A 56,233-nucleotide genomic window follows, 5' to 3' on the forward strand; every position below is an offset into this window, starting at 1 on the left:
GGTCGGCTCGTTCAAGATGACCGGCAAGCGCGTCTTCCGGATGGCCCCCCTCCAGCACCACTTCGAACTCAAGGGGTGGTCCGAGGTCCTGGTCGTCGTCCGGTTCTGGATCATCCAGGGCATGTGCGTCATCGTGGGCCTGGGCCTCTTCTACGCGGGATGGGCAGCCGACAAGTGAGCGAAGAGCTGGACTGGCAGGGCAAGCACGTCACGGTCGCGGGCCTCGGGGTGTCGGGCATCCCGGCCGCCCGGGCCCTGGCCGGCCGCGGCGCCGTGGTGACCGTCGTCAACGACGGGGACGACGAGCGCTCCCGGACGCAGGCCGCCGCGCTGGAGGCGGAGGGGATCACCGTCCGCCTCGGCGACGGCGCGACCCTGCCGGCCGGCACCGAGCTGGTCGTCACCACCCCCGGCTGGCAGCCGGACAAGCCGCTCTTCAAGGCCGCCGCCGAGGCGGGCGTGGAGGTCTGGGGCGACGTCGAGCTGGCGTGGCGCCTGCGGGGCCCCGGCGCGGCCCCGTGGCTGGCGGTCACCGGCACCAACGGCAAGACCACCACCACCCGGATGCTCGCCTCCATCCTGGAGGCCGCCGGGCTGCGGACCGCCGCCGTCGGCAACATCGGCGTCTCGCTCCTCGACGCCGTCCTCGGCGAGGAGACGTACGACGTGCTCGCCGTCGAGCTGTCCAGCTACCAGCTGCACTGGGCGCCCTCCGTGCGCGCCCACTCGGCCGCCGTGCTCAACCTGGCGCCCGACCACCTCGACTGGCACGGCTCCATGGAGGCGTACGCCGCCGACAAGGGCCGGATCTACGAGGGCAACCAGGTCGCCTGCGTGTACAACGTCGCCGACCCGGTGACCGAGGACCTGGTCCGCGAGGCCGACGTCGAGGAGGGCTGCCGCGCCATCGGCTTCACCCTCGGCGTCCCCGGCCCCTCGCAGCTCGGCGTCGTCGAGGACGTCCTCGTCGACCGGGCCTTCGTCGCCAACCGGCAGAAGAACGCCCAGGAGCTCGCCGAGGTCGCCGACGTGCAGCCGCCGGCCCCGCACAACATCGCCAACGCGCTCGCCGCCGCCGCCCTCGCCCGCGCCTTCGGCGTCGAGCCCAAGGCGGTACGGGACGGTCTGCGGGCCTTCCGCCCGGACCCGCACCGGATCGAACTGGTCGAAGAGGTCGGCGGCGTGACGTACGTCGACGACTCCAAGGCCACCAACACCCACGCCGCCGAAGCCTCGTTGGCCGCCTACGACCCGATCGTCTGGATCGCCGGCGGCCTCGCCAAGGGCGCCACCTTCGACGAGCTGGTCCAGAAGTCCGCGAAGCGGCTGCGCGGCGCCGTCCTGATGGGCGCCGACCGCGCGCTGATCCGCGAAGCGCTGGCGCGACACGCCCCGGAGGTCCCGGTGGTGGACCTCGACCGGACCGACACTGGGGCGATGTCCGAGGCGGTCCGCGAGGCGGCCCGGCTCGCCCGCCCGGGGGACACCGTCCTCCTGGCCCCGGCCTGCGCCTCGATGGACATGTTCACCAACTACACCAAGCGGGGCGAGGCGTTCGCGGACGCGGTCCGCGCCCTCGCCGCCACCGGGGACGCCTGACCCGACCACTGCGAGGGTCCGGCCTACCGGGCCTGACCGGAGGGGGCAGCGAACCATGCCGAGCAAGATCGCCGGGGCACGCCGGCCCTCCGCCCGACCGGGCGGAGGGCGGGTGCCGGTACCCCCGCGAGGGGCGCGCGGCGGAGGCGTACGCGGGCTCTACACGCGGGCGCGACGGGCCTGGGACCGGCCGCTCACGGCGTACTACGTGATCATCGGCGCGGGACTGCTCATCACCACGCTCGGCCTGGTGATGGTCTACTCCGCCTCGATGATCACGGCCCTCCGCTACGAGCTGGTGCCCTCCTACTTCTTCCGGAAGCAGTTCTTCGCCGCGCTCCTGGGCACCGGGCTGCTGCTCGTCGCCTCCCGGATGCCGGTGAAGCTGCACCGGGCGCTCGCCTACCCGATCCTGGTCGGCGCGGTCTTCCTCATGGTGCTCGTGCAGATCCCGGGGATAGGGCATTCCGTCGGCGGCAACCAGAACTGGATCTCGCTGGGCGGCCCGTTCATGCTCCAGCCCAGCGAGTTCGGCAAGCTGGGCCTCATCCTGTGGGGCGCCGACCTGCTCGCCCGCAAACAGGACATGAAGCTCCTCGCCCAGTGGAAGCACATGCTCGTGCCGCTGGTGCCGGGGGCCTTCATGCTGCTGGGGCTGATCATGCTCGGCGGCGACATGGGCACCGCGATCATCCTCACCGCGATCCTCTTCGGCCTGCTGTGGACGGCCGGCGCCCCCACCCGGCTCTTCGTCGGCGTGCTCGTGGTGGCCACCACGATCGGTGTGCTGCTCATCAGGACCAACGCCAACCGGATGCGGCGCTTCCAGTGCATCGGCGCCACCGACCCGGGCGGCGAGGGGGCCCCGTGCCTCCAGGCCGCGCACGGAATCTATGCTCTGGCGTCGGGCGGATGGTTCGGTTCCGGGCTCGGTGCGAGTGTGGAAAAATGGGGTCAACTGCCCGAAGCGCACACCGACTTCATCTTCGCGGTGACCGGTGAGGAACTGGGCCTCGCGGGGACGCTGTCGGTCGTCGCCCTGTTCGCGGCCCTAGGCTATGCGGGTATCCGCGTGGCCGGACGCACGGAGGACCCCTTCGTTCGATTCGCCGCGGGAGGCGTGACCACCTGGATCACGGCCCAGGCCGTGATCAACATCGGTGCGGTGCTCGGTCTGCTGCCGATCGCCGGCGTCCCGCTCCCGCTGTTCTCGTACGGGGGGTCGGCCCTGCTGCCGACCATGTTCGCCGTCGGGCTCCTGATCGCCTTCGCGCGACAGGAACCCGCCGCGAAAGCGGCCCTGGCCATGCGCCGCCCCGGATGGGGCAAGCGGGCCGGGGTGAGATGGAAGTCGATGCGACGGCGCGTCAAGAAGCGCCCGTCCGGAGAGCGGTGAATTTCGGTGCATGTCGTACTCGCCGGCGGGGGGACCGCCGGTCACATCGAGCCGGCGCTCGCCCTCGCGGACGCCCTGCGCAGGCAGGACCCGAGCGTGGGCATCACGGCGCTGGGCACGGAGAAGGGCCTGGAGACCCGGCTCGTCCCCGAGCGGGGCTACGAACTGGCGCTCATCCCCGCCGTACCGCTGCCCCGCAAGCCCACCCCGGAGCTGATCACCGTCCCCGGGCGCCTGCGCGGCACCATCAAGGCCGCCGAGCAGGTCCTGGAGCGGACCAAGGCGGACTGCGTGGTCGGCTTCGGCGGATACGTGGCGCTCCCCGGCTACCTCGCCGCCAAGCGCCTCGGCGTGCCGATCGTGGTCCACGAGGCCAACGCCCGGCCCGGCCTGGCCAACAAGATCGGCTCCCGGTACGCCGCCGGGGTCGCCGTCGCCACCCCGGACTCCAAGCTGCGGAACGCCCGTTACATCGGCATCCCGCTGCGGCACACCATCGCCACCCTCGACCGGGCCCGGGTCCGGCCCGAGGCGCGCGCCGCCTTCGGCCTCGACCCCAACCTGCCCACGCTGCTGGTCTCCGGAGGCTCCCAGGGCGCCCGCCGACTCAACGAGGTCGTCCAGCAGGTCGCCCCGGTGCTCCAGCGCTCCGGCATCCAGATCCTGCACGCGGTCGGTCCCAAGAACGAACTGCCGCGGGTCGACAACATGCCCGGGATGCCGCCGTACGTCCCGGTACCGTACGTGGACCGGATGGATCTCGCGTACGCCGCGGCCGACATGATGCTCTGCCGCGCCGGCGCCATGACCGTCGCCGAGCTCTCGGCCGTCGGGCTGCCCGCCGCCTACGTCCCGCTGCCCATCGGCAACGGCGAACAGCGGCTCAACGCGCAGCCGGTGGTCAAGGCCGGCGGCGGACTCCTCGTCGACGACGCGGAGCTGTCGCCGCAGTGGGTGCAGGCCAACGTCCTGCCCGTGCTGGCCGATCCGCACCGGCTGTACGAGATGTCCCGCGCCGCCTCCGAGTTCGGCCGCCGGGACGCCGACGACCTGCTCGTCGGCATGGTGTACGAGGCGATCGCCGCCCGCCGACAGGCGTAGCGGAGGACCGAGGGAAGAGGCGCGCGTGGCAGCCGGACCGACGACCGCGGAGAAGAGCGGCACCAGCGGACCGAAGGGACCGTCGGACCGGCAGCCCCCGCCGGAGGGCGCGCGCCGAGGCGTCCGGCTGACCGGACTGCGGCTCGCCCTGATCGCCGCCGGCGTGCTCCTGCTCGCCGGCGGCACGGTCTGGGCCCTCTACGGATCGACCTGGTTCCGTGTGGAACATGTGAAGACTTCCGGCACGGCGGTGCTCACCCCGGCCGAGGTCGAGGCCGTCGCCGCCGTCCCGGTCGGCGCGCCGCTGGTCACCGTCGACACCGACGGCATCGAGGCACGGCTCAGGGAGAAACTGCCGCGGATCGCCTCGGTCGACGTATTCCGGTCCTGGCCGCGCGGAATCGGTCTGAAAGTGACCGAACGGAAACCCGTGCTCCTTCTGGAGAAGCGGGGATCATTCACCGAAGTGGACTCCGCGGCCGTCCCGTTCGCGACCGTCACCACCCCGCCCCGCGGCGTGCCCCGGCTCGTCCTCGACGTGGCCGCTTCGCCCAGCCTGCGCCGGTTCGACGCGGACCGGCTGCTGGCCGAGGCGGTGCGCGTTCGGAGTGAACTCCCGGACGCGATCGCGAAGGACACTCGTGTCGTACGCCTCTCCTCGTACGATTCCGTCACTCTGGAACTGACCCGGGATCGCACCGTCTTCTGGGGGAGTGCCGAACACGGGCCCGCGAAGGCCCGCGTGCTCACCGCCCTCATGAAGGCGACCCCCAAAGCGGGGCACTTCGACGTAAGTGCCCCCAGCGCACCCGCCTCCTCAGGGAGTTGACGCGCATCGGCGCTGGCCAGCACCCTGGTTGGCCACCGCTACGGGTGATCACATAGGGTGAAAAGAAAAACGGGAGGTTCGGCGTGTTCGTTGAACGCGCGCGGCTAGTCGACTTAGTGTCCTGTTCGGAAGAGTCCAGCGAACAGAGACACTGGTAACCCTAAACTTCAACGTTAGGGTTGGGGTCGGCGCAACGGACCACCCCATCGGCATCCGTCGTCGCGGCGCGCCAACCACCGCGCAATGACGACACGTAACTCGAGGCGAGAGGCCTTCGACGTGGCAGCACCGCAGAACTACCTCGCAGTCATCAAGGTCATCGGTGTCGGCGGCGGTGGTGTCAATGCCATCAACCGAATGATCGAGGTCGGTCTCAAGGGTGTCGAGTTCATCGCCATCAACACCGACGCACAGGCACTGTTGATGAGCGACGCCGACGTCAAGCTCGACGTCGGCCGCGAACTCACCCGCGGCCTCGGGGCCGGGGCCAACCCGGCCGTCGGCCGCAAGGCCGCCGAGGACCACCGCGAGGAGATCGAGGAGGTCCTCAAGGGGGCCGACATGGTCTTCGTCACCGCCGGCGAGGGCGGCGGCACCGGCACCGGCGGCGCGCCCGTCGTCGCCAACATCGCGCGCTCGCTCGGCGCCCTGACCATCGGCGTGGTCACCCGCCCCTTCACCTTCGAGGGCCGGCGCCGCGCCAACCAGGCGGAGGACGGCATCGCCGAGCTCCGCGAAGAGGTCGACACCCTCATCGTCATCCCCAACGACCGCCTGCTGTCCATCTCGGACCGCCAGGTGTCCGTCCTCGACGCCTTCAAGTCGGCCGACCAGGTCCTGCTCAGCGGCGTCCAGGGCATCACCGACCTGATCACCACCCCGGGTCTGATCAACCTCGACTTCGCCGACGTCAAGTCGGTCATGTCCGAGGCCGGTTCCGCCCTCATGGGCATCGGTTCCGCCCGCGGCGACGACCGCGCGGTGGCCGCCGCCGAGATGGCGATCTCCTCGCCGCTCCTGGAGGCGTCCATCGACGGCGCCCGCGGCGTGCTGCTCTCCATCTCCGGCGGCAGCGACCTCGGCCTCTTCGAGATCAACGAGGCCGCCCAGCTGGTCAGCGAGGCCGCCCACCCGGAGGCCAACATCATCTTCGGCGCCGTCATCGACGACGCCCTCGGCGACGAGGTCCGGGTCACCGTCATCGCGGCCGGCTTCGACGGCGGCCAGCCGCCGGCCCGCCGGGACAACATCATCGGCTCGGTCTCCGCCAAGCGCGAGGAGCCGGCCCCGGCCCCCCGCGTCACCGAGACCCCCCGCCCGCTCGGCGGCCTCGGCACCGTGACGCCCCGCGAGGAGCCCCCGGCCGCCCCCGCCGAGCCGGCCCCGGCCGCCGAGGCGCCGCTGCCGCCCGCCCCGCCGGTCGTCCCGCCGGCCCGCCCGTACACGGACAGCCCCGCCGAGGAGCTGGACGTGCCGGACTTCCTCAAGTGATAGGGCACCGCTTCACCACGAACGGCGCGCACTTCGCCTTCACCGACCGGTGGGGCGGGGTGAGCGCCGTTCCGTACGAGGAGCTCAACCTCGGCGGGGCCGTCGGGGACGACCCCGCCGCCGTCCGGGCCAACCGGGCGCGCGCCGCCGCCGAGCTGGGGCTCGACCCGTCGCTCGTGGTCTGGATGAACCAGGTGCACGGCGCCGGCGTCGCCGTGGTCGACGGGCCGTGGGAGGACGGCGGGGCCGTCCCCGCCGTCGACGCGGTCGTCACCACCCGCCGCGGACTCGGCCTCGCCGTCCTCACCGCGGACTGCGTCCCCGTCCTCCTCGCCGACCCGGTCGCCGGGGTCGTCGCCGCCGCCCACGCCGGACGCCCCGGCATGGTCGCCGGGGTCGTCCCCGCCGCCGTCGAGGCGATGACCGGACTCGGCGCCGAGCCCGGCCGGATCACCGCCCGCACCGGCCCCGCCGTGTGCGGACGCTGCTACGAGGTCCCCGAGGCGCTGCGCGCCGAGGTCGCCGCCGTCGAACCCGGCGCGTACGCCGAGACCAGCTGGGGCACCCCGGCCGTCGACGTCGCCGCCGGGGTCCGCGCCCAGCTGGCGCGGCTCGGGGTCACCGACGTCACGGACGCCGGGGTCTGCACCCTGGAGTCCCGGGACCACTTCTCGTACCGACGCGATCGCACCACGGGGCGACTCGCGGGATATGTCTGGTTGGGCAGGTAAGAGGCATGACGGACCGTAAGGCCGAACTCGCGGAGAACCTCGCGCGGGTGGAGGAGCGGATCGCGGCCGCCTGCGCCGCCGCCGGGCGCCCCCGCGAGGACGTGACCCTCATCGTGGTCACCAAGACCTACCCGGCGAGCGACGTGCGGATCCTGCACGGGCTCGGCGTGCGGCACGTGGCGGAGAACCGGGACCAGGACGCCGCGCCCAAGGCGGCGGCCTGCGCCGACCTCGATCTCACCTGGCACTTCGTCGGTCAGTTGCAGACCAACAAGGTCAGATCCGTGGTGGGTTATGCCGATGTGGTGCAGTCCGTCGACCGCCTCAAGCTCGTCTCGTCCCTCTCCGCCGCGGCGGAGAAGGCCGGCCGCGAGCTCGGCTGCCTGATCCAGGTCGCCCTCGACGCCGAGGCCGGCGGCCGGGGCGACCGCGGCGGCGTGGCGCCGGACGGCGTGGCGGAGTTGGCGTCCGCCGTCGACGCGGCGCCCGGACTGCGGCTCGACGGCCTGATGACCGTCGCGCCCCTCGTCGGCGCGTACGCCGGACGGCAACGCGCCGCCTTCGACCGGCTGATGGATTTGTCGACTGCCCTGCGCGCGACCCGTCCGGCTGCGAACATGGTGTCGGCGGGCATGAGCGCGGACCTCGAGGACGCCATCGCTGCCGGGGCGACACACGTACGCGTCGGTACGGCGGTACTCGGTGTGCGCCCGAAGCTCGGGTAACGTCGCGAAGCAGGTCGGACCACAGCAGAAAATATGGTCATTCCGCGAACGGCGGGGTGACCCCGTGGATCGCGGGCACTTGGTGACGAGGCCGATCCACCACAGAGCGGAGGAATCGGAGCATGGCCGGCGCGATGCGCAAGATGGCGGTCTACCTCGGTCTCGTGGAGGACGATGGGTACGACGGGCGGGGCTTCGACCCCGACGACGACTTCGAGCCCGAGCTGGAGCCGGAACCCGAGCGGGAGCGCCGGCAGGCCCCGCCGCGCCAGATCGAGCGCGAGGAGCCGGTGCGCGTGGTGCAGCCGCCCGCGCCCCGGGAGCCGGTCGCCCACTCTGCCCCGGTACTCGCCGAAAGCGGTCGTCCGGCCCGAATTGCCCCCGTGGCATCCATCACACCCGAACGCCCGAGCCTGGAGAAGAACGCACCGGTGATCATGCCCAAGGTCGTGTCCGAGCGGGAGCCGTACCGCATCACCACGCTGCACCCGCGGACCTACAACGAGGCCCGTACCATCGGGGAACACTTCCGTGAGGGCACCCCGGTGATCATGAACCTCACGGAGATGGACGACACGGACGCGAAGCGACTTGTCGACTTTGCCGCCGGACTCGTCTTCGGGCTCCATGGCAGCATTGAGCGCGTGACGCAGAAGGTGTTCCTGTTGTCGCCTGCTAACGTCGATGTCACGGCGGAGGACAAGGCCCGGATCGCAGAGGGCGGATTCTTCAACCAGAGCTGAGAACGAAACCGGACGGACCGGCCGCGGGAGCGGCCGGAGCAAGCTGAGAGCAGAGCCAGGGGAGAGGGAACCGCGGGATGGGCGTCGCACTGCAGGTGGTCTACATCGTGCTGATGTGCTTCCTCGTCTTTCTGATCTTCCGGCTGGTCATGGACTACGTCTTCCAGTTCGCCCGTTCATGGCAACCCGGCAAGGCGATGGTGGTCGTTCTGGAGGCCACCTACACTGTCACCGATCCACCGCTCAAGCTTCTGCGGCGGCTCATCCCGCCGCTTCGTCTCGGGGGCGTGGCACTCGACCTGTCCTTCTTCGTTCTGATGATCATCGTCTACATCCTCATCTCCGTCGTGAACTCCCTCGCGAGGTGAGTGTGGACGATACGGTCCTGCCGACTGCCGACGACTACGTAGAGGTGAAGAAGAGATGCCGCTGACCCCCGAGGACGTGCGGAACAAGCAGTTCACGACCGTCCGCCTGCGAGAAGGCTATGACGAGGACGAGGTCGATGCCTTTCTCGACGAGGTCGAGGCCGAGCTGACCCGCCTGCTCCGCGAGAACGAGGACCTGCGCGCCAAGCTGGCCGCGGCGACGCGCGCCGCCGCGCAGAACCAGCAGCAGGCCATGCGCAAGCCGCCGGAGCCGCAGGACAACCGTCCCGGTCCCGGCGCCCCCGTGCCCGCCGCCATATCCGGTCCGCCGGTACAGCAGCAGCCGCCGCAGATGGGCCCGCCGCAGCTGCCTTCCGGCGCTCCTCAGCTTCCCGCCGGCCCCATGCAGGGCGGACCCATGGGTCCGGGCCCGATGCAGGGCGGTCCGATGGGTCCCGGCCCGATGCAGGGCGGCCCCATGGGTCACCCGCAGCAGCAGATGCAGCCGCAGCCGCCGCAGCAGCCCGGTGGCGACAGCGCCGCCCGCGTGCTCTCGCTGGCCCAGCAGACCGCCGACCAGGCGATCGCCGAGGCCCGCTCCGAGGCCAACAAGATCGTCGGCGAGGCGCGCTCCCGCGCCGAGGGCCTGGAGCGGGACGCCCGCGCCAAGGCGGACGCGCTGGAGCGGGACGCGCAGGAGAAGCACCGCGTCGCGATGGGCTCCCTGGAGTCCGCCCGCGCCACGCTGGAGCGCAAGGTCGAGGACCTGCGCGGCTTCGAGCGCGAGTACCGGACCCGTCTGAAGTCCTACCTGGAGTCGCAGCTGCGCCAGCTGGAGACCCAGGCGGACGACTCGCTGGCCCCGCCGCGGACCCCGGCCACGGCCTCGCTGCCGCCGGCCCCGTCCATGGCGTCCGCCGGTGCCGGTGCCCCGTCGTACGGCGGCAACAGCCCGATGGGCGGCGGTCCGTCGATGGGCGGCGCCCCGTCCTACGGCGGTCAGCAGCAGATGTCCCCGGCGATGACGCAGCCGATGGCTCCGGTCCGGCCGCAGGCGCCGCAGCCGATGCAGCAGGCGCCGGCGCCGATGCGCGGCTTCCTGATCGACGAGGACGACAACTGAGGCGGCGCCTGAGCGTGCGGTGAGCACGTAGCCGTCGGCAGCCGAAGGGCCAGGACCTGGAGCGATCCAGTCCCTGGCCCTTCGCCGTACCCGGCCCCCTCCTCCGCATACGGCGGCGCCCGCCCTCCCCTGCTTCCCGGGGAGGGCGGGCGCCGTCGTCGTGCCTCAGACCTTGCGCAGGTGGAAGGTGAGGGCCAGGGACTCGTCCTCGAAGGCGGGGCCGTACGCCGCGTCCGGCTCGCCCTGGGCGTAGTCCGTCGACAGGACCTCGTCCGCGATCAGCTCCGCGTGGACCGTCAGCGCCTCCGCCGTCTCCTCCGAGGAGGAGGTCCAGCGCAGGGCGATGCGGTCGGCGACGTCGAGGCCGCTGTTCTTGCGGGCCTCCTGGATCAGGCGGATCGCGTCCCGGGCCAGGCCGGCGCGGCGCAGCTCGGGGGTGATCTCCAGGTCCAGGGCGACGGTCGCGCCGGAGTCGGAGGCGACCGACCAGCCCTCGCGCGGGGTCTCCGTGATGATGATCTCCTCGGGGGTGACGGTGATCGTCTCGCCGTTCACCTCCAGGCTCGCCTCGCCGTCCCGCAGGGCCAGCGCCAGCGCGGCCGCGTCGGCCGCGGCGACGGCCTTGGCGACGTCCTGGACGCCCTTGCCGAAGCGCTTGCCGAGCGCGCGGAAGTTCGCCTTGGCGGTGGTGTCGACCAGGCTGCCGCCGACCTCGGAGAGGGAGGCGAGGGCGGTGACGTTCAGCTCCTCGGTGATCTGCGCCTGCAGCTCCGGGGAGAGCGCCGCGAAGCCGTTCGCCGCGACGAGCGCGCGGGAGAGCGGCTGGCGGGTCTTCACGCCGGACTCGGCGCGGGTCGCGCGGCCCAGTTCGACCAGGCGGCGGACCAGCACCATCTGCTCGGACAGGGTGGTGTCGACCAGCGTCGCGTCGGCCTCCGGCCAGGTGGCGAGGTGGACCGACTCGGGGGCGTCCGGGGTGACCGGGACGACCAGGTCCTGCCAGACCCGCTCGGTGATGAACGGGGTCAGCGGGGCCATCAGCCGGGTGACCGTCTCGACGACCTCGTGCAGGGTCCGCAGGGCCGCCTTGTCGCCCTGCCAGAAGCGGCGGCGGGAGCGGCGCACGTACCAGTTGGAGAGGTCGTCGACGAAGGCGGACAGGAGCTTGCCGGTGCGCTGGGTGTCGTACGCCTCCATCGCCTCGGTGGCCTCGGCGACGAGCGTGTTCAGCTCGGACAGCAGCCACTTGTCGAGGACGGAGCGGTCGGCCGGGGCCGGGTCGGCGGCGGACGGTGCCCAGCCGGACGTACGGGCGTACAGGGCCTGGAAGGCGACCGTGTTCCAGTACGTGAGGAGGGTCTTGCGGACGACCTCCTGGATGGTGCCGTGGCCGACGCGGCGGGCCGCCCAGGGGGAGCCGCCGGCCGCCATGAACCAGCGGACGGCGTCGGCGCCGTGCTGGTCCATCAGCGGGATCGGCTGGAGGATGTTGCCGAGGTGCTTGGACATCTTGCGGCCGTCCTCGGCGAGGATGTGGCCGAGGCAGACCACGTTCTCGTACGAGGACTTGTCGAAGACCAGGGTGCCGACGGCCATCAGCGTGTAGAACCAGCCGCGGGTCTGGTCGATGGCCTCGGAGATGAACTGGGCCGGGTAGCGGCTCTCGAACAGCTCCTTGTTCTGGTACGGGTAGCCGTACTGGGCGAACGGCATGGAGCCCGAGTCGTACCAGGCGTCGATGACCTCGGGGACGCGGACGGCTTCGAGGGAGCAGCCCTCGGCCGGGCAGGTGAAGGTGACGTCGTCGATGTACGGGCGGTGCGGGTCCAGGGCCGACTGGTCGGTGCCGGTCAGCTCGGTGAGCTCGGCGCGGGAGCCGACGCAGGTGAGGTGGCCCTCCTCGCAGCGCCAGATCGGCAGCGGGGTGCCCCAGTAGCGGTTCCGGGAGAGCGCCCAGTCGATGTTGTTGTTCAGCCAGTCGCCGAAGCGGCCGTGCTTGACGGAGTCCGGGAACCAGTTGGTGTTCTCGTTCTCCTCCAGCAGGCGGTCCTTGACGGCGGTCGTCCGGATGTACCAGGACGGCTGCGCGTAGTAGAGCAGGGCCGTGTGGCAGCGCCAGCAGTGCGGGTAGCTGTGCTCGTACGGCACGTGCTTGTACAGCAGGCCGCGGGCGTCGAGGTCGGCGGTCAGGGCCTCGTCGGCCTTCTTGAAGAAGACGCCGCCGACCAGCGGCAGCTCCTCGTCGAAGGTGCCGTCCTGGCGGACCGGGTTGACCATCGGCAGGCCGTACGCCTTGCAGACCTTGAGGTCGTCCTCGCCGAAGGCGGGGGACTGGTGGACGAGACCGGTGCCGTCCTCGGTGGTGACGTAGTCGGCGTTGACGACGAAGTGCGCCTCGGCCGGGAACTCGACCAGCTCGAAGGGGCGCCGGTAGGCCCAGCGCTCCATCTCCTTGCCGGTGAAGGACTCGCCGGTGGTGACCCAGCCCTCGCCGAGGGCCTTGTCGAGCAGCGGCTCGGCGACGACGAGGCGCTCGTCGCCGTCGGTGGCGACGACGTAGGTGACCTCGGGGTGGGCGGCGACGGCCGTGTTGGACACCAGGGTCCACGGGGTGGTCGTCCAGACGAGGAGCGCGGCCTTGCCGGCGAGGGGGCCGGAGGTCAGCGGGAAGCGGACGAAGACCGAGGGGTCGACGACCGTCTCGTAGCCCTGGGCGAGCTCGTGGTCGGAGAGGCCGGTGCCGCAGCGGGGGCACCAGGGGGCGACGCGGTGGTCCTGGACGAGCAGGCCCTTGTCGAAGATCTGCTTGAGCGACCACCAGACCGACTCGATGTACGAGGGGTCCATGGTGCGGTAGGCGCCGTCCATGTCGACCCAGTAGCCCATGCGGGTGGTGAGCTCGGCGAAGGCGTCGGTGTGGCGGGTCACGGACTCGCGGCACTTCGCGTTGAACTCCGCGATGCCGTACGCCTCGATGTCCTTCTTGCCGGAGAAGCCCAGCTCCTTCTCGACGGCGAGCTCCACCGGCAGGCCGTGGCAGTCCCAGCCGGCCTTGCGGGCGACGTGGTAGCCGCGCATGGTGCGGAAGCGGGGGAAGACGTCCTTGAAGACGCGGGCCTCGATGTGGTGGGCGCCGGGCATGCCGTTGGCGGTCGGCGGGCCCTCGTAGAAGACCCATTCGGGGCGGCCCTCGGACTGCTCCAGGGACTTGGCGAAGACCTTGTTCTCCTGCCAGAAGTCGAGCACGGCGTGCTCGAGCGCGGGCAGGTCGACCTGGGCGGGCACCTGGCGGTACTGCGGCGGTGTCATGCGGCGGACTCTCCTCCGGACGGACAATTGCTGCTTCCGTCGGAGGGACGAGAGCCGTGCTCCCGCGGTACCACCCTCCTTGGCCCCGGACGTGGCCGTCCGAAGCCCCCTCATTGGGGTCGCGACACCGGGTCTAGTCACCGCGTGCCGTGGTGCGTGGCCACGCGGCTTTCTTCCGGCAGCTCCGGGGTGATGCTTCACGTCGGGCTCGCCCCCGGGCTCTCACCGTCCCCGGGTCGCTCATGGCTCGCGTACGACGCTACTGGTCCCCATCGACGCCTCTCGCTGAGGCCAGTGTACGGGGCGCGGGGGCGCCGGGCCGACCGGTTTGCCGGCGGCGGGCGGTGACCCGAATGGGCACATGGACCGGCGCGGTGTTCCGGGGGCCGTCCGGGGGAGCGGCGGGGCGGATTACCCGGCGGGGAGTTGGGCACCTGTTTCCGACGGGCCCGGGCCGGGGGCGCGGGGCGGGCGAAATGGGCGGCGTGCCCCGTTGCCGCGCGCCTTGGGCCGATTTATCGTCCCAGCACGATGCGCGAGCAAGATCACAAAATGTGAAGGGGCCGCGACATGGTGGCGAAGAAGACCGCCGCGAAGCAGTCCCCGGCCGGCGCCGGGGACCCCGGGTCCGCCGGTTCCCCGGCGGGCGCGGCCGGCAAGCGGCGTACGACGGCCCCGGCCCGCGCGTCGCGGAAACGCGCGCCCGCGGGCGACTCGGCCGAGTCCGGCGAGGCGCCTTCCGGCGCGGCGCTCTCCGGCGCGGCGGAGGAGGCGGCTCCGGCCGCGAAGAAGACCGCGAAGAAGGCGGTGGCCAAGAAGGCCGTCGCGAAGAAGGCGGTCGCGAAGAAGGCCGCGGCCGCGAAGCCCGTGGCCGAGGGGGCGGCGGCTGACAAGGCCGTGGCCAAGAAGGTTGCGGCCAAGAAAGCCGTGGCCAAGAAGGCGGCCAAGAAGGCCGTGGCCGCCGGGGCCGGGGCGGAGAAGGGTGCCGTCGGGGAGGCGGCAGGGGCGGGGGAGGGAACCGTGGAGAAGGGTGTCGGCCGGAAGGCGGCCGCGCAGACGCAGACAGGAGCCAGGACGGTGGCAGCGAAGAAGACCGCGGGTGGCGTCACGACCGTCGAGGACGAGGCGGCCGTGCCCCCGGCGCGGGCCGGGGACCTCGCGGTACGTCCCGGCGAGGAGCCGTGGACCCCGGAGGAGGTCGCCGAGGCCCGCAGCGACCTCCAGGCGGAGGTGCTGCGGCTGCGCAGCGAGCTGGCCCACTCCCAGGAGGAGCTGACCGGCCTGATGCGCGACTCCGGGGACGGGGCCGGCCAGGACGAGGCGGACACCGGCACCAAGAACATCACCCGGGAGCACGAGCTGGCCCTGGCGGCCAACGCGCGGGAGATGCTGGAGCAGACCGAGCACGCCCTGGAACGGCTCGACGCGGGCACGTACGGCCTCTGCGAGGTCTGCGGCAAGCCCATCGGCAAGGCCCGCATGCAGGCGTTCCCGCGCGCCACCCTGTGCGTGGAGGACAAGCAGAAGCAGGAGCGGCGCGGCTAGGCCGCTTCCTCCGGACCGGGCCGGCCGGGCGCGGCGTCGGCCGCGCCCGGTCGGGCACCCCCTGCGGGAGCGGCGGACGGCTGCCCGGCGGCCCGGGCGGGCGGGGGCGGCGGCGGTACGGGCTGCCGGTCTCGTACGCCTGTGCCGTACCCTCGGTGCACGGTCAGGCAACGAGGTACGAGGGACTCACTCACGTGGCAGAGGCGGAGAGCGTCATCGGTACGCCGGATTCAGCAGGGGCCGAGGACTCGGCCGCCCCGGAGGAGCGGCCCGAGGGCGCTCCGAAGGGCAGGCGGCGGATCGTCGCGCTCTTCGTGGTGGCCGTGCTCGCCTACCTCCTCGACCTCGGCAGCAAGATCGTCGTGGTGGAGAAGCTGGAGGGCCGCGAGCCGATCAAGGTCATCGGCGATCTGCTCCGCTTCGAGGCGATCCGCAACCCGGGCGCGGCCTTCGGCATGGGCGAGGCGTTCACCATCGTCTTCACCTGTATCGCGGCCGCCGTCATCGTGGTGATCATCCGGCTGGCCCGGAAGCTCTACAGCCTGCCCTGGGCGATCGCGCTGGGCCTGCTGCTCGGCGGCGCGCTGGGCAACCTGACCGACCGGCTGTTCCGTTCGCCGGGCGTCTTCGAGGGCGCGGTCGTGGACTTCATCGCCCCGGCCCACTTCGCCGTCTTCAACCTCGCCGACTCGGCGATCGTCTGCGGCGGCATCCTGATCGTCATCCTGTCCTTCCGCGGCCTGGACCCGGACGGCACCGTCCACAAGGACTGAGCACGCAGGACCGAGCACTCCCGGCACAAGGCATACTCGACGGGTGAGCACGAGTCCCGAGATCCGCACCCTGCCCGTTCCCGATGGCCTGGAGGGCGAGCGCGTCGACGCCGCCATCGCCCGTATGTTCGGGTTTTCCCGCACGAAGGCGGCCGAGCTCGCCGCCGCGGGCAAGGTCCAGGTCGACGGCGCCGTCGTCGGCAAGTCCGAGCGGGTGAGCGGCGGCGCGTGGCTGGAGGTCGAGATGCCGGGCGCCCCCGCGCCCGTGCAGGTCGTCGCCGAGCCCGTGGAGGGCATGGAGATCGTCCACGACGACGACGACATCGTCGTGATCATGAAGCCGATCGGGGTCGCGGCCCACCCGAGCCCCGGCTGGACCGGCACCACCGTGATCGGCGGCCTCGCCGCCGCCGGCTACCGGATCTCCACCTCGGGCGCCGCCGAGCGCCAGGGCATCGTGCACCGCCTCGACGTCGGCACCTCCGGCCTCATGGTGGTCGCCAAGTCGGAGTACGCGTACACCTCGCTCAAGCGCCAGTTCAAGGAGCGCACGGTCGACAAGCGCTACCACGCGCTGGTCCAGGGCCACCCGGACCCGCTGAGCGGCACCATCGACGCGCCGATCGGCCGGCACCCGAACCACGACTACAAGTGGGCCGTGACCGCCGACGGCAAGCCGTCCGTCACCCACTACGACCTGATCGAGGCGTACCGGGCGGCCTCGCTGCTCGACATCAAGCTGGAGACCGGCCGCACCCACCAGATCCGGGTGCACATGTCGGCCCACCGCCACCCCTGCGTCGGCGACCTCACCTACGGCGCCGACCCGACCATGGCCAAGCGGCTCGGGCTGACCCGCCAGTGGCTGCACGCGGTCCGGCTCGGCTTCGAGCATCCCGGCGACGGGAAGTGGGTCGAGTTCGCCTCCACCTACCCGGCCGACCTCCAGACCGCGCTCGACCGCATCGAGGCGGAGAGCCGGTGAGCGGGGCGTACGAGGTCCGCGAGGCGGCCGGCGAGGCCGATCTGGAGGCGTGCTTCGCGGTCCGCCGCGAGGTCTTCGTGAAGGAGCAGGGCGTCCCGGCGGAGCTGGAGTACGACGCGTACGACGCCACCGCCGTGCACGTCCTCGCGGTCCGGCCGGACGGGCAGCCGCTGGGCACCGGCCGGCTGCTGCACGGCGCCGACGCGGTCGGCAAGACCGGCGCGGACGCCTCCGTCGGCTCGCTCGGCCGGCTCGCGGTCGCCGAGGCGGCGCGCGGCCTCGGGGTGGGCGCGGCGCTGGTGCGGGCCATCGAGGACGCGGCCCGGGCGCGCGGCCTGACCGCCGTCGACCTGCACGCCCAGACCCACGCCCTCGGGTTCTACGAGCGGCTGGGCTACGCGGCGTACGGCGGCGAGTTCCCCGACGCGGGCATCCCGCACCGGGCGATGCGGCGCGCCCTCTAGCCGCCGCCCCCCTCGGTACCACGGCGGACATCTGCCGTCACACAGGGGGTTATCGCCACCAAAACGGACGTACGTGACAGGGTGGGGCCGTGGATCAACTGGCCCTTCTGTTCTTGCTGCTGCTCGGGGCGGTGCTCACCGTGCCCCTCGGTGACCGGCTCGGGCTGCCCGCGCCGGTGCTGATGACGCTTCTCGGGATCGTGCTGGCCGTCCTGCCGTTCGTGCCGAACGTCGACATCCCGCCCGAGTTCATCCTGCCGCTGGTGCTGCCGCCGCTGCTCTACGCCTCCGTGCAGCGGACCTCCTGGCGGCAGTTCGCGGCCAACCGGCGGCCGATCTTCCTGCTCGCGGTCGCCCTGGTCTTCGTCACCACGGCCGCCGTCGGCGCCGTCGCGAACGTCCTGGTGCCCGGCATCCCGCTGGCCGCCGCGCTCGCGCTCGGCGCCCTGGTCGCCCCGCCCGACCCGGTCGCGGCGACCGCCGTCGCCGGCTCGCTGGGACTGCCCCGGCGACTGGTGTCGATCCTGGAGGGCGAGGGGCTCTTCAACGACGTCACCGCGATCGTGCTCTACCACGTGGCCATCGCGGCGGTGGTGAGCGGCGAGTTCTCCTGGCCGGAGGCGCTGGGGGCGCTCGTCCTGTCGGCGGTCGTCGCGGTCGCGGTCGGCCTGCTGCTCGGCTGGGTCACCAACAAGCTGATGGGCTTCGTCGGCGACGCCACCCTCCAGACCGGCCTCACCCTCCTCGTCCCGTTCGTCGCCTACGTGCTCGCCGAGGAGCTGCACGGCTCCGGCGTCCTCGCGGTCCTCGTCACCGCGCTGTTCCTCGCCGAGTACGCGGTCGACGCCGACGACGTGATGGGCCGGCTCGCTGCCCAGACCTTCTGGGAGGTCGTCGACACCCTCGTCACCGGCATCGCCTTCGGCCTCATCGGGCTCGAACTCATCCACGTCTTCGGCGTCGCCGAGGGCCGGGCCGGCGAGATGCTCGGCTGGGGCGCCGTGGTCGTCGCCGTGGTCGTCGGGGTCCGGCTGCTGTGGCTGCTCCCCGCCACGTGGCTGGCGAAGCGGCTGCACGACCGCAGGGACCTGGCCGAGGAGATCCCGATGAGCTGGCGGGAGACGGTCGTCATGTGGTGGTCCGGGATGCGCGGGGTGGCGTCGGTGGCGCTGGCCCTCGCCATTCCGCGCACCACCGACGACGGCTCGCCCTTCCCCGGCCGGGACGAGCTGGTCTTCATCGCCTTCTGCGTGATCATGGCGACGCTCGTCGTCCAGGGGCTCACCCTGCCCCGGCTGGTGCGCTTCCTGGGGGTGCGGGCCGACGCCGACGCCGAGCGGGCCTTCGAGCGCGAGCTGGCCGTCCGGGCCGCGAAGGCCGCCAAGCGGCGCCTGAAGGAGATCGAGGAGGTCGAGGAGCTGCCCGAGGAGATCGCGGAACGGCTCCAGCGCGGGGCCTTCGACATCGGGGCGCGGATCAGCCCGGACATGGTGGACGAGGAGCGGCGGGCCGCCTTCACGGAGCGGGTCGACCGGCTGAAGCGGCTCCAGGCCGTGCAGCGGGAGATGATGTCCGCCGCCCGGCACGCCGTCCTCGCGGCGCGCAGCGAGCCGGGCGCCGACCCCGAGGTGGTGGACCGGGTGCTGCGGCAGCTGGACGTCCGCTCGATGCGCTGAGCCCGCCCGGCCGGCGGCTCCGGGGCGTTGTCCGCGGCGGGTGGCAGGATGGCGGGCATGGACATCATGCTTTTCCCCTCGGTGCACGGGGTGCGCCCGGCCGTCGAGGCCGCCGCCGACCGGCTGCGGGCCGCCGGGCACCAGGTGTGGGTGCCGGACCTCTTCGACGGCTGGACCACCGACTCGGTGGAGGAGGGCATGGCGAAGAAGGACGAGATCGGCGCGGACGAGCTGCTGAAGCGCGCGGTGCTCGCCGCGGCCCCCTACTCGGAGCGCGGGCTGGTCTACGCGGGCTTCTCCTTCGGGGCGTCGGTGGCGCAGACGCTGGCGCTCGGCGACGAGAAGGCGCGCGGGCTGCTGCTGCTCCACGGCACCTCGGACCTCGCGCCGAACGCGTCCGTGGACGACCTGCCGGTCCAGCTGCACGTGGCCGAGCCGGACCCGTTCGAGACGGACGACTGGCTGTCCGCCTGGTACCTCCAGATGCGGAGGGCGGGGGCGGACGTGGAGGTGTACCGGTACCGGGGCGCCGGGCACATCTTCACGGACCCGGACCTGCCGGACTGGGACGCCGAGGCGGCGGAGCGGACCTGGGCGATCGCGCTGGACTTCCTCGACGGGCTCGACGGACTCGCCGAGGGGGAGTGACCGCAGGGGAGTGACGGGGACGGCCCCCGGGGGAGTCCCCCGGGGGCCGTTCACTGTGCGCGGACGGGCCGTCAGGCGCGGTACGCGGTCCAGTGGTCGTTCATCCGGGTCACCTGGCCCGTGGTGAACTGGTACATGCACGCGTCGTACGTGTAGTCCATGAAGTTGTGGATCGGGTCCACGCCGGCCTTGGAGGCGCAGGAGTCGCGGCCGGTCGGGCACTCGTACGCCGGAGACTTCTCGGCCGGGGTGTCGGCGACGTAGTCGCCGTTGCCGTTGCAGCCGCCCTGGAAGGTGTGGTACAGGCCCATCCAGTGGCCGACCTCGTGGGTGGCGGTGTCGCCCTGGTTGTAGTTGGCCGCCGAGCCGCCCGGCAGCGAGCCGTCGAGGAGGACGACGCCGTCCATGGACGGGTTGGAGTTGTACGAGGACGGGAAGGTCGCCCAGCCGAGCAGGCCGCCGCTGAGGTTCGCGGTGTAGATGTTCAGCGCGTTCGCGCCGCCCTGGCGGAGGGTCTGCTTCATCTGCTTCTCGGCGGTGGAGCCGGAGGCCAGGTTGTACCAGGAGGCGTTGTCCGTGTAGGTGGTGCCGGCGAGGGTGAACTGGAAGCCGGTGTTCACGTTGCCGGTGCCCTGGCCGCCGAAGGCCGCGTTGAGCACGTTCATCTGGTTGTTGATGGCCGTCGCGCTCAGCTTGCCCGTCGTGCCGCTGTGGATGACGTGGAAGTAGACCGGGATGGTCGCGCCGGCGGTGGCGGCGGTGGCGGAGAGCCGGCCGCTCGACTTCAGCGCCGAGAGCTTCTTGCTGAGGTCGGCGTCCATGGCCTTGGCCTGGGCGGCGGAGACCTCGTTCGGCTCGTGGGCGTGGGTGTCGGCGCCCTTCTCCTTGCGGGCGCCGGACAGCGCCTCCGTGTCGTCGTGGCACTCCTCGGCGGAGGCACCGGCCAGGGCCGGGGTGGCTTGGGCGACGACGGGGGCGGAGAACGGCGCCAGGGCCAGGGTTCCGGCCAGGACGGCGGTGCCGAGCACACGACGTGAGGTACGCGGCGATATACGGACAAGAGCACGCACAGGTGACTCCTCGCGGGGGGTGGTGGGAGGTACTTCCTCGCCACGGCGGGGAGATTACGCGTTCATGTCAGACACCGTTGAGCGGTGATCAGGCCCAATCATTCGGAGGGCAATTGGGGACATCGGGAAGAAAAGTTTGCGCGGGTTCCGCAGTTTGAGACGGCGACGTAACAGAAGCCGCGCCGGTGGCGGGTGGTGTGTCCGGTTTCGGGGCCTCGGGACCACCACCCGCCGTAGCCATGTCATCGTCCGTTAACACAGAGGATCATGGCTGAAAATCGACGGTCGAAAGGCGGTCAGACGACCGGCTGGTACACCCGCTCGACACGCTGCGTTCCGCTGAGCGTCCGGTAGGAGCGGGCCCAGGACGCGGTCGCGGCCGGATCGCGCTTGTCGGAGACCGTGTAGTAGTCCATCTGCGAGCGCTCGGCGGTCACGTCGAGGACGCCGTACCCGTGGTGGTCCATGTCCACCCACTTCACGTGCCGGTTGGCCGCCTTCACCGCGCCCGCGGCCACCACCGAGAGGGTGCCCGGAGCCACGTTCAGCAGGTCGTCCAGGTTGTCCGAGGTCACCGAGGTGACCACGAACTCGGTGGCCACCGAGGGGGAGAGCGGGTACGTGGCCGCCTTGGCCGGCACGTCGTTCGCCCACGCCATGTGGATGTCGCCGGTCAGGAAGACCGTGTTCCGGATCGCCCGGGAGCTCAGGTGTGCCAGCAGCTCCTTGCGGTCGTCGGTGTAGCCGTCCCACTGGTCGACGTTGACCGCGAGCCCCTCCGTCGGCAGCCCCATCAGCTCGGCGAGCGGTTCCAGCAGGTACGCGGGAAGCGAGCCGAAGGCCACCGGCGAGATCATCACCGAGGTACCGACCAGCTGCCACGCGGCGTCCGAACCGGCCAGGCCGGACTTCAGCCAGTCGAGCTGCGCCCGGCCGGTGAGCGTGCGCTCCGGGTCGTCGACCGCGCCGGAGCCCGTCTTCGCCTGCGCGGAGCGGAACGAGCGCAGGTCCAGCAGGTGCAGATCGGCCAGCCTGCCGAAGCGGATCCGGCGGAAGACCGTGCCCTCCGTGGAGGCGCGGACCGGCATCCACTCGAAGTACGCCCGCTTGGCGGCGGCGACCCGCGCGGCCCAGTCGCCCTCGGCGCCCGGGGTGTGGTTCTCGGCGCCGCCCGTCCAGGCGTCGTTGGCGAACTCGTGGTCGTCCCAGATCGCCACCACCGGGTGGGCGGCGTGCAGCGCCTGGAGGTCCGGGTCCGTCTTGTACCAGCCGTGCCGGGTGCGGTAGTCGGTCAGCGACACGATCTCGTGGCGCGGCTCGTGCGGCCGGACGGTGTCCCCGGCCTTCGGGTAGACCCCGCTGGCGTACTCGTACAGGTAGTCGCCGAGGTGCAGCACCGCGTCGAGGTCGGCGCGACCCGCCAGGTGGCGGTACGCGGAGAAGTGCCCGGCCTCGAAGTTGGCGCAGGACACCACGCCGAAGCGGACGCCCGGCGCGGCGGCGTCGGCGGCCGGGGCGGTGCGGGTCCGGCCCGTCGCCGAGATCGTGCCGCCGGCCGTGAAGCGGAAGAAGTACGAGGTGGCCGGGCGCAGTCCGCGGACGTCGGCCTTGACCGTGTGGTCGGCGGCTGCGGTCGCGGTGGCCGTACCGGAGGCGGCGACCCGGGTGAACGAGCGGTCCTCGGCCACCTCCCAGTCGACGCGGACGTCCGCGCCGAGCCCGGAGCCGGGCACGGCCTCCGGGGAGGGGGTGACGCGCGTCCAGAGCAGGACGCCGTCGGGCAGCGGGTCGCCCGAGGCGACGCCGTGCAGGAAGGCGGGCGCCGCGGCGTCCGCGAGGGCCGGCGCTGCCGCGCCGAGCAGCGCGGGGGTGGCGACGGCGGTGACGGCGGCGGCCTTGACGACCGTGCGCCGCGTGGGGGCAGGAGATATGGAGTGACTGGTCACGGCCAGTCAGATTACTGACGGGTATGAAAGGTTGACGGCGAAATCCGGAAAGTTTTCCGGGACTTCGCCCGTCGCTCACGAGGTCCTGCGGACACGCGTCGTCCCCGGCCCGCGCGGGCCGGGGACGGACGGAGGGGAGAGGGTCAGCCGGCGAGGACCGGGGTGAGCGCGGCGTTGAACTCCTCGACCGTCAGCGGCGGGTTCTGCGAGCCCTCGACGGTCAGCGTCCTGCCGTCCATCTTCAGCGTCGGGGTACCGGTCACCCCGCTCTCGGAGAAGGTCTTCGACATCTTCATCGCCCACGCGTCGAAGGTGCCGTCCTCCACGTGCTTCCTGAAGGCGGCGTTGCCCTTCAGTGCCGGGACCGTGTCCGCGACCTCCAGCAGGTAGGAGTCCTTCGCGAACTTGTCGTCGCTCTCCTCCGGGTGCCACTTCGCGGAGTAGAGCGCCGCCTTGTAGTCGAGGAACGCCTCCGGGCTCACGTCGAGCGCCGCGCCCAGCGCCGACAGGGCGTTCTTCGAGCCCTCGCCCTGGTCCATGTTGTCGATGAAGGTCGCGCCGACGTACTTGAGCTTGTACTTGCCGGCCTCGACGTCCTTCTCGACGGTGGAGCCGACCGACTGCTCGAAGGTCGCGCAGACCGGGCAGCGGGAGTCCTCGTACAGCTCCAGCGTCTTCTTCGCCGAGTCCTTGCCGATGACGACGGTGGTGCCGTTCTCGCCCTCGGTGTTCTTCGGGGCCGTGACCGTCGTGGCGTCGGCTGCGGTCTCCCACGCGGTGGGCTGGTTCGCCTGGACGACCGCGTAGCCGATGCCGCCGGCCGCGGCGAGCACCGCCACCGCCGAGACGCCGACGATCAGCTGCCGGCGGGCGCGCTCCTTCTTCGCCTGCGCCTCGCGCTCCGCGCGCAGCCGCTCGCGGGCGGCGGCCTTGTTGGCGTGACTGTTGCGTGCACTCATGATCGTGAAACTCCGGAAGGAAGAAAGAGGGATGAAGGGGGACGAAGGGGGATCGGGCGCTCAGACGAGAGCGAGCGATCCCCGCGGCGGCCCCCGCCGCCCCACGGAGTGCACGAGCAGCCGGGTCCGGGACGGACGCGGCCGGGGCCGCGGGCGCGCCGGACCCGGTACGGCCGGACGGTCCGCGCCGGCCAGGGCCGCGAGGAGCTCCAGCGGCCGGAACGCGCAGGCGGCCACCGCGCCGAGCAGCCGGGCCAGCGCCCGCTCCCCGCCACGCAGCCACCCGGCCGCCGACAGGCCGACCAGCACATGGGCGCCGAGCAGCAGCCACGGCAGCGCCGGATCGGGGGAGGAGAGCACCGCGGCGGCCCCGCCCTCGGGCGCGACCACACCGGGCAGCGGCGCGCCGACGGCCCCGCCGCACAGCACCTCGACGCCGAAGGAGCGCAGCGCCCCGGCGACCGGCCCGCCGGCGGGCCCGTAGCAGACCGCCTGGCCGGAGGTGAAGAGCGTGTCGGCGGCCAGCTCCAGCGGGACCAGCAGCCCCGCGATGGGGCCGAAGCCGCGCTCCCGGCCGGCCAGCGCGTACGCCACGGCGAACACGCCGGCGGCGACCGGCAGGACCGTGCCCAGCGGCAGCGGCACGCGCGAGAGCAGCACGTGCGAGGCCACGGACAGCGTCACGACCAGTGCCGTGAAGACCGCCGCCCGCAGCGCCCTCAGCCGCGTCCCTGCCATGTCCATCGCCGACGAGTCTGCCACGGCGGGTCGTAAGGGGTCCCTAAGGAGAAGCTGTGCGACCGGTCAGAAGCCCCTGATCCGGCCGTTGCGGAAGAGGTCCACGAAGATCTGGTGGTCGGCCCGCGCCCGCGCCCCGTACGCGTGGGCGAAGTCCACCAGGAGCTCCGGGAAGCCCTCCTCGTCGGCGGCGATCGCGGCGTCGATGGCCCGCTCGGTGGAGAACGGCACCAGCGAGTGGCCGCTGGACTCGTCCGCCGCCGCGTGCATGGTCGCCGTCGCCCGGCCCAGGTCGGCCACGGTCGCCGCGATCTCGTCCGGATCGTCGATGTCCGACCAGTCCAGGTCCACCGCGTACGGCGACACCTCGGCGACCAGCTGCCCGGCGCCGTCCAGCTCCGTCCACCCCAGCCACGGGTCGGCGTGCGCCTGGAGCGCCCGCTGCGAGATCACCGTGCGGTGCCCCTCGTGCCGGAAGTAGCCCCGCACCGCCGGGTCCGTCACATGGCGCGAGACCGCCGGGGTCTGCGCCTGCTTCAGGTAGATCACGACGTCGTTCTCCAGGGCGTCGCTGTGCCCCTCCAGCAGGATGTTGTACGAGGGGAGGCCGGCCGAGCCGATGCCGATCCCGCGCCGGCCGACGACGTCCTTCACCCGGTACGAGTCCGGGCGGACCAGGCTGGCCTCCGGCAGGGTCTCCAGATAGCCGTCGAACGCCGCCAGCACCCGGCGGCGGGTCGCCGCGTCCAGCGCGAGCGCGCCGCCGCCGGTCGCGAAGCGGCGCTCGTACTCCCGGATCTCGGTCATCGAGTCCAGCAGCCCGAAGCGGGTCCTCGCGCGGGCCGCGCGCAGCGCCCCGAGGAGGGCGCCGTCGGCGGTCTCCAGGGTGAAGCCGGGCACCTCGTCGGCCTTGGCGCCGGTGGCCAGGGCGTGGATCCGCTCCCGGTAGGCCGCCGCGCAGACGCGGACCAGCAGGGTGATCTGCTCGTCGCTGAGCGCCTTCGCGTAGCCGATCAGGGCCAGCGAGGCGGCGAGCCGCTTGAGGTCCCAGGTGAAGGGGCCGACGTACGCCTCGTCGAAGTCGTTCACGTTGAAGACCAGGCGCCCGTTGGCGTCCATGTACGTGCCGAAGTTCTCCGCGTGGAGATCGCCGTGGATCCAGACCCGGCCGGTCCGCTCGTCCAGGAACGGGCCGCCGCGGGCCTCCCGCTCCAGGTCCTGGTAGAAGAGGCAGGCGGTGCCCCGGTAGAACGCGAAGGCGGAGCCGGCCATCTTCCGGAACTTGACCTTGAAGGCCGCCGGGTCGGCCGCGAGCAGCGCGCCGAAGGCGGTGTCGAAGACGGCGAGGATCTGCTCGCCGCGCTCGGCGGCGGCGGGCTGGGGGACCGGCATCGGGGCGCCTCCTGGCGGTAAGACTGGTCATGACAAATGCGGACAGGTGTTCCACCCCGCCCAACGCGTGACCTTAGCCGCCGGTGCCCGCCTCCTGTCACTCGTGCGACGTAGACTTCGACGCTGTCCCCCCAGAAGTCCGTCGCCGGAGGCACCCCCCGTGACCAAGCCGCCCTTCACGCACCTCCACGTCCACACCCAGTACTCCCTGCTGGACGGTGCCGCGCGGCTGAAGGACATGTTCAACGCGTGCAACGAGATGGGCATGACGCACATCGCCATGTCCGACCACGGCAACCTGCACGGCGCGTACGACTTCTTCCACAGCGCCAAGAAGGCGGGCGTGACGCCGATCATCGGCATCGAGGCGTACGTCGCCCCCGAGTCCCGGCGGAACAAGCGCAAGATCCTCTGGGGCCAGCCGCACCAGAAGCGGGACGACGTCTCCGGCTCCGGCGGCTACACCCACAAGACCATCTGGGCGGCGAACGCCACCGGCCTGCACAACCTCTTCAAGCTCTCCTCCGACGCCTACGCCGAGGGCTGGCTCCAGAAGTGGCCCCGGATGGACAAGGAGACCATCTCCCAGTGGTCCGAGGGCCTGATCGCCTCCACCGGCTGCCCCTCCGGCGAGCTCCAGACCCGGCTGCGCCTCGGCCAGTTCGACGAGGCCCTGAAGTCGGCCTCCGAGTACCAGGACATCTTCGGCAAGGACCGCTACTTCCTGGAGCTGATGGACCACGGCATCGAGATCGAGCGCCGGGTCCGCGACGGCCTCCTGGAGATCGGCAAGAAGCTCGGCATCCCGCCGCTGGTCACCAACGACTCGCACTACACCTACGCGCACGAGGCCACCGCCCACGACGCCCTGCTCTGCATCCAGACCGGCAAGAACCTCTCCGACCCGGACCGCTTCAAGTTCGACGGCACCGGCTACTACCTGAAGTCCACCGAGGAGATGTACGCCATCGACTCCTCGGACGCCTGGCAGGAGGGCTGCGCCAACACGCTCCTGGTCGCCGAGCAGATCGACACCACCGGCATGTTCGAGGCCAAGAACCTCATGCCGAAGTTCGACATCCCGGAGGGCTACACCGAGGTCAGCTGGTTCCGCGAGGAGACCATGCGCGGCATGCACCGCCGGTTCCCGAACGGCATCCCGGAGGACCGCCTCAAGCAGGTCGAGTACGAGATGGACACCATCATCTCGATGGGCTTCCCCGGCTACTTCCTCGTCGTCGCCGACTTCATCATGTGGGCGAAGAAGCAGGGCATCGCCGTGGGCCCCGGCCGAGGCTCCGCGGCCGGCTCGATCGTCGCGTACGCCATGGGCATCACCGACCTCGACCCGATCCCGCACGGCCTGATCTTCGAGCGCTTCCTCAACCCCGAGCGCATCTCGATGCCCGACGTCGACATCGACTTCGACGAGCGCCGGCGCGTCGAGGTGATCCGGTACGTGACCGAGAAGTACGGCGCCGACAAGGTCGCCATGATCGGCACCTACGGCAAGATCAAGGCCAAGAACGCCATCAAGGACTCCGCGCGCGTCCTCGGCTACCCGTACGCCATGGGCGACCGGCTCACCAAGGCCATGCCCGCCGACGTCCTCGGCAAGGGCATCGACCTCGACGGCATCACCAACCCCTCCCACCCGCGCTACAGCGAGGCGGGCGAGATCCGGGCGATGTACGAGAACGAGCCCGACGTGAAGAAGGTCATCGACACCGCCAAGGGCGTCGAGGGCCTGGTCCGCCAGATGGGCGTGCACGCCGCCGGCGTCATCATGTCCAGCGAGCCGATCGTCGACCACGCCCCGATCTGGGTGCGGCACACCGACGGCGTCACCATCACGCAGTGGGACTACCCGCAGTGCGAGTCGCTCGGCCTGCTGAAGATGGACTTCCTCGGCCTGCGCAACCTCACGATCATGGACGACGCCGTCAAGATGGTGAAGGCCAACAAGGGGATCGACCTCGACCTCCTGGCCCTGCCGCTCGACGACCCCAAGACCTTCGAGCTGCTCCAGCGCGGCGACACCCTCGGCGTCTTCCAGTTCGACGGCGGCCCCATGCGGTCGCTGCTGCGGCTGATGAAGCCCGACAACTTCGAAGACATCTCCGCCGTGTCCGCGCTCTACCGCCCGGGCCCGATGGGCATGAACTCGCACACCAACTACGCCCTCCGCAAGAACGGCCAGCAGGAGATCACCCCGATCCACCCCGAGCTGGAGGAGCCGCTCAAGGAGGTCCTGGACGTCACCTACGGCCTGATCGTCTACCAGGAGCAGGTGCAGAAGGCCGCCCAGATCATCGCCGGCTACTCGCTCGGCGAGGCCGACATCCTCCGCCGCGTCATGGGCAAGAAGAAGCCCGACGAGCTGGCGAAGAACTTCACCATCTTCCAGGCCGGCGCCAAGAAGAACGGCTACAGCGACGAGGCCATCCAGGCCCTCTGGGACGTGCTGGTCCCCTTCGCCGGCTACGCCTTCAACAAGGCGCACTCCGCCGCGTACGGCCTGGTGTCCTACTGGACCGCCTACCTCAAGGCGAACTACCCCGCCGAGTACATGGCGGGCCTGCTCACCTCGGTCAAGGACGACAAGGACAAGTCCGCCGTCTACCTCAACGAGTGCCGCCGCATGGGCATCAAGGTGCTCCCGCCGAACGTGAACGAGTCGGAGTCGAACTTCGCCGCTCAGGGCGACGACGTCATCCTCTTCGGCCTCACCGCCGTCCGGAACGTCGGCGCCAACGTCGTCGAGTCGATCATCAAGACCCGCAAGGCCAAGGGGAAGTACTCCTCCTTCCCCGACTTCCTCGACAAGGTCGAGGCCGTGGTCTGCAACAAGCGCACCATCGAGTCGCTGATCAAGGCCGGCGCCTTCGACACCATGGGCCACACCCGCAAGGGCCTCGTCGCCCAGCACGAGCCCATGATCGACAACGTGGTGGCGGTCAAGCGCAAGGAGGCCGAGGGCCAGTTCGACCTCTTCGGCGGCATGGGCGAGGAGGAGAGCAGCGAGCCCGGCTTCGGCCTCGACGTCACCTTCACCGAGGACGAGTGGGACAAAACCTACCTGCTCGCGCAGGAGCGCGAGATGCTCGGCCTGTACGTCTCCGACCACCCGCTCTTCGGCCTGGAGCACGTCCTCTCCGACAAGACCGACGCCGGCATCTCCCAGCTCACCGGCGGCGAGCACGCCGACGGCGCGGTCGTCACCATCGGCGGCATCATCTCCGGCCTCCAGCGGAAGATGACCAAGCAGGGCAACGCCTGGGCCATCGCCACCGTCGAGGACCTGGCCGGCTCCATCGAGTGCATGTTCTTCCCCGCCACCTACCAGCTGGTCTCCACCCAGCTCGTCGAGGACGCCGTCGTCTTCGTCAAGGGCCGGCTCGACAAGCGCGAGGACGTCCCCCGGCTCGTCGCCATGGAGCTGATGGTCCCCGACCTCTCCACCGCCGGCACCAACGCCCCCGTCGTCCTCACCATCCCCGCCCTCAAGGTCACCCCGCCGATGGTGAGCCGGCTGGACGAGATCCTCCGCCACCACAAGGGCAACACCGAGGTGCGGATCAAGCTCCAGGGCCCCCGCTCCACCACCGTCCTCCGGCTCGACCGGCACCGGGTCCAGCCCGACCCCGCCCTCTTCGGCGACCTCAAGGTGCTGCTCGGCCCGTCCTGCCTGGCCGGATAGCCCGGTCCCGTACCGCACGCGCAAGGGGCGCGCCCGTCGTCACGGGCGCGCCCCTTTGCCGTCGGCCGGGCGTCAGTTGTGGCCGAAGCGCTTCTGACGGCCCTTCCGCGCCATGTCACCCGGGGTGACCTGGGAGGCGCGGTTCTCGGCCTGGGACTCCATCGACGACTGCTGCGCCTGCTGGGTGCCGCGCTCGGCCGGCGACTGCTGCTTCTGACGGTTCTGGTTGCGGTTCTTGGCCATGGGGATGATGCCTCCTCGAAGGGATCTAGGGGCCAGGGCCGCTGTCAGACTCACACACGGGAGAAACCGCCGCATGTTGGATCATTACGATGCGTGAGGGCGCCCCGCGCGGGCGCCGCCGCGCGCCCCGCCACGCCGATGATCCAGTTCCGGCCGTCAACCCCCGGGCCGTCGGGCAGACTCGAAGGAACCCGGAACACCTGAGATCCCGAGTCCGGCCGAGATCCGAAAGAGGTGGAGCACGTGGACCGATGCGTCGTCCTGGTGGACGCCGGCTATCTGCTGGGAGCCGCCGCCAGCCTGCTCGCCGGGGACTCGGCGCGATCCCGCATCAGCGTGGACCACGCCGGGCTCATCCAGCAGCTCCGTGAACGGGCCGAGATCGAGACCGGCCTCCCGTTGCTGCGGATCTACTGGTTCGACGGCGCCCCCGACCGGGTGCCGCAGCCCGAGCACCGCCGGCTGCGGGTGATGCCCCGGGTCACCGTCCGGCTCGGCGCCCTGACCCGCAGCGACGGCCGCTGGGCGCAGAAGGGCGTCGACGCGGCCATGCACACCGAGCTCACCGAGCTGGCCCGCAACCGCGCCTGCTCCGACATCGTCCTCGTCACCGGCGACGGCGACCTGCTCCCCGGCCTGATGTCCGCCAAGGAGCACGGCGTCGCCGTCCACCTCTGGGCCGTCCAGGCCGCCGACGGCGACTACAACCAGTCCGAGGACCTGGTCGCCGAGGCCGACGAGCGGCGCGTCCTCGACCGGGTCTGGATCACCCGGGCCGTCCGCGCCAAGGACCTCACCGGGGTCTGCGCCCCGCCGCCCGTCCCCCGCCCCGAGATCGCCGCCATCCTCTCCGCCCCGCTCCCCGAGGCCGCCCTCGCCTCCGCCGAGCGCGCCGCGGAGGCCGCCGCCGCGCGCGAGCGCCGCACCGCCGCCGACGGCGCCCCCGCCGCCACCGCCGACGGCCACGGACCCGCCGCCGTCCCGGCCCCCACCGGCAAGCACGTCCCCACCCCCAAGGACCTCGCCGGACTGCGCCCCGCCGCCCCGTCGCCCGCCCCGCACCCCGCCCCGCCCCAGGCGGCCAGCGCCCTGCGCTGGTCCTCCGACCGGGGCTGGGTCGACCGGCCGCCGACCGCCCTCGGCGAGCCGCCCGAGACCGCCTCGCTGCCCACCCTCGCCGCCCTCACCAGCGCCGAGCAGCGCTGGGCCGACCGCGAGGAGGACATCACCACCGTCGGCGGCGACCCCTTCGAGGTCGGGCAGGTCTTCGCCCGCCGGTGGCTGGAGCGGCTCTCCGACCAGAGCCACGTCCAGCGGCTCTCCGTCCTCTACCCCCGCATCCCGCACCGCATCGACGGAGAACTCCTCCGGTACGCGGCCCGGTTCGGCCTCCTCGCGCACAAGGACGACCAGATCGACGAGCACGACCGGTACGCCATCCGCGCCGGCTTCTGGCGCGAGATCGACGTCCGCGCCGCCGCCGAACCCGCCCCCGCGCCCGGACCCGGACCGGCGACCCCGTAGGCTCTTCCCCCGTGAGTACGGTGTGCGCGGTGCGGGATCTGGTCAAGACGTACCCCGCCACGCGCGGTGGACGCGGAACGCCCGCGACCCCCGAGGTGCGGGCCACCGACGGGATCAGCCTCGACGTGCGCGGCGGCGAGATCTTCGGCCTGCTCGGCCCCAACGGCGCCGGCAAGTCCACCCTGGTCCGCCAGCTGACCGGACTGATGCGCCCCGACTCCGGCTCCGTCACGCTCCTCGGCCACGACCTGGTCCGCCACCCCGAGCGCGCGGCCCGCCTCCTCGCCTACCTCGGCCAGGAGTCCACCGCCCTCGACGAGCTGACCGTCGCCCTCGCCGCCGAGACCACCGGCCGGCTCCGCGGCCTCACCGCCGCCGGGGCCCGCGCCGAACGGGACGCCGTCCTCGGCGAGCTCGGCCTCGACGGACTGGCCGGCCGGCCCCTCAAGAAGCTCTCCGGCGGCCAGCGGCGGCTCGCCTGCTTCGCCACCGCCCTCGTCGGCCACCGGCCCGTCCTCGTCCTCGACGAACCGACCACCGGCATGGACCCGGTCGCCCGCCGCGCCGTCTGGGCGGCCGTCGACCGGCGCCGCGCCGAGCACGGCACCACCGTCCTCCTCGTCACCCACAACGTCATCGAGGCCGAGACCGTCCTCGACCGGGTCGCCGTCCTGGACCGCGGCCGGGTGATCGCCTGCGACACCCCCGCCGGACTCAAGGAACGCGTCGCCGGCGAGGTCCGCGTCGAACTGCTGTGGCGCGAGTCCGCCCCGCTCGGCCTCCCCGAGGTCGCCGCCCTGCGCGACCGCGCCCAGGAGACCGGCCGCCGCTGGGTCCTCCGCCTCGCCCCCGACGAGGCCCGCGCGGCCGTCGCCGCGGTCACCGGCGGCGCCGCCTTCGCCGCCCTGGACGACTTCACCCTCGCCACGCCCAGCCTGGAGGACGTCTACCTCGCCCTCGGCGGCGCCGCCCGCGAGGGACTGGTGAAGGCGTGACCCCGGCCGCCCCTTCCGCCCCCGCCGCCCGTCCCGTCTCCGGCGTGACCCCCCACGCACCGCACGTCACCCCCAGGAGCTGTCCGCGTTGAGCACCCTGCCCGCCGAGGCCCTGACGGCCGGCGTGCCGGCCGCCCCGGCCCGGGACGCCGAGGAGGCCGCGCCCCTCGCCCCGTCCGCCCGGCTGCTGCCCTCCCTCGCCGCCGTCTACCGGGCGCAGCTCAGCCGCGCCCGGGTCGCCCGCATCCCGCTGCTCTTCGTCGCCACCTTCCAGTCCATCGGGATCATGGTCCTGATGCGCGGGGTGGTCGACGGCGGCTCCGAGGCCCGCGCCGTGGTGGCCGGCTCCACCGTCCTGGTCGTCGCCTTCGTCGCCCTCAACCTGCTGGCCCAGTACTTCGGCCAGCTCCGTGCCTCCGGCGGTCTCGACCACTACGCCACGCTGCCCGTGCCGCCCGCCGCCGTGGTCCTCGGCGCCGCCGGCGCGTACGCCTCCTTCACCGTCCCCGGCACGCTCGTCACCGCCGTCAGCGGGGCCGTCCTCTTCGGTCTGCCGCTGGGCCACCTGTGGCTGCTCGCCGCCGTCGTGCCGCTCTCCGGCGCCGCCCTCGCCGGGCTCGGCGCCGCCCTCGGCCTGCTCGCCCCCCGCCAGGAACTCGCCACCCTCCTCGGCCAGCTCGGCATGTCCGCCGCGCTGCTGCTCGGCGTGCTGCCGGCCGAGCGGATGCCGGCGCCGATCGGCTGGGCCCGCGACCTGCTGCCGTCGACGTACGGGGTCGAGGCGCTGGCCCGGGCCTTCGACCCGAGCCCCGACTGGGCGGCCGTCGCCGTCGACCTGTCCGTCTGCGGCGCCGTCGGCGTCCTGTCGCTGGCCGTCGCCACCTGGGCCTACCGCAGGGCCGCGGTCCGCTGAGGCGGGCCACGGACACACCTGGCACGATGGCGGGGTGACCGCACCCCTGACGCCTCCGCAGCAGCCGCCGAACGACCCCGCCTGGCCGCCGCCCCCGCCCCACCAGGGCCCGGCCGGCGATCCGATCACCCGGGCCGAGGTCGTCCAGGGCCTCGTGGTGACGGCCGCCTCGGCGGTCGCCGGCGCCGTGCTCGGAGTGCTCTGGCTGTGGCTCGCGCCGTCGGTCCTGCTGATCTCCGACGGCAAGGGCGTCTATCTGCGGAACTCCGAGGGAGAGGCCGCGATCGGCGCCGACGGCACCTTCGTCCTCCTCGCGCTCGCCTTCGGCGCGGTCGCCGGACTCGTCGTCTTCCTCGCCCGCCGCGAGGGCGGCGTCCCGCTGGTCCTGGGACTCGCCGCCGGCGGCCTCCTCGGCTCGCTGCTCGCCTGGTGGCTGGGCACGAAGCTGGGGCCGACCGCCGACGTGGTCGCCCACGCCAAGGCCGTCGGCCCGGAGGTCGTCTTCGACGCCCCGCTGAAGCTCCAGATGGGGGCCGCGGCGATGCTGGCCTGGCCGCTCGCCGCCATGATCGTCCACCTGCTGCTGACCGGGGTCTTCGGCCCCCGCGACCCGGAGCCCGCCCCCGGCGACCCGTACCGGCGCTGACCGCCCGGAGACCGGTCAGCCGCGGCCGATCGGAGCCAGCACCGCCGAGGTGAGCGCGGCCAGGTCGGCGGGGGAGAGCTCGACCTCCAGCCCCCGCCGGCCGGCCGAGACGCAGATCGTGCCGTGCTCCGCCGCCGACGCGTCGAGCACCGTCCGCAGCCGCTTGCGCTGCCCCAGCGGGGAGATCCCGCCCCGCACGTAGCCGGTGGTCCGCTCGGCCGCCGCCGGGTCCGCCATCACGGCCCGCTTGCCGCCGACCGCCGACGCCAGCGCCTTCAGGTCCAGCTGCCCGGCGACCGGCACCACCGCCACCGTCAGCTCCCCGTCGACGTCCGCGACCAGCGTCTTGAAGACCCGGTCGGGCGTCACGCCCAGCGCCTCCGCCGCCTCCTCGCCGTACGAGGGGGCGGCCGGGTCGTGCTCGTACGCGTGCAGGGTGTACGCCGTGCCGGCCGCGGCCAGCGCCACCGTCGCCGGGGTGCCGCCGCCGTTCTTCTGCTTCTTCTTCGCCACCGGGACCTCCGCGGTCTTCTCGGTCCGATCAGTTCGGGTGGGTGGGCGCCTGGGTCAGCTCCACCGCCGGCAGCGACGGAAGGTGCCGCAGCACCGCCGTCTCCGCCCGCAGCAGCGCCAGCTCCTCGCGCAGCCGGACGGTCGTGTCCGGCGCCTCCAGGAGCCGCTGCTTCGTCGGCACGTCCACCATGGCCGCCGCCGCCACCAGGTACGACACCACCGACGGGTCGTCGGGCAGCTCCGAGGTCGTCAGCGACCGCTCCCGCGCGCCCGCCAGCCGCTTCTGGTACGCCCGGAACGCCCGCAGCACCCCTTCGGCCAGCGCCTCGGCCTCCTCGCCGGGCTCCTCCGGCAGCTCCTCGGTCTCCGCCGTCAGGAACGGCCCGCTCGCGTCCACCGAACGCAGCCGCACCCGGGTGGTGCCGGTGATCATCACCTCGTACGAGCCGTCCCCGCGCTGCCGGATGCTCGCCGCGTCCGCGACGCACCCCACCGGGTGGAAGCTGCGCAGCGGATCGGGGCCGAAGCCCGCCGCGGGTCCCTTCTCCGGCAGTGCCGTCGGGTCCGGCATCCCGGGCGCGGTCGGCGCGACCTCGTGCCCGTCCCGGATCGCGACCACGGCGAAACGCCGCGGCTCGGAGGCGTCGATGTCGAGCAGGGCGCGCATCATGGCGCGATACCGCTCCTCGAAGACGTTGAGCGGCAGCACGAGGCCCGGGAACAACACCGCGTTGAGCGGGAAGAGGGGCAGGCGAGCGGTGGTCACCGGCCCAGCCTAATGGCCGCGCGGACCGCTCCGTCCGGGGATTCCGCCCGCGCGCCCCCACAGCGTGCCTCGCCGCGCCGCCCCGGCCCGCGCCCGGTCCCGCGCGGCCAGGAACCGCCGCAGCGGATCGTGGCCGCCGACCGCCCACGGGAAGGACGTCGCGTACGGCCCCGTACGGCCGAACTCGGCCAGCGCGTCCGCCCACCGCTCCCGCTCCACCAGAACGTACGCCAGCAGGTTCCGCACCTCGGCCGGCCACGGGTCGCCCGCCGCGAACTCCGCCGACAGCGCCCTTCCCCGGTCCGCCGCCCGGTCGATCCGCGCCGCGTCCACCGCCGCACCGGTCGGCACCGGGCCGCCCCCCGCCGCACCGTCCGGCGCCGGCAGCGGGCGCAGCGCCTCGTAGGCGGCGCGCACCGGCAGCGCCCGCACCAGCGAACCGGGCGCCGCGTCGTCGGCGGCCTGCTCCGCGAAGTCGAAGGCCGCCCGGTGCGAGCCGTACCACTGCGCCGACAGGTACTTCAGCGCGGCGACGTGGCAGCCGTAGTGGTGCGGGGAGCGCAGCAGGGCCTGCTCCCACAGCCGCTCGAACTCCGCGTGCCCGGCGTGCGCCCCGCGCGCCCGGTCCAGCGCCAGCCGCCACGGCACCGGGTCGCGCCCGGACTCCTCGGTGAGCGGGCGCAGCAGCGGGTCCAGCTCGCGCAGCCGCTCGGCGCGGGCCGGCGACTCCCAGGCCCGGCGGACCGCGAGCTGGGCCGCCACCAGCAGGGCGTCGGCGTCTTGGGGCGCGGCGGCCGTCCAGCGCTCCAGCCACTCGCCCCGGTGGTAGGCGAAGGCGGCGAGCCGCCCGACATGACGGTCCCGGTCCTCCCAGTGGCCGGCGTCCCGGGTGGTGGCGAGCAGCTTGGCCGCGGGCTCCGGATCGCCGTCGGCCGCCGCCACCAGGGCCGGCGCGAGCCGGTCGTCGGGGGCGTCCAGCAGCACGTCGTCGTCCGGCGTCAGCCCGGCGGCGAGACGCGGGGCGTGCCGGGCCGAACGGGTGGCGCCGACGACGGCGCGGAGGAAGGACATGGCAGACGTATCTTCCCACCGGGGGGCGCTCCGGGCGTGCCGTGCCGCCGTCCCTTCACCCGGATCTCACCCGGTCTCCTCCGAGCCGTCACGCCCCCTGCCTCCTGCCCCCGCCCGCTGCCCCGCCCCCTGCCCGCCTCGCCCCGCCGACCGTCCTGCCGCCCCACCACCGTCAGCCCCGCCGCCGTCCGCCCCGTCAGCCGCGCCGCAGCAGCCGGGTCGCGCCCGCCGCCACCGTCGTCGCCAGGATCCAGCCGAGCAGGATCAGCACCGCCGCCGCCCACTGCCAGCCGCCCTCCAGCCGCCAGTAGCCGTCCTGGCCGAGCGTGATCACCGGAAGCAGCAGGTCCAGCGCGTACAGCGTGCCGTTCCACGCCGGACCCTCGCCCTCCTTGATCGGCACCGGGTCGTACCGCGAGAAGGCCAGCGTGCCCGCCGCCCACAGCACCGCCATCCACAGCGCCGCCCGGCCCGGCCGGTAGCCGTACGCCACCGTCCAGTCCTGCACGTACCCCCACAGCTTCCCGGCGAGCGGCAGCGTCTCGCGTCTGCGCCGCTGCTTGGCCAGCAGCACCTCGCGGGCGTCCGCGTCCTCCCCGCTGTTGCGCAGCACCGTCGCCAGCCGTTCGTACGGCTCCGGCGCGTACTCGGGGGTCGCCGCCGCCACCCACTCGATCCGCCGGGCCAGCGGGAAGTGCCCGTACGGCACCAGGTTCTCGTAGACGAAACCGCTCAGCGCCAGGCCGCCGGGGCCCGGCCAGCTGGTGGACAGGTCGATCAGCGTCACCACCTTCGCGCCGTTCAGCACCACCCGGCCCTCCTCCGGGCGCTCCCCGTTGAACCTCAGCTCCGGGGTGACGATCCGGCGCAGCGACAGCTCGTCGCGGCGGGCGCCGTCGAGCAGGAAGCGGGCGTGGTTCAGGTCCACCGCGTCGCCGAACCGCCCGTCGTCCAGCCGGACCCCGCCGTGGAACTCGGCCGGCTTGCGCCGGGCGTCCCGGACCGGCGCCACCCCGTACGGCGGCGTCGCCGTGGACGGGCCCGCCGTCCCCTCGTACACCCATGCCGCGTTCAGGTACAGCGTGCGCTCGACGGTCAGCTGCGGGGCGTTCAGGGCGCGGCGGCCCTGGTCCGAGCGGAGCACGCTGCCCCGCAGGCTCAGCGACACGCCGACCTTCGCCCCGCGCAGGCTGAACTCGCCGTGCGTCTCGATCAGCTCGGCCTGGAGGTCCTGCGCCACCACCATGCCGTCCGCCGTGATCGCCCGGCCGCGCCCGTCCGGCCCCACCCGGATCTGGTTGATCAGCAGGTCCGTGCCGATCTGGGCGTCCGTCAGCCGGATGCCCCGCCGCACCCGGCAGCGCGGCAGGTGCAGATCGCCCTCGGTGTGCAGCCGGGCCGCCTCCAGCCGGGGCAGCGCGCAGCCGACCATCCGCAGGGTGCCGAACCGCGCCTCGGGCACCACCACCTCGTCGTCGAAGCGGCAGCCGGCCAGCTCCACGTACGGCGCTATGGTCCCGCCGGCCAGGTCCAGCACGCCGGTGATCCGCACCCCGCGCAGCTTCAGCGCCGCCACCCGGCCCGACCGGGCCGGCGGCCCGTCGAGCAGCAGCGCCGCCACCACGTCGGCGCGCACGCTCCGCTCCGGCCCCCAGGCCGCCTCCCCGAACGGGTCGTCCCGCTCCCGCACCCCCTCCGTCAGATCGCAGGTCCTGCCGATCCGGAACGCCTGCCACACGGCCCGCTCCGGGCCCGTGAGACCGTCCGGCATCCCGTCCTCGTGCGGCTGGGTCACTGCCGCCCCCTCGCTCTCCCCGATACGCTCCCGCCCCTCCGCTTCCCGGGGAGGGCGGGTTCGTACAGTCGTTCTTCCCGGACTGTGACGGGCTGAACGCTAACGGTCAGGAGTGGCGAGGAGACGCCACTGGGGCGCGTATCGACGTGCGGCAAGCCGAGTATCAGCCAGTGATACGGGAAGCCCGGGCCGGAGAGCCGTCTGAGAGAATTGACCCGTGATCTCTCGAATCGATCTGCGCGGCGAGGCCCTCCCCGAGGGTTCCGCCCTGCGCGACCTGCTGCCCCGTGCCGAGTTCGACGTGGAAGCCGCCCTGGAGAAGGTGCGGCCGATCTGCGAGGACGTACGGCATCATGGCGCGGCCGCGGTGATCGACTACGGGGAGAAATTCGACGGCGTCCGCCTGGAGCGCCTGCGCGTCCCCGCCGAGGCGCTCGCGCGCGCCCTCGACGAGCTCGACCCGGCCGTCCGCGCCGCCCTGGAGGAGTCCATCCGGCGCGCCCGGCTGGTCCACCGCGACCAGCGCCGCACCACCCACACCACCCAGGTCGTGCCCGGCGGCACGGTCACCGAGAAGTGGATCCCCGTCGACCGCGTCGGCCTGTACGTGCCGGGCGGACGCGCCGTCTACCCGTCCTCCGTCGTGATGAACGTCGTCCCGGCCCAGGAGGCCGGCGTCGAGGGCATCGCCGTCGCCTCCCCGCCGCAGAAGGACTTCGGCGGCCTGCCGCACCCGACGATCCTCGCCGCCTGCGCCCTGCTCGGCGTCGACGAGGTGTACGCGGCCGGCGGCGCCCAGGCCATCGCCATGTTCGCGTACGGCACCGCGTCCACCGCCGACGAGCCCGGCTGCGAGCCCGTCAACCTGGTCACCGGCCCCGGCAACATCTACGTCGCCGCCGCCAAGCGCCTCCTCAAGGGCCGCATCGGCATCGACGCCGAGGCCGGCCCGACCGAGATCGCGGTCCTCGCGGACTCCACCGCCGACCCCGTGCACGTCGCCGCCGACCTCATCAGCCAGGCCGAGCACGACCCGATGGCCGCGTCCGTCCTCGTCACCGACTCCCCGGAGCTGGCCGAGGCCGTCGAGGCCGAGCTGAAGGCCCAGGTCGCCGTCGCCCGGCACGTCGAGGACCGGATCGCCCCGGCCCTGGCCGGAAAGCAGTCCGCGATCGTCCTCGTCACCGACCTGGAGGACGGCCTCACCGTCGTCGACGCCTACGGCGCCGAGCACCTGGAGATCCAGACCGCCGACGCCGCCGCCCGCGCCGACCGGGTCCGCAACGCCGGCGCGGTCTTCGTCGGCCCCTGGGCGCCGGTCTCCCTCGGCGACTACTGCGCCGGCTCCAACCACGTCCTGCCCACCGGCGGCTGCGCCTGCCACTCCTCGGGCCTCTCCGTGCAGTCCTTCCTGCGCGGCGTGCACATCGTGGACTACACGCGCGACGCGCTCGCCGACGTGGCCCACCACGTGGTCACCCTCGCCGAGGCCGAGGACCTCCCGGCCCACGGCGCCGCGATCAAGGCAAGGTTCGGCTGGAAGGTGCCCGAGAGCAAGTGAACGCGTACGACACCACCGGGATCGACGACCTGCCGATCCGTGAGGAGCTGAAGGGCCAGTCGCCCTACGGCGCCCCCCAGCTCGACGTGCCCGTCCAGCTGAACACCAACGAGAACCCCTACCCGCTGCCCGAGCCCCTGGTGGCCCGGATCGCGGAGCGGGTCGCCGAGGCCGCCCGCGGCCTCAACCGCTACCCCGACCGGGACGCGGTGGAGCTCCGCACCGAGCTGGCCCGCTACCTCACCCGCACCGGCAAGCACCCGGTGACCCGGGAGAACGTGTGGGCCGCCAACGGCTCCAACGAGGTCCTCCAGCAGCTGCTGCAGACCTTCGGCGGACCCGGCCGCACCGCGATCGGCTTCGAGCCCTCGTACTCGATGCACTCCCTGATCGCCCGCGGCACCGGCACCGGCTGGATCTCCGGCCCGCGCAACGACGACTTCACCATCGACGTCGGGGCCGCCGAGAAGGCGATCGCGGAGCACGCGCCCGACGTCGTCTTCGTCACCTCGCCCAACAACCCCACCGGCACCGCCGTCGAGGCCGAGGTCGTGGTGCGGCTGTACGACGCCGCCCAGGCCGCCAAGCCCTCGCTGGTCGTGGTGGACGAGGCGTACGTGGAGTTCAGCCACCGCGACTCGCTGCTGCCCCTCCTGGAGGGCCGGCCGCACCTGGTGGTCTCCCGGACCATGTCCAAGGCGTTCGGCGCCGCCGGGCTCCGGCTCGGCTACCTCGCCGCCCACCCGGCCGTGGTCGACGCCGTCCAGCTGGTCCGCCTGCCGTACCACCTCTCCGCCGTCACCCAGGCGACCGCGCTCGCCGCCCTGGAGCACACCGACACCCTCCTCGGGTACGTCGAGCAGCTCAAGGCCGAGCGCGACCGCCTCGTCGCCGAGCTGCGGGCCGCCGGCTACGAGGTCACCGAGTCCGACGCCAACTTCGTCCAGTTCGGGCACTTCCCCGACGCGCACGAGGCCTGGCGCAAGATCCTCGACCGGGGCGTCCTGGTCCGGGACAACGGCGTACCGGGGTGGCTGCGGGTCACCGCCGGCACCCCCGAAGAGAACGACGCGTTCCTCGACGCGGTTCGTGAGCTGAAGAAGGAGCAGAACGCATGAGCCGCGTAGGCCGCGTGGAGCGCACCACCAAGGAGACCTCCGTCGTCGTCGAGATCGACCTCGACGGCACCGGAAAGGTCGACGTGTCGACCGGGGTCGGCTTCTACGACCACATGCTCGACCAGCTCGGCCGGCACGGTCTGTTCGACCTCACCGTGAAGACCGACGGCGACCTCCACATCGACTCCCACCACACCATCGAGGACACCGCCCTCGCGCTGGGCGCCGCCTTCAAGCAGGCCCTCGGCGACAAGGTCGGCATCTACCGCTTCGGCAACTGCACGGTCCCGCTGGACGAGTCCCTCGCCCAGGTCACCGTCGACCTCTCCGGCCGCCCCTACCTGGTGCACACCGAGCCCGAGAACATGGCACCGATGATCGGCTCGTACGACACCACCATGACCCGCCACATCCTGGAGTCCTTCGTGGCCCAGGCGCAGATCGCGCTCCACGTGCACGTGCCCTACGGGCGCAACGCCCACCACATCGTCGAGTGCCAGTTCAAGGCGCTCGCCCGGGCCCTGCGCTACGCCTCCGAGCGCGACCCGCGCGCCGCCGGAATCCTCCCGTCCACGAAGGGCGCGCTGTAACCGTGACCGGTCTCTCCACCATCCTGATCGTCGTCGGGCTCTTCCTGCTCGGCGGCGTCTACTCCTTCGTCAAGCAGCAGATGCCCAAGGGCCTCATCGTGCTGCTCTCCATCGGCGCGGCCATGTGCCTGGCCGCCGGCGTGCTGCGACTGGACGTGTGGGCATGACGGCGAACACCCCGAAGAAGGTCGTCGTCTTCGACTACGGCTTCGGCAACGTGCGCTCCGCCGAGCGCGCGCTCGCCCGGGTCGGCGCCGACGTCGAGATCACCCGCGACTACGAGAAGGCGATGAACGCCGACGGACTCCTCGTCCCCGGCGTCGGTGCCTTCTCCGCCTGCATGCAGGGGCTCAAGGAGGCCCGCGGCGACTGGATCGTCGGCCGCCGGCTCTCCGGCGGCCGCCCCGTCATGGGCATCTGCGTCGGCATGCAGATCCTCTTCGAGCGCGGCATCGAGCACGGCGTCGAGACCGAGGGCCTCGACGAGTGGCCCGGCACGGTCGAGCCGCTGAATGCGCCCGTCGTGCCCCACATGGGCTGGAACACGGTCGACGCGCCCGCCGACTCCGAGCTCTTCGCCGGCCTCGGCGCCGACGCCCGCTTCTACTTCGTGCACTCCTACGCGGTGCGCGACTGGACGCTGGAGGTCGGCAACCCCAACATCCGCGCCCCGAAGGTCACCTGGGCCACCCACGGCGAGCCGTTCGTCGCCGCCGTGGAGAACGGGGCCCTGTGGGCCACCCAGTTCCACCCCGAGAAGTCCGGCGACGCCGGCGCCCAGCTCCTCACCAACTGGATCGGAACCCTGTGAGCACTCTCGAACTCCTCCCCGCCGTCGACGTGCGTGACGGCCAGGCCGTCCGGCTCGTGCACGGCGAGTCCGGCTCCGAGACCTCCTACGGCTCCCCGCTGGAGGCCGCCCTGGCCTGGCAGCGCGCCGGCGCCGAGTGGCTCCACCTGGTCGACCTGGACGCCGCCTTCGGCACCGGCGACAACCGCGAGCTGGTCCGGCAGATCACCGAGGCCATGGACATCAAGGTGGAGCTGTCCGGCGGCATCCGCGACGACGCCTCGCTTGCCGCGGCCCTCGCCACCGGCTGCACCCGCGTCAACCTCGGCACCGCCGCCCTGGAGACCCCCGAGTGGGTCGCCAAGGTCATCGCCGAGCACGGCGACAAGATCGCCGTCGGCCTCGACGTGCGCGGCACCACCCTCAAGGGCCGCGGCTGGACCAGCGAGGGCGGCGACCTGTACGAGACGCTGGCCCGCCTCGACTCCGAGGGCTGCGCCCGGTACGTCGTCACCGACATCGGCCGCGATGGCACCCTCACCGGCCCCAACACCGAGCTCCTGAAGAACGTCTGCGCGGCCACCGACAAGCCCGTCGTCGCCTCCGGCGGCGTCTCCTCCCTGGACGACCTGCGGGCCCTCGCCGGCCTCACCCCCCTGGGCGTCGAGGGCGCGATCGTCGGCAAGGCGCTCTACGCCAAGGCGTTCACCCTGGAGGAGGCCCTTCAGGCGGTGGCGTCCGCATGACCGACTCCGTGCGCAAGGTCGTCACCGGCGCCCCCTGGGAGGAGCAGTTCGGCTACTCCCGCGCGGTCGAGCTGCCCAACGGCACCGTCCTCGTCGCCGGCTGCACCTCGGTCGTGGACGGCCAGATCGCCGACGGCGGCCCGTACGAGCAGACCGTCAACTCCTTCAACGTCGCCCTCGATGCGCTGAAGCAGCTGGGCCTCGGCGCCGAGGACGTCGTCCGCACCCGCATGTACATCACGCACGCGCGGGACGTGGACGAGGTGGGCCGCGCCCACAAGGAACTGTTCGACAAGGTCCGCCCGGCCGCGTCGATGATCATCGTCTCTGGCTTCGTCGACCCCCGCCTGGTGGTCGAGGTCGAGGTCGAGGCGTACCGGAGGGATGCGGCATGAGCCTCGCCGTACGCGTGATCCCCTGCCTGGACGTGGACAACGGCCGGGTCGTCAAGGGCGTCAACTTCCAGAACCTGCGGGACGCCGGCGACCCCGTCGAGATGGCCAAGCTGTACGACGCCGAGGGCGCCGACGAGCTGACCTTCCTCGACATCACCGCCTCCTCCGGCAACCGCGAGACCACCTACGACGTGGTGCGCCGCACCGCCGAGCAGGTCTTCATCCCGCTCACCGTCGGCGGCGGCGTCCGCTCGGCGGACGACGTGGACCGGCTGCTGCGGGCCGGCGCGGACAAGGTGGGCGTCAACACCGCCGCGATCGCCCGCCCCGAGCTGATCCAGGAGATCGCGGAGCGCTTCGGCCGCCAGGTCCTCGTCCTGTCGGTCGACGCCCGCCGCACCGCCGGCGGCTCCTTCGAGGTCACCACCCACGGCGGCCGCAAGGGCACCGGCATCGACGCCGTCGAGTGGGCGCACCGGGCCGCGGAGCTGGGCGCGGGGGAGATCCTGCTCAACTCGATGGACGCGGACGGCACGAAGGACGGCTACGACACCGAGATGATCGCGGCCGTACGCAAGCACGTGACGGTCCCGGTCATCGCCTCGGGCGGCGCCGGCAAGCTCGCCGACTTCGCCCCGGCGGTCGCGTCCGGCGCGGACGCGGTGCTCGCCGCGTCGGTCTTCCACTTCGGCGACCTGCGGATCGGCGAGGTGAAGGACGCGCTGCGGGAGGCGGGGCACGAGGTGCGCTGAGGCTTCGTTCCGCTTGCGGGGAGGGCCCCTCCGGGGGCCCTTTTCGCGGCCCAGACGCGAAAGAAAATTTGTGCAACCTTCGTTGCGCAAGCTTTCTTGTACATCTACGGTCATGGGCATGACCTCGCAGGAGAACCGCCGCATCACCGACCTCGGCACCCTCAAGGCCATCGCGCACCCCCTGCGCATGCGCCTCTACCGGAACCTCTTCGTCGCCCGCACCGCCACCGCCTCGCAGCTCGCCGAGCAGGTCGACGAAGCCGTCTCGCTCGTCAGCTACCACCTGCGCAAGCTCGCCGAGCACGGCCTCATCGAGGAAGCTGCCACCCAGTCCGGCGACGGCCGCGAACGCTGGTGGCAGCCCAGCTCGTACGGCGTCACCATCCGTGACGAGGACGTCCGCGACAGCCCCGAACTCGCCGCCGCCAGCGACGCCGTCGGCCGCACCATCAACGAACAGCGCACCGAACTCCACCGCCGCTTCCTCGACGAACGCCTCACCTGGTCCGAGGAGTGGCGCTCCGCCTCGATCGGCTCCGAGTGGCTGCCGCGCCTCACCGCTGCCGAACTCGCCGCCCTCAACGCGGAGCTGGACGCCGTCTGCGAGAAGTACGACCGCGCCGCCCGCGCCGCCGAAGCCGCCGGCGACACCGAGGGCCGCGAGAACGTCGCCGTCCACCTCCACGCCTTCCCTTACCGCCCGTGACCGCCGTCGTCGAGGCCCGCCCCGCCCACCGCAGCCCCCAGGTCCTGCGCTGGCTCGGCGCGTACACCGCCTCCACGCTCGGCGACAGCGTGTTCTACCTGGCGCTCGCCTGGGCCGCCGTCAGCGGGGGGACGCCCGCGCAGGCCGGGGGCGTCATGGCCGTCGCGGCCGTGCCCCGCGCGCTGCTCATGCTCTTCGGCGGCGTGATCGCCGACCGCCTCGGCCCCCGCCGCGTCGTCATCGCCTCCGACGCCGTCCGCTGCCTCGTCACCCTCGGCCTCGCCGCCGCCCTCTACTTCGTCTCGCCCGGCCTCTGGGCGCTCGCCGCCGTCGCCCTCGTCTTCGGCACCGTCGACGCCCTCTTCCTGCCCGCCGTCGGCGCCCTGCCGCCCCGGATCGCCGACCGCGACCAGCTCGCCCGCGTCCAGGGCATGCGCGGCCTCGCGTACCGCGCGGGCGCCGTCGTCGGGGCCCCGCTCGGCGGCCTCGCCGTCGCCGTCGGCGGCACCGCGAGCGCCTTCACCGTCGCCGGCGCCCTCTTCGCGCTCTCCCTGCCGCTGCTCGCCGCGCTCCGGCTCCGCCCGCTGCCCCGCGAGGAGGCCCACGACGGAACCGCCCTCAGCGGCCTCGCCGACGGCCTGCGCTACCTCCGCGGCCACCCGGTGCTAGGCCCGCTGATGATCGTCGTCCTGCTCAGCGACCTCGGCTTCACCGGCCCCCTCAACGTCGGCCTCGCCGTCCTCGCCGAACAGCGCGGCTGGGGCGCCTCCGGCATCGGCTGGGTCCTCGCCGGCTTCGGCGCCGGCGCGGGCGCCGCCTCCCTGCTGCTCACCGTCAAGGGGCACGTCCCCCGCACCGGCGTCGTCATGGGCGTGACCATGGTGGTCGGCGCCGTGGCGATCGGCGCGCTCGCCCACCTGCCCCAGCTCCCCCTCGCCGTCCTCGCCGGCCTCTCCCTCGGCCTGCTCGCCGGACTCTCCGGGGCCCTGTGCAACGCCCTGATCCAGACCGAGTGCGACCCCGCGTACCTCGGCCGGGTGAGCGCCGTCGCGAGCCTCGGCAGCCTCGGCATCGCCCCGCTGAGCTACCCGGTCACCGGCGCCGCCATCGGCGCCTGGGGCGCCGGCCCGGTCTTCGTCGTCAGCGCCGCGGTCTGCGCCCTCTCCGGCGTGTACGGCCTCGCGGTCCGCGCCGTCCGCCGCGCCGAACTGCCGAAGGTCTAGATCCCCAGCTGCTTCGTCGCGCTCAGCAGCTCGATCGCGTCCGGGTCGCCCTCCAGGCCCACCTTCGCCACCTCCGTACGCCCGTACAGGTACATCGTCAGCTCGCCCGGCTCGCCGGAGACCGTCACCACCGGGGTGCCGCGGTGGGCGACCACCGTCTGGCCGTTCGGGCGGCGCAGGACCAGGCCGACCGGGGCCTTGCGGCCCAGGAGGCGGGCGGCCTTCTCCAGGCGGGACCACAGGGCGTCCGCGAAGACCGGGTCCAGCTCGCGGGCCGACCAGGCGGGCTGGGCGCGGCGGACATCCTCCGCGTGGACGTAGAACTCGACGACGTTCGCGCCCTCGTCCACCTGCTTGATGGTGAACGGGGAGAAGCGGGGCGGCCCCGTACGGATCAGCTGGATCAGCTCCTCGTACGGCTTCGCGGCGAACTCCTCCTGCACCCGCTCCAGGCGCTCCTTCAGCGCCGGCACGAGCGTCCCGGCCGCCGCGTCCGGGCGCCGCTCCCGCACCACCACGTGCGCCGCGAGGTCCCGCGTCCGCCAGCCCTCGCACAGCGTCGGGGCGTCCGGGCCCGCGGCCTCCAACAGATCAGCGAGCAGAAGCCGTTCACGTTTGGCATGGGTCGACATGAGCGCCAGCGTACGACCGCGCCGCGCCGTCCGCCCAGTGGACGCCCCGCCGGACACGCCGCCGCGCCACGGCACAATGGCCCCATGAGCAGCACGCCCCGGACCCCCAGCGACCTCGACCCGGCCATCGCCGCCCGGCTCAAGCGCAGCCCCGACGGCCTGGTCCCCGCCATCGCCCAGCAGTACGACACCGGCGAGGTGCTGATGCTCGGCTGGATGGACGACGAGGCCCTGCACCGCACCCTCACCACCGGCCGCGGCACCTACTGGTCGCGCAGCCGCAACGAGTACTGGGTCAAGGGCGACACCTCCGGGCACGTCCAGCACGTCAGGTCCGTGGCGCTCGACTGCGACGCCGACACGATCCTCGTCAAGGTCGACCAGGTCGGCCCCGCCTGCCACACCGGCACCCGGACCTGCTTCGACACCGACGTCCTGCTCCCCGCGTCCGAGTAGGGTCTGGCGCCATGGATCTCGACACCTTCCGCAAGCTGGCGGCCGACCGCCGCGTCATCCCCGTCAGCCGCAGGCTCCTCGCGGACGGCGACACCCCGGTCGGGCTCTACCGCAAGCTCGCCGCCGAACGCCCCGGCACCTTCCTCCTCGAATCCGCGGAGAACGGGCGCAGCTGGTCCCGCTACTCCTTCATCGGCGTCCGCAGCGACGCCACCCTCACCGTGAAGGACGGCCAGGCGCACTGGCTCGGCACCCCGCCCGTCGGCGTCCCCGTCGACGGCGACCCGCTCGCCGCCCTGCGCGCCACCGTCGAGACCCTGCACACCCCCCGCGACCTCGCCGGCGGCCTGCCGCCGTTCACCGGCGGCATGGTCGGCTACCTCGGCTACGACATCGTCCGCCGCCTGGAGCGCATCGGCGACTCCGCCCGCGACGACCTGGAGCTCCCCGAGCTCACCATGCTCCTCACCAGCGACCTCGCCGTCCTCGACCACTGGGACGGCTCGGTCCTGCTGATCGCCAACGCGATCAACCACAACGACCTGGAGACGGGCGTCGACGAGGCGTACGCCCACGCCGTCGCCCGGCTCGACGCGATGGAGGCCGACCTGGCCCGCCCCGTCGCCACCACCCCCGTCGCCCTCCCGGACTCCGAGCTCCCCGCGTACTCCGCGCTCTGGGGCGGCCCCGCCTACCAGGACGCCGTCGACGACATCAAGGAGCGGATCCGGGCCGGCGAAGCCTTCCAGGTCGTCCCGTCGCAGCGCTTCGAGACCCCCTGCACCGCCTCCGCGCTCGACGTCTACCGGGTCCTGCGGGCCACCAACCCGTCCCCGTACATGTACCTCTTCCGCTTCGAGAACGGCTTCGACGTCGTCGGCTCCAGCCCCGAGGCCCTGGTGAAGGTCGAGGACGGGCAGGCGATGCTGCACCCCATCGCCGGCACCCGGCACCGCGGCGCCACCCCGCAGGAGGACCACGACCTCGCCGAGGAACTGCTCGCCGACCCCAAGGAGCGCGCCGAGCACCTGATGCTCGTCGACCTCGGCCGCAACGACCTCGGCCGGGTCTGCGCCCCCGGCTCCGTCGAGGTCGTCGACTTCATGTCGATCGAGCGGTACTCCCACGTCATGCACATCGTCTCCACCGTCACCGGCCGGGTGGCCGAGGGGAAGACCGCCTTCGACGTCCTCACCGCCTGCTTCCCCGCCGGCACCCTCTCCGGCGCGCCCAAGCCCCGCGCGATGCAGATCATCGAGGAGCTGGAGCCGTCCCGGCGCGGACTGTACGGCGGCTGCGTCGGCTACCTCGACTTCGCCGGCGACTCCGACACCGCCATCGCCATCCGCACCGCCCTCCTGCGCGACGGCACCGCCTACGTCCAGGCCGGCGCGGGCGTCGTCGCCGACTCCGACCCGGCCGCCGAGGACGCCGAGTGCCGCAACAAGGCCGCCGCCGTCCTCCGCGCCGTCCACACCGCCAACCGGATGAAAGGTTCATCGCAGCCGTAGGGGATAGTGGGGTACGTGAGTGCCGTACCCGTACCCCAGCCCCGAGCCGCCCGCGCGGCCGTCACCTCCGGCGGCCGGCGGAGCCTCGCCGTCGCCCTGCTCCTCGGTGCCCTCGGAGCCACCGTCGTACTGCTCTCCGCCGGCCAGATCTGGGCCGAGGGCACCGCGTCGGTCGCCGGGGGCACCGTCCCCGTCGAGGCCGACGGCGGCACCGTCACCGGCGTCCCGACCGCCCTCGCGATCGTCGGCCTCGCCGCCCTCGTCGCCGTCTTCGCCGTCCGCCGGGCCGGCCGCACCCTCGTCGCCGGCCTCCTCGCGCTCAGCGGCGCCGGCGCCGCCACCGCCGCCCTCCTCGGCGCCACCGACAGCGCCGCCCTCGACGCCGAGGCCGCCCGGATCAGCGGCGACACCGCCGCCGCCGTCGCCGGCCTCACCCACACCGCCTGGCCGTACGTCGCCGCCGCCGGCGCCCTCCTCATCCTCGTCGCCGGCCTCTGCGCCCTCCGCTACGGCAAGAGCTGGCCCGCGATGGGCGGCCGGTACGAGCGCTCCGGCGCGCCGCGCGCGGCCCGCCGCCCCGCCGCCGGCGACCCCGACCGGCCCGAGGACCTGTGGAAGGCGCTCGACCGCGGCGAGGACCCGACGCACGACGCGTGATCGTCCGGCACCCCCCGAGTCACCTCCGCGGGGTCATGTGCGGAAGAATGACGCCGTCATCACCTGACGGCCGTCGTCTTCGACGTCACCACCGAGCAACATCTACGAGGAGCAACTCATGGCGGGCAGCGCCCACGGACACACCCCGGCCGCCTGGACCGGTGTCATCATCTCCTTCATCGGCTTCTGCATCGCCGGAGTCTTCATGGTGGCGGCGAACGTGCCCGGCTTCTGGGCCGGTGTCGGCGTCATCCTCCTCGGCGGTGTCGTCGGCGGCGCGATGAAGATCGCGGGCCTCGGCATGCCCAAGGAGTCCCAGGCCGTCATCGAGGCCCGCGAGAACGCGACCGCCGCGGCCAAGGCCCGCGTCTGACCCTCGGCCCCCGGGCCCACGGCACGCGCGCACCCCACGAACGGCGCAGTCCGGCACCACCGGACTGCGCCGTCGTGCGTCCCGGCGCCGCCCGGGCGACAATCGGCCCGTGACCGCCGAGCCGCCCCCGCAGACCGCCCCCACCGCCCCCGCCGTCCCGCCGGGGCGGATCGCCGAGGCCGAGGAGTTCCGGCGCCGCCCGCTCGGACGGCGGCTGCGCGCCCCGCTCGCCACCCTCGCCGGCACCGCCGCCGCCTTCACGTACGTCGGCCTCGTCGACCCCAACGAACCCGGTCACTACCCCGTCTGCCCGCTGCTCCGCTTCACCGGCCTGTACTGCCCCGGCTGCGGCGGCCTGCGCAGCGCCCACGCCGTCGCGCACGGCGACCTCGCCGCCGCCCTCGGCGCCAACGCGCTCGCCGTCGCCGGCTACGCCGTCTGCGCCGTGCTCATGGGCGTGTGGCTGGTTCACGCCGTCCGCGGCACGCCGACCCGGATCACGGTCCGGCCCGCCTGGTGGTGGGCGCTCGGCGCGCTGACCGCGGTGTTCACCGTGGTGCGGAACCTGCCGTCCGGCTCCGCGCTCGCCCCCTGACGTCCCGGGAAGTCCCAGGAAGTGGGACGCGGCGCCGCTCGATGCGAGGCGGACCGCTTCCTGCGGATACCATCGGACATGGCTGAACCGTGTTCATCAGGTTCCGTGGAACCGTCACCGTCCCGGAAGGGGTCCTCTCGCGTGAGTGTGCTCGACGAGATCATCGACGGCGTGCGCGCCGACCTCGCAGAGCGGCAGGCGCGGGTCTCCCTCGACGAGCTCAAGGAGCGGGCCGCCAAGGCCCCGCAGGCCAAGGACGGGGTCGCCGCGCTGCGCGGCGAAGGCGTCACGGTGATCTGCGAGGTCAAGCGCTCCAGCCCGTCCAAGGGAGCACTCGCGGCGATCGCCGACCCGGCGGGACTCGCCGCCGACTACGAGGCGGGCGGCGCCGCCGTCATCTCCGTCCTCACCGAGCAGCGCCGCTTCGGCGGCTCGCTCGCCGACCTGGAGGCCGTGCGCGCCCGGGTCGACATCCCGGTCCTGCGCAAGGACTTCATCGTCACCGCCTACCAGCTCTGGGAGGCCCGGGCGTACGGAGCGGATCTCGCGCTCCTCATCGTCGCCGCCCTGGAGCAGGAGGCCCTCGTCTCCCTCATCGAGCGCGCCGAGTCCATCGGGCTCACCCCGCTCGTCGAGGTCCACGACGAGGAGGAGGTCGAGCGCGCGGTCGACGCCGGCGCCCGGATCATCGGCGTCAACGCCCGCAACCTCAAGACCCTCCAGGTCGACCGCTCCACCTTCGAGCGCGTCGCCCCCGAGATCCCGGCCGGCATCGTCAAGGTCGCCGAGTCCGGCGTCCGCGGCCCGCACGACCTCATCGCGTACGCCAACGCCGGCGCCGACGCGGTCCTGGTCGGCGAGTCCCTCGTCACCGGCCGCGACCCGAAGACCGCCGTCGCCGACCTCGTCGCCGCCGGCGCGCACCCCGCGCTGCGGCACGGCCGGGGCTGACGGCCGCGCCATGACCCCCCGCCGCGCCACCGTGCCGACCGCCCTGGGCTCCCTGGCCCAGGGGCCCGTCGGCCTGCGCGCGGTGTCCGTGGCCGTGACCGCCCACGCGCGGCTCGCCCGGGGCTGCCGGCCCCGCGGCTGCCGGGCGCCGGCGCGGCGGGTCCACGGGCGGCGGGTCCGCCACTGCATCGGCGCGGAACCGGGCACGGTCCCGGGCCTGCGATGGCGCGCCCTCTCCTGACGCGCGCGCCCGCCGTTTCGTTGTGGGCACACGTTCCGCTGGGGCTGGGGGTCTCCCCTGGACGAAGTCCTTGGGGGAAGGTGGGCACAACGGAACGGCACCCTCTGCGGGTGCCTCCGCACCTGTGCCTGAACCCGCACCCGTACGGCGTCGTCCCCCGGTCCGGGTCCAGGCGCGGAAAGCCTTGGCCCGGCAGGGACGGCGGGAGCCGTCACGCGCGCGCGTACGAAGCGAGTCACGTCCTTTCACGACCGCATCGCCCCGCGAGGAGCACCATCAGCATGACCAGCGAGTTCTTCATCCCGGACCCGGAGGGCCAGGTCCCGTCGGCCGAGGGCTACTTCGGCGCCTTCGGCGGCAAGTTCATCCCGGAGGCCCTCGTCGCCGCCGTCGACGAGGTCGCCGTCGAGTACGAGAAGGCCAAGCACGACCCCGAGTTCGCCCGCGAGCTCGGCGACCTCATGGCGAACTACACGGGCCGTCCCAGCGCCCTCACCGAGGTGCCGCGGTTCGCCGAGCACGCCGGCGGCGCGCGGATCTTCCTCAAGCGCGAGGACCTCAACCACACAGGCTCGCACAAGATCAACAACGTGCTCGGCCAGGCCCTGCTCACCAAGCGGATGGGCAAGACCCGCGTCATCGCCGAGACCGGCGCCGGCCAGCACGGCGTCGCCACCGCCACCGCCTGCGCGCTCTTCGGCCTCGACTGCACCATCTACATGGGCGAGATCGACACCCAGCGGCAGGCCCTGAACGTGGCCCGGATGCGGATGCTCGGCGCCGAGGTCGTCGCCGTGAAGTCCGGCAGCCGCACCCTCAAGGACGCCATCAACGAGGCGTTCCGCGACTGGGTCGCCAACGTCGACCGCACCCACTACCTCTTCGGCACCGTCGCCGGACCGCACCCCTTCCCGGCGATGGTCCGCGACTTCCACCGGGTCATCGGCGTCGAGGCCCGCCGCCAGCTCCTGGAGCGCGCCGGCCGCCTCCCCGACGCGGCGATCGCCTGCGTCGGCGGCGGCTCCAACGCCATCGGCCTCTTCCACGCCTTCCTGCACGACACCGGCGTCCGGCTCATCGGCTGCGAGCCGGCCGGCCACGGCGTCGAGACCGGCGAGCACGCGGCCACCCTCACCGCCGGCGAGCCCGGCATCCTGCACGGCTCCCGGTCGTACGTCCTCCAGGACGACGAGGGCCAGATCACCGAGCCGTACTCCATCTCCGCCGGCCTCGACTACCCCGGCATCGGCCCCGAGCACGCCTACCTCAAGGACAGCGGCCGGGGCGAGTACCGGGCCGTCACCGACGACGCCGCCATGCAGGCGCTGCGGCTGCTCTCCCGCACCGAGGGCATCATCCCGGCCATCGAGTCGGCGCACGCGCTCGCCGGGGCCCTGGAGGTCGGCAAGGAGCTCGGCAGGGACGCGCTCCTCGTCGTGAACCTCTCCGGCCGCGGCGACAAGGACATGGACACGGCCGCCCGCTACTTCGGCCTGTACGACACGGACGCCGAGGTGGCCGCCGACCGGGCCGGCACCGCCGAGATCGAGGGGGACGCCAAGTGACCGGGAACATCCAGCTGCTCGCCGACACCCTGGAGCGGGCCAGGTCCGAGGACCGGGCCGCGCTCATCGCGTACCTCCCGGCCGGCTTCCCGACCGTCGACGGCGGCATCAAGGCGATCAAGGCCGTCTTCGACGGCGGTGCCGACATCGTCGAGGTCGGCCTCCCGCACAGCGACCCGGTCCTGGACGGCCCCGTCATCCAGACCGCCGACGACATCGCCCTGCGCGGCGGCGTGCGGATCGCCGACGTCATGCGGACGGTGAAGGAGGCCCACGAGGCCACCGGCAAGCCGGTCCTCGTCATGACCTACTGGAACCCGATCGACCGGTACGGCGTCGAGCGCTTCACCGAGGAGCTGGCCGCGGCCGGCGGCGCCGGGTGCATCCTGCCCGACCTGCCGGTCCAGGAGTCCGCCCTGTGGCGGGAGCACGCGGAGCGGCACGGCCTCGCCACCGTCTTCGTCGTCGCCCCCAGCAGCAAGGACGAGCGGCTCGCCACCATCACCGCGGCCGGCTCCGGCTTCGTCTACGCCGCCTCCCTCATGGGCGTCACCGGCACCCGCGAGTCCGTCGGCGAGCAGGCCGCCGACCTGGTCCGCCGCACCCGGGTGACCTCGAAGATCCCGGTCTGCGTCGGCCTCGGCGTCTCCAACGCCGTCCAGGCCCGCGAGGTCGCCGCCTTCGCCGACGGCGTCATCGTCGGCTCGGCCTTCGTCCAGCGGATCCTCGACGCCGACGGCGACGAGGCCGCCGGACTCGCCGCCGTAAAGGAACTGGCGGCCGAACTCGCCGAAGGCGTGCGCCGCACCGGCTGACCGGCTGTCGTCCATTCGGGTGGACATCGGACCGGGGAGGCGCGCAGGCGCCTCCCCGGTTCGTTGCTGTGGGCGTGAGCGAGAAGAACCGTGACGGTAGGAACAAGAGCGCGCGGGAGCGCCTCCAGCAGCAGCGCGAGCGCGAGAAGGCCCGGGAGAAGCAGCGCCGGGTCCTGATCGTGACGGCGGGAGTGGTCGGCGTCCTCGGCCTCGCCGCCGTCGTCGGCGTGATCGCCGCCAACAGCGGCAAGGACGGCGACTCGGCGAAGGCCGGGCCCGTCGTCGCCCCCACCGGCGCGATCGAGGGCGACAAGCCGGCCATCCCCACCGGCAAGCCGGACGCCCCCTCCACCCTCCAGATCTGGGAGGACTTCCGCTGCCCCGCGTGCGCCCAGTTCGAGAACGTCATGCGGGACGCCATCCACGAGCTGGAGGCCAGTGGCGCGCTCAAGACCGAGTACCACCTCGCCACCCTCATCGACGGCAACATGGGCGGCAGCGGCTCGCTCCGCGCGGCCAACGCGGCGGCCTGCGCCCAGGACGCCGGCAAGTTCACCGCGTACCACGACACGCTGTACATGAACCAGCCGCAGGAGACCGACGACGCCTTCGGCAAGAACGACAAGCTGATCGAGCTGGCCGCCAAGGTCCCCGGCCTCGACACCCCCGCCTTCCGGTCCTGCGTCCAGGACGGCACGCACGACAGCTGGGTCGCGAAGGCGAACGACGCTTTCCAGGCCGGCGGCTTCCGCGGCACCCCGTCCGTGCTGCTCAACGGAGAATCGATCTTCCCGACCAAGGGCGGCGAGCAGATCTCGCCGGAGAACCTGAAGAAGTGGGTCGCCGAGGCCAACAAGGGCAAGAAGCCCGGCACGGCCTCCCCGTCGGCGGGCTGATCCGGGGCTTAGTTACCCAGACGTTGCCGGGTGGGCTGCCGTCCCGCCCGCCCGGCAGGGTAGCGTCGGACCTGCCATGGACCTTGCCTACATTCCCAGCCCGTCGACCGGTGTCCTCCACCTCGGACCGATCCCGCTGCGCGGCTACGCCTTCTGCATCATCCTCGGTGTCTTCGTCGCCGTCTGGCTCGGCAACAAGCGCTGGATCGCCCGCGGCGGCACCGCCGGCACCGTGGCCGACATCGCCGTCTGGGCGGTGCCCTTCGGCCTCGTCGGCGGACGCCTGTACCACGTGATCACCGACTACCAGCTGTACTTCAGCGAGGGTGAGAACTGGGTCGACGCCTTCAAGATCTGGGAGGGCGGCCTCGGCATCTGGGGCGCCATCGCCTTCGGCGCCGTCGGCGCCTGGATCGGCTGCCGCCGCCGGGGCATCCCGCTCCCGGCGTACGCGGACGCCATCGCCCCCGGCATCGCCCTCGCCCAGGCCATCGGCCGCTGGGGCAACTGGTTCAACCAGGAGCTGTACGGCAGGCCGACCGACCTGCCGTGGGCGCTGAAGATCACCGAGAGCGCCAACCGCGAGGCCGGCCTCTACCACCCGACCTTCCTGTACGAGTCGCTGTGGTGCGTCGGCGTCGCCGTCCTCGTCATCTGGGCGGACCGCCGCTTCCGGCTCGGCCACGGCCGCGCCTTCGCCCTGTACGTGGCCGCGTACTGCGCCGGCCGCGGCTGGATCGAGTACATGCGGGTCGACGAGGCCCACCACATCCTGGGCCTGCGGCTCAACGTGTGGACCGCGATCGTCGTCTTCCTGCTCGCCGTCCTCTACATGGTCCTGTCGGCGCGGACGCGCCCGGGCCGCGAGGAGATCGTGGAGCCCCGCTCCCGCAAGCAGGTGGACGCCGAGGACTCCGTGGCCGCTGTGGACCTGGAGAAGGCCGGGCAGGCGGAGAAGACCGACGACGCCGGGGACGCGGAGGGCTCCGGTGACTCCGCCGCGGCGGAGAACGGCGCGGGGAACGGCGCCGGGTCGGCCGCCAAGGGCTGAGGCCCCTGCCGTACGCGACGAGGGCCGCCGGGACCGAGAGGTTCCGGCGGCCCTCGCGCGTGTCCCGGTACGGGTCAGCCGGCGCGGTCCGCGAGGGCGAGGACCCGCCGGGCGCCCGCCACCACCGCCGCGTCCACGAACCGGCCGTCCGCCAGCGCCAGCGCGCCCGGGTCGGCCGCCGCCGCCTCGACGACCGCGCGGGCCGCGTCCACCTCCTGCGGGGTCGGCAGATAGGCCCGCTCGATGACCGGCAGCTGCCGGGGGTGGATCGCCGCCCGGCCGAGGAAGCCCAGCGCCCGGCCCCGGGCGCAGCCGGCGGCCAGCGCCTCCAGGTCGGCGACGTCCGGGTGCACCGACTGGACCGGCGGCGGCAGTCCGGCCGCGCGGGCGGCGACCACGATCCGGCCGCGCGGCCAGTCGAGCCCGCTGTCGTCCCGCACCCCCAGGTCGGCCCGGAGGTCGGCCTCGCCGAGGGAGAGGCCGCGGACCGCCGGATGGGCGGTGGCGATGGCGAAGGCGTGCTCCACGGCCAGCGCGTTCTCCAGGAGCGGGTAGAGCGGGAGGCCGGGGGCGAGCTCGCTGATCCGGTGGATGTCAGTGGCGTGTGTCACCTTGGGGAGACGGAGACCGCCGAGGCCGGGGAGGGAGGCCAGGACGGGGATGTCGCGCGGGGTGTGGATGCGGACGTGCACCGGCACGGGGTGGGTGTCGGAGAGCAGATCGGCGGTGGCGTCGAGGGCGTACGCCCTGCGGTCCGGGGCGACCGCGTCCTCCAGGTCCACGATGACCACGTCGGCGCCGGAGGCGAGCGCCTTGCCGACCACGTCGGGGC

The 56,233-nt window shown here is 72.9% G+C and carries 56 protein-coding genes (2 of these 56 only partly in view); 43 read left to right on the forward strand and 13 right to left on the reverse strand.

What is annotated here, in order from left to right:
• From mraY to ACFVQZ_RS16745, 11 genes are all read left to right on the forward strand, one after another.
• Nucleotides 1–178 carry the 3' portion of a phospho-N-acetylmuramoyl-pentapeptide-transferase gene (gene mraY, locus ACFVQZ_RS16695; protein WP_030492991.1) on the forward strand. It extends 893 nt beyond the left edge of the window, so the window shows 178 of its 1,071 coding nt (coding positions 894–1,071); its start codon lies off the left edge, out of view; the stop codon is at nt 176–178.
• Nucleotides 160–1,599 carry a UDP-N-acetylmuramoyl-L-alanine--D-glutamate ligase gene (gene murD / locus ACFVQZ_RS16700; protein WP_030492990.1) on the forward strand — a complete coding sequence of 480 codons (1,440 nt, stop codon included), beginning with the start codon at nt 160–162 and terminating at the stop codon, nt 1,597–1,599. The genes mraY and murD overlap by 19 nt, the downstream gene beginning before the upstream one ends.
• 55 nt (nt 1,600–1,654) lie before the next feature.
• Nucleotides 1,655–2,995, forward strand: coding sequence for a putative lipid II flippase FtsW (gene ftsW, locus ACFVQZ_RS16705; RefSeq protein ID WP_030492989.1), 1,341 nt, complete (start codon nt 1,655–1,657; stop codon nt 2,993–2,995).
• A 6-nt stretch (nt 2,996–3,001) separates the two neighbouring features.
• Nucleotides 3,002–4,096, forward strand: a complete 1,095-nt coding sequence (gene murG, locus ACFVQZ_RS16710; protein ID WP_030492988.1) for an undecaprenyldiphospho-muramoylpentapeptide beta-N-acetylglucosaminyltransferase — start codon at nt 3,002–3,004, stop codon at nt 4,094–4,096.
• A 25-nt stretch (nt 4,097–4,121) separates the two neighbouring features.
• Nucleotides 4,122–4,925, forward strand: a complete 804-nt coding sequence (locus ACFVQZ_RS16715; RefSeq protein ID WP_383623141.1) for a cell division protein FtsQ/DivIB — start codon at nt 4,122–4,124, stop codon at nt 4,923–4,925.
• A 279-nt stretch (nt 4,926–5,204) separates the two neighbouring features.
• Nucleotides 5,205–6,416 carry a cell division protein FtsZ gene (gene ftsZ / locus ACFVQZ_RS16720; RefSeq protein WP_030492986.1) on the forward strand — a complete coding sequence of 404 codons (1,212 nt, stop codon included), beginning with the start codon at nt 5,205–5,207 and terminating at the stop codon, nt 6,414–6,416.
• On the forward strand, nt 6,413–7,147 hold the full coding sequence (pgeF, locus tag ACFVQZ_RS16725) for a peptidoglycan editing factor PgeF (RefSeq protein WP_030492985.1): 735 nt from the start codon (nt 6,413–6,415) through the stop codon (nt 7,145–7,147). Before ftsZ ends, pgeF begins: the two co-directional genes overlap by 4 nt.
• 5 nt (nt 7,148–7,152) lie before the next feature.
• Nucleotides 7,153–7,872, forward strand: coding sequence for a YggS family pyridoxal phosphate-dependent enzyme (locus ACFVQZ_RS16730; RefSeq protein ID WP_383623146.1), 720 nt, complete (start codon nt 7,153–7,155; stop codon nt 7,870–7,872).
• 122 nt (nt 7,873–7,994) lie between these two features.
• Nucleotides 7,995–8,615: a cell division protein SepF gene (locus ACFVQZ_RS16735; RefSeq protein WP_030492983.1), complete on the forward strand. Its 621-nt coding sequence runs from the start codon at nt 7,995–7,997 to the stop codon at nt 8,613–8,615.
• Between the two features lie 77 nt (nt 8,616–8,692).
• Nucleotides 8,693–8,983 (forward strand): YggT family protein, encoded by a 291-nt coding sequence (locus ACFVQZ_RS16740; protein ID WP_030492982.1) that lies wholly within the window; start codon nt 8,693–8,695, stop codon nt 8,981–8,983.
• A 55-nt stretch (nt 8,984–9,038) separates the two neighbouring features.
• Nucleotides 9,039–10,106 (forward strand): DivIVA domain-containing protein, encoded by a 1,068-nt coding sequence (locus ACFVQZ_RS16745; protein ID WP_030492981.1) that lies wholly within the window; start codon nt 9,039–9,041, stop codon nt 10,104–10,106.
• Nucleotides 10,107–10,271: 165 nt separating this feature from the next.
• Here ACFVQZ_RS16745 and ileS read toward each other — a convergent pair whose 3' ends face one another.
• On the reverse strand, nt 10,272–13,415 hold the full coding sequence (ileS, locus tag ACFVQZ_RS16750; protein ID WP_383623151.1) for an isoleucine--tRNA ligase: 3,144 nt from the start codon (nt 13,413–13,415) through the stop codon (nt 10,272–10,274).
• A gap of 570 nt (nt 13,416–13,985) precedes the next feature.
• On the opposite strand from ileS, the gene ACFVQZ_RS16755 reads away from it, so the two are divergent.
• The 6 genes from ACFVQZ_RS16755 (at nt 13,986) to ACFVQZ_RS16780 (ending at nt 19,506) form a co-directional block, all read left to right on the forward strand.
• Nucleotides 13,986–14,960, forward strand: a complete 975-nt coding sequence (locus ACFVQZ_RS16755; protein WP_383623154.1) for a TraR/DksA family transcriptional regulator — start codon at nt 13,986–13,988, stop codon at nt 14,958–14,960.
• Between the two features lie 194 nt (nt 14,961–15,154).
• Nucleotides 15,155–15,733, forward strand: coding sequence for a signal peptidase II (gene lspA, locus ACFVQZ_RS16760; protein WP_030492978.1), 579 nt, complete (start codon nt 15,155–15,157; stop codon nt 15,731–15,733).
• A 43-nt stretch (nt 15,734–15,776) separates the two neighbouring features.
• The gene (locus ACFVQZ_RS16765) at nt 15,777–16,718 is read left to right on the forward strand and encodes an RluA family pseudouridine synthase (RefSeq protein ID WP_030492977.1); all 942 of its coding nucleotides are present in this window, start codon (nt 15,777–15,779) and stop codon (nt 16,716–16,718) included.
• The gene (locus ACFVQZ_RS16770; protein WP_030492976.1) at nt 16,715–17,182 is read left to right on the forward strand and encodes a GNAT family N-acetyltransferase; all 468 of its coding nucleotides are present in this window, start codon (nt 16,715–16,717) and stop codon (nt 17,180–17,182) included. The genes ACFVQZ_RS16765 and ACFVQZ_RS16770 overlap by 4 nt, the downstream gene beginning before the upstream one ends.
• Nucleotides 17,183–17,271: 89 nt before the next feature.
• The gene (locus ACFVQZ_RS16775; RefSeq protein WP_030492975.1) at nt 17,272–18,858 is read left to right on the forward strand and encodes a Na+/H+ antiporter; all 1,587 of its coding nucleotides are present in this window, start codon (nt 17,272–17,274) and stop codon (nt 18,856–18,858) included.
• Nucleotides 18,859–18,915: 57 nt separating this feature from the next.
• Nucleotides 18,916–19,506, forward strand: a complete 591-nt coding sequence (locus ACFVQZ_RS16780; RefSeq protein ID WP_030492974.1) for a dienelactone hydrolase family protein — start codon at nt 18,916–18,918, stop codon at nt 19,504–19,506.
• Between the two features lie 71 nt (nt 19,507–19,577).
• On the opposite strand, the gene ACFVQZ_RS16785 is transcribed toward ACFVQZ_RS16780, so the two are convergent.
• The 5 genes from ACFVQZ_RS16785 to ACFVQZ_RS16805 all read right to left on the reverse strand — a co-directional run bounded on the left by ACFVQZ_RS16785 (nt 19,578) and on the right by ACFVQZ_RS16805 (nt 25,611).
• Complete coding sequence (locus tag ACFVQZ_RS16785) at nt 19,578–20,534, reverse strand: zinc metalloprotease (protein ID WP_383623160.1); 957 nt, start codon at nt 20,532–20,534, stop codon at nt 19,578–19,580.
• 338 nt (nt 20,535–20,872) lie between these two features.
• Entirely contained in the window at nt 20,873–22,522 is a 1,650-nt protein-coding gene (locus ACFVQZ_RS16790) for an alkaline phosphatase D family protein (RefSeq protein WP_383623163.1), read from the reverse strand.
• A 143-nt stretch (nt 22,523–22,665) separates the two neighbouring features.
• A complete protein-coding gene (locus ACFVQZ_RS16795) occupies nt 22,666–23,481 on the reverse strand; it encodes a thioredoxin domain-containing protein (RefSeq protein WP_030492971.1) in 816 nt (271 codons plus the stop codon).
• Between the two features lie 60 nt (nt 23,482–23,541).
• Nucleotides 23,542–24,225 (reverse strand): hypothetical protein, encoded by a 684-nt coding sequence (locus tag ACFVQZ_RS16800; protein ID WP_383623167.1) that lies wholly within the window; start codon nt 24,223–24,225, stop codon nt 23,542–23,544.
• Between the two features lie 60 nt (nt 24,226–24,285).
• Nucleotides 24,286–25,611 (reverse strand): DUF2252 domain-containing protein, encoded by a 1,326-nt coding sequence (locus ACFVQZ_RS16805; RefSeq protein ID WP_030492969.1) that lies wholly within the window; start codon nt 25,609–25,611, stop codon nt 24,286–24,288.
• 160 nt (nt 25,612–25,771) lie between these two features.
• On the opposite strand from ACFVQZ_RS16805, the gene dnaE reads away from it, so the two are divergent.
• Nucleotides 25,772–29,311: a DNA polymerase III subunit alpha gene (dnaE, locus tag ACFVQZ_RS16810; protein WP_383623171.1), complete on the forward strand. Its 3,540-nt coding sequence runs from the start codon at nt 25,772–25,774 to the stop codon at nt 29,309–29,311.
• A gap of 72 nt (nt 29,312–29,383) precedes the next feature.
• On the opposite strand, the gene ACFVQZ_RS16815 is transcribed toward dnaE, so the two are convergent.
• Nucleotides 29,384–29,554, reverse strand: coding sequence for a hypothetical protein (locus tag ACFVQZ_RS16815; protein WP_321192448.1), 171 nt, complete (start codon nt 29,552–29,554; stop codon nt 29,384–29,386).
• A gap of 234 nt (nt 29,555–29,788) precedes the next feature.
• On the opposite strand from ACFVQZ_RS16815, the gene ACFVQZ_RS16820 reads away from it, so the two are divergent.
• The 4 genes from ACFVQZ_RS16820 to ACFVQZ_RS16835 all read left to right on the forward strand — a co-directional run bounded on the left by ACFVQZ_RS16820 (nt 29,789) and on the right by ACFVQZ_RS16835 (nt 33,632).
• Nucleotides 29,789–31,078: an NYN domain-containing protein gene (locus ACFVQZ_RS16820; protein WP_383623175.1), complete on the forward strand. Its 1,290-nt coding sequence runs from the start codon at nt 29,789–29,791 to the stop codon at nt 31,076–31,078.
• Nucleotides 31,079–31,089: 11 nt separating this feature from the next.
• Nucleotides 31,090–32,073 (forward strand): ABC transporter ATP-binding protein, encoded by a 984-nt coding sequence (locus ACFVQZ_RS16825; protein WP_321192446.1) that lies wholly within the window; start codon nt 31,090–31,092, stop codon nt 32,071–32,073.
• An 88-nt stretch (nt 32,074–32,161) separates the two neighbouring features.
• Entirely contained in the window at nt 32,162–32,986 is an 825-nt protein-coding gene (locus ACFVQZ_RS16830; protein WP_383623178.1) for an ABC transporter permease, read from the forward strand.
• A 34-nt stretch (nt 32,987–33,020) separates the two neighbouring features.
• Nucleotides 33,021–33,632 (forward strand): hypothetical protein, encoded by a 612-nt coding sequence (locus ACFVQZ_RS16835; protein ID WP_030492964.1) that lies wholly within the window; start codon nt 33,021–33,023, stop codon nt 33,630–33,632.
• Nucleotides 33,633–33,647: 15 nt separating this feature from the next.
• Here the strand turns inward: ACFVQZ_RS16835 and ybaK are convergent, their stop codons facing one another.
• From ybaK to ACFVQZ_RS16855, 4 genes are all read right to left on the reverse strand, one after another.
• Nucleotides 33,648–34,145 (reverse strand): Cys-tRNA(Pro) deacylase, encoded by a 498-nt coding sequence (gene ybaK, locus ACFVQZ_RS16840; RefSeq protein WP_030492963.1) that lies wholly within the window; start codon nt 34,143–34,145, stop codon nt 33,648–33,650.
• 28 nt (nt 34,146–34,173) lie between these two features.
• Nucleotides 34,174–34,911, reverse strand: a complete 738-nt coding sequence (locus ACFVQZ_RS16845; protein WP_030492962.1) for an LON peptidase substrate-binding domain-containing protein — start codon at nt 34,909–34,911, stop codon at nt 34,174–34,176.
• Nucleotides 34,912–34,920: 9 nt separating this feature from the next.
• A complete protein-coding gene (locus ACFVQZ_RS16850; protein WP_383623183.1) occupies nt 34,921–35,982 on the reverse strand; it encodes a hypothetical protein in 1,062 nt (353 codons plus the stop codon).
• 196 nt (nt 35,983–36,178) lie between these two features.
• Nucleotides 36,179–37,777 carry an oxidoreductase gene (locus ACFVQZ_RS16855; protein WP_383623186.1) on the reverse strand — a complete coding sequence of 533 codons (1,599 nt, stop codon included), beginning with the start codon at nt 37,775–37,777 and terminating at the stop codon, nt 36,179–36,181.
• Between the two features lie 217 nt (nt 37,778–37,994).
• Here ACFVQZ_RS16855 and hisD point away from each other — a divergent pair, with 217 nt between their 5' ends.
• The 10 genes from hisD to ACFVQZ_RS16905 all read left to right on the forward strand — a co-directional run bounded on the left by hisD (nt 37,995) and on the right by ACFVQZ_RS16905 (nt 45,658).
• A complete protein-coding gene (gene hisD, locus ACFVQZ_RS16860; protein WP_030492959.1) occupies nt 37,995–39,338 on the forward strand; it encodes a histidinol dehydrogenase in 1,344 nt (447 codons plus the stop codon).
• Nucleotides 39,335–40,456: a histidinol-phosphate transaminase gene (locus ACFVQZ_RS16865; protein ID WP_383623188.1), complete on the forward strand. Its 1,122-nt coding sequence runs from the start codon at nt 39,335–39,337 to the stop codon at nt 40,454–40,456. The genes hisD and ACFVQZ_RS16865 overlap by 4 nt, the downstream gene beginning before the upstream one ends.
• The gene (hisB, locus tag ACFVQZ_RS16870; protein ID WP_030492957.1) at nt 40,453–41,046 is read left to right on the forward strand and encodes an imidazoleglycerol-phosphate dehydratase HisB; all 594 of its coding nucleotides are present in this window, start codon (nt 40,453–40,455) and stop codon (nt 41,044–41,046) included. The genes ACFVQZ_RS16865 and hisB overlap by 4 nt, the downstream gene beginning before the upstream one ends.
• Nucleotides 41,047–41,048: 2 nt before the next feature.
• The gene (locus ACFVQZ_RS16875; RefSeq protein WP_030492956.1) at nt 41,049–41,213 is read left to right on the forward strand and encodes a hypothetical protein; all 165 of its coding nucleotides are present in this window, start codon (nt 41,049–41,051) and stop codon (nt 41,211–41,213) included.
• Nucleotides 41,210–41,857: an imidazole glycerol phosphate synthase subunit HisH gene (gene hisH / locus ACFVQZ_RS16880; RefSeq protein ID WP_030492955.1), complete on the forward strand. Its 648-nt coding sequence runs from the start codon at nt 41,210–41,212 to the stop codon at nt 41,855–41,857. Before ACFVQZ_RS16875 ends, hisH begins: the two co-directional genes overlap by 4 nt.
• On the forward strand, nt 41,854–42,582 hold the full coding sequence (gene priA / locus ACFVQZ_RS16885; RefSeq protein WP_030492954.1) for a bifunctional 1-(5-phosphoribosyl)-5-((5-phosphoribosylamino)methylideneamino)imidazole-4-carboxamide isomerase/phosphoribosylanthranilate isomerase PriA: 729 nt from the start codon (nt 41,854–41,856) through the stop codon (nt 42,580–42,582). The genes hisH and priA overlap by 4 nt, the downstream gene beginning before the upstream one ends.
• Nucleotides 42,579–42,977 (forward strand): RidA family protein, encoded by a 399-nt coding sequence (locus ACFVQZ_RS16890; protein WP_030492953.1) that lies wholly within the window; start codon nt 42,579–42,581, stop codon nt 42,975–42,977. The genes priA and ACFVQZ_RS16890 overlap by 4 nt, the downstream gene beginning before the upstream one ends.
• Nucleotides 42,974–43,729: an imidazole glycerol phosphate synthase subunit HisF gene (gene hisF / locus ACFVQZ_RS16895; RefSeq protein ID WP_030492952.1), complete on the forward strand. Its 756-nt coding sequence runs from the start codon at nt 42,974–42,976 to the stop codon at nt 43,727–43,729. The genes ACFVQZ_RS16890 and hisF overlap by 4 nt, the downstream gene beginning before the upstream one ends.
• Nucleotides 43,730–43,847: 118 nt before the next feature.
• Nucleotides 43,848–44,435: an ArsR/SmtB family transcription factor gene (locus tag ACFVQZ_RS16900; RefSeq protein ID WP_383623193.1), complete on the forward strand. Its 588-nt coding sequence runs from the start codon at nt 43,848–43,850 to the stop codon at nt 44,433–44,435.
• On the forward strand, nt 44,432–45,658 hold the full coding sequence (locus tag ACFVQZ_RS16905; RefSeq protein ID WP_383623196.1) for an MFS transporter: 1,227 nt from the start codon (nt 44,432–44,434) through the stop codon (nt 45,656–45,658). Before ACFVQZ_RS16900 ends, ACFVQZ_RS16905 begins: the two co-directional genes overlap by 4 nt.
• Here the strand turns inward: ACFVQZ_RS16905 and ACFVQZ_RS16910 are convergent.
• The gene (locus ACFVQZ_RS16910; RefSeq protein ID WP_030492949.1) at nt 45,655–46,290 is read right to left on the reverse strand and encodes a TIGR03085 family metal-binding protein; all 636 of its coding nucleotides are present in this window, start codon (nt 46,288–46,290) and stop codon (nt 45,655–45,657) included. The two genes, ACFVQZ_RS16905 and ACFVQZ_RS16910, sit on opposite strands and share 4 nt — an antisense overlap.
• Before the next feature lie 84 nt (nt 46,291–46,374).
• On the opposite strand from ACFVQZ_RS16910, the gene hisI reads away from it, so the two are divergent.
• From hisI to lgt, 11 genes are all read left to right on the forward strand, one after another.
• The gene (hisI, locus tag ACFVQZ_RS16915) at nt 46,375–46,746 is read left to right on the forward strand and encodes a phosphoribosyl-AMP cyclohydrolase (protein WP_030492948.1); all 372 of its coding nucleotides are present in this window, start codon (nt 46,375–46,377) and stop codon (nt 46,744–46,746) included.
• Between the two features lie 11 nt (nt 46,747–46,757).
• Complete coding sequence (locus tag ACFVQZ_RS16920; protein ID WP_383623201.1) at nt 46,758–48,257, forward strand: anthranilate synthase component I; 1,500 nt, start codon at nt 46,758–46,760, stop codon at nt 48,255–48,257.
• Between the two features lie 6 nt (nt 48,258–48,263).
• Nucleotides 48,264–48,914, forward strand: coding sequence for a TIGR02234 family membrane protein (locus ACFVQZ_RS16925; protein ID WP_383623204.1), 651 nt, complete (start codon nt 48,264–48,266; stop codon nt 48,912–48,914).
• Nucleotides 48,915–49,032: 118 nt separating this feature from the next.
• Nucleotides 49,033–49,287, forward strand: a complete 255-nt coding sequence (locus ACFVQZ_RS16930) for an HGxxPAAW family protein (RefSeq protein ID WP_383623207.1) — start codon at nt 49,033–49,035, stop codon at nt 49,285–49,287.
• Nucleotides 49,288–49,396: 109 nt separating this feature from the next.
• Complete coding sequence (locus tag ACFVQZ_RS16935; RefSeq protein WP_383623210.1) at nt 49,397–49,882, forward strand: DUF2752 domain-containing protein; 486 nt, start codon at nt 49,397–49,399, stop codon at nt 49,880–49,882.
• Nucleotides 49,883–50,023: 141 nt separating this feature from the next.
• Nucleotides 50,024–50,833 carry an indole-3-glycerol phosphate synthase TrpC gene (trpC, locus tag ACFVQZ_RS16940; protein ID WP_030492943.1) on the forward strand — a complete coding sequence of 270 codons (810 nt, stop codon included), beginning with the start codon at nt 50,024–50,026 and terminating at the stop codon, nt 50,831–50,833.
• Nucleotides 50,834–50,843: 10 nt separating this feature from the next.
• A complete protein-coding gene (gene trpM / locus ACFVQZ_RS16945) occupies nt 50,844–51,074 on the forward strand; it encodes a tryptophan biosynthesis modulator TrpM (protein ID WP_383623214.1) in 231 nt (76 codons plus the stop codon).
• Nucleotides 51,075–51,355: 281 nt separating this feature from the next.
• The gene (gene trpB / locus ACFVQZ_RS16950; protein WP_383623217.1) at nt 51,356–52,639 is read left to right on the forward strand and encodes a tryptophan synthase subunit beta; all 1,284 of its coding nucleotides are present in this window, start codon (nt 51,356–51,358) and stop codon (nt 52,637–52,639) included.
• Entirely contained in the window at nt 52,636–53,454 is an 819-nt protein-coding gene (trpA, locus tag ACFVQZ_RS16955; RefSeq protein ID WP_383623220.1) for a tryptophan synthase subunit alpha, read from the forward strand. The genes trpB and trpA overlap by 4 nt, the downstream gene beginning before the upstream one ends.
• Before the next feature lie 74 nt (nt 53,455–53,528).
• Nucleotides 53,529–54,350 carry a DsbA family protein gene (locus tag ACFVQZ_RS16960; protein ID WP_383623223.1) on the forward strand — a complete coding sequence of 274 codons (822 nt, stop codon included), beginning with the start codon at nt 53,529–53,531 and terminating at the stop codon, nt 54,348–54,350.
• 76 nt (nt 54,351–54,426) lie between these two features.
• Nucleotides 54,427–55,401 (forward strand): prolipoprotein diacylglyceryl transferase, encoded by a 975-nt coding sequence (lgt, locus tag ACFVQZ_RS16965; protein ID WP_383623226.1) that lies wholly within the window; start codon nt 54,427–54,429, stop codon nt 55,399–55,401.
• 74 nt (nt 55,402–55,475) lie between these two features.
• On the opposite strand, the gene ACFVQZ_RS16970 is transcribed toward lgt, so the two are convergent.
• Nucleotides 55,476–56,233, reverse strand: the 3' portion of a protein-coding gene (locus tag ACFVQZ_RS16970) for an HpcH/HpaI aldolase/citrate lyase family protein (protein ID WP_383623229.1). It continues 97 nt past the right edge of the window; the window shows 758 of its 855 coding nt (coding positions 98–855); its start codon lies beyond the right edge, outside the window; its stop codon occupies nt 55,476–55,478.

The sequence above is a fragment of the Streptomyces sp. NPDC057854 genome (assembly GCF_042797055.1).
In the GTDB taxonomy this organism is placed as follows: domain Bacteria; phylum Actinomycetota; class Actinomycetes; order Streptomycetales; family Streptomycetaceae; genus Streptomyces.

What these genes read in the sequence shown, in the direction of transcription:
- murD (WP_030492990.1), top strand. Translation starts at nt 160, where the DNA reads ATGGGCAGCCGACAAGTGAGCGAAGAGCTGGACTGGCAGGGCAAGCAC.
- ftsW (WP_030492989.1), top strand. Translation starts at nt 1,655, where the DNA reads ATGCCGAGCAAGATCGCCGGGGCACGCCGGCCCTCCGCCCGACCGGGC.
- ACFVQZ_RS16730 (WP_383623146.1), top strand. Translation starts at nt 7,153, where the DNA reads ATGACGGACCGTAAGGCCGAACTCGCGGAGAACCTCGCGCGGGTGGAG.
- ACFVQZ_RS16735 (WP_030492983.1), top strand. Translation starts at nt 7,995, where the DNA reads ATGGCCGGCGCGATGCGCAAGATGGCGGTCTACCTCGGTCTCGTGGAG.
- ACFVQZ_RS16740 (WP_030492982.1), top strand. Translation starts at nt 8,693, where the DNA reads ATGGGCGTCGCACTGCAGGTGGTCTACATCGTGCTGATGTGCTTCCTC.
- ACFVQZ_RS16745 (WP_030492981.1), top strand. Translation starts at nt 9,039, where the DNA reads ATGCCGCTGACCCCCGAGGACGTGCGGAACAAGCAGTTCACGACCGTC.
- ileS (WP_383623151.1), bottom strand. Translation starts at nt 13,415, where the DNA reads ATGACACCGCCGCAGTACCGCCAGGTGCCCGCCCAGGTCGACCTGCCC.
- ACFVQZ_RS16755 (WP_383623154.1), top strand. Translation starts at nt 13,986, where the DNA reads ATGGTGGCGAAGAAGACCGCCGCGAAGCAGTCCCCGGCCGGCGCCGGG.
- ACFVQZ_RS16780 (WP_030492974.1), top strand. Translation starts at nt 18,916, where the DNA reads ATGGACATCATGCTTTTCCCCTCGGTGCACGGGGTGCGCCCGGCCGTC.
- ACFVQZ_RS16795 (WP_030492971.1), bottom strand. Translation starts at nt 23,481, where the DNA reads ATGAGTGCACGCAACAGTCACGCCAACAAGGCCGCCGCCCGCGAGCGG.
- ACFVQZ_RS16800 (WP_383623167.1), bottom strand. Translation starts at nt 24,225, where the DNA reads ATGGACATGGCAGGGACGCGGCTGAGGGCGCTGCGGGCGGCGGTCTTC.
- ACFVQZ_RS16805 (WP_030492969.1), bottom strand. Translation starts at nt 25,611, where the DNA reads ATGCCGGTCCCCCAGCCCGCCGCCGCCGAGCGCGGCGAGCAGATCCTC.
- ACFVQZ_RS16815 (WP_321192448.1), bottom strand. Translation starts at nt 29,554, where the DNA reads ATGGCCAAGAACCGCAACCAGAACCGTCAGAAGCAGCAGTCGCCGGCC.
- ACFVQZ_RS16850 (WP_383623183.1), bottom strand. Translation starts at nt 35,982, where the DNA reads ATGTCCTTCCTCCGCGCCGTCGTCGGCGCCACCCGTTCGGCCCGGCAC.
- hisB (WP_030492957.1), top strand. Translation starts at nt 40,453, where the DNA reads ATGAGCCGCGTAGGCCGCGTGGAGCGCACCACCAAGGAGACCTCCGTC.
- hisH (WP_030492955.1), top strand. Translation starts at nt 41,210, where the DNA reads ATGACGGCGAACACCCCGAAGAAGGTCGTCGTCTTCGACTACGGCTTC.
- ACFVQZ_RS16890 (WP_030492953.1), top strand. Translation starts at nt 42,579, where the DNA reads ATGACCGACTCCGTGCGCAAGGTCGTCACCGGCGCCCCCTGGGAGGAG.
- hisF (WP_030492952.1), top strand. Translation starts at nt 42,974, where the DNA reads ATGAGCCTCGCCGTACGCGTGATCCCCTGCCTGGACGTGGACAACGGC.
- ACFVQZ_RS16900 (WP_383623193.1), top strand. Translation starts at nt 43,848, where the DNA reads ATGACCTCGCAGGAGAACCGCCGCATCACCGACCTCGGCACCCTCAAG.
- ACFVQZ_RS16910 (WP_030492949.1), bottom strand. Translation starts at nt 46,290, where the DNA reads ATGTCGACCCATGCCAAACGTGAACGGCTTCTGCTCGCTGATCTGTTG.
- hisI (WP_030492948.1), top strand. Translation starts at nt 46,375, where the DNA reads ATGAGCAGCACGCCCCGGACCCCCAGCGACCTCGACCCGGCCATCGCC.
- ACFVQZ_RS16920 (WP_383623201.1), top strand. Translation starts at nt 46,758, where the DNA reads ATGGATCTCGACACCTTCCGCAAGCTGGCGGCCGACCGCCGCGTCATC.
- ACFVQZ_RS16930 (WP_383623207.1), top strand. Translation starts at nt 49,033, where the DNA reads ATGGCGGGCAGCGCCCACGGACACACCCCGGCCGCCTGGACCGGTGTC.
- trpM (WP_383623214.1), top strand. Translation starts at nt 50,844, where the DNA reads ATGACCCCCCGCCGCGCCACCGTGCCGACCGCCCTGGGCTCCCTGGCC.
- trpB (WP_383623217.1), top strand. Translation starts at nt 51,356, where the DNA reads ATGACCAGCGAGTTCTTCATCCCGGACCCGGAGGGCCAGGTCCCGTCG.
- lgt (WP_383623226.1), top strand. Translation starts at nt 54,427, where the DNA reads ATGGACCTTGCCTACATTCCCAGCCCGTCGACCGGTGTCCTCCACCTC.